This window comes from Synechococcus sp. UW179A (assembly GCF_900473965.1).
Taxonomy (GTDB): domain Bacteria; phylum Cyanobacteriota; class Cyanobacteriia; order PCC-6307; family Cyanobiaceae; genus Synechococcus_C.
The window spans coordinates 53,945-108,802 of record NZ_UCNJ01000005.1; the positions used below are offsets into that span (position 1 = coordinate 53,945).

The 54,858-nt window shown below is 57.5% G+C and carries 61 protein-coding genes, 1 tRNA gene and 1 pseudogene (2 of these 63 only partly in view); 33 read left to right on the forward strand and 30 right to left on the reverse strand.

What is annotated here, in order from left to right; all coding sequences use genetic code 11:
• Nucleotides 1–319 carry the 3' portion of a hypothetical protein gene (locus DXY31_RS02530; RefSeq protein ID WP_114991738.1) on the forward strand. It extends 173 nt beyond the left edge of the window, so 319 of the gene's 492 nt are visible here — the last part of the coding sequence; its start codon lies beyond the left edge, outside the window; it ends in the stop codon at nt 317–319.
• Nucleotides 320–360: 41 nt separating this feature from the next.
• Here DXY31_RS02530 and DXY31_RS02535 read toward each other — a convergent pair whose 3' ends face one another.
• Nucleotides 361–768 carry a hypothetical protein gene (locus DXY31_RS02535; RefSeq protein ID WP_114991742.1) on the reverse strand — a complete coding sequence of 136 codons (408 nt, stop codon included), beginning with the start codon at nt 766–768 and terminating at the stop codon, nt 361–363.
• A gap of 96 nt (nt 769–864) precedes the next feature.
• Between DXY31_RS02535 and DXY31_RS02540 the strand changes: the two genes are divergently transcribed.
• Nucleotides 865–1,650, forward strand: coding sequence for a BMC domain-containing protein (locus DXY31_RS02540; RefSeq protein ID WP_114991917.1), 786 nt, complete (start codon nt 865–867; stop codon nt 1,648–1,650).
• Between the two features lie 4 nt (nt 1,651–1,654).
• Here the strand turns inward: DXY31_RS02540 and DXY31_RS02545 are convergent, their stop codons facing one another.
• Nucleotides 1,655–2,233, reverse strand: a complete 579-nt coding sequence (locus DXY31_RS02545; protein WP_114991745.1) for a non-canonical purine NTP pyrophosphatase — start codon at nt 2,231–2,233, stop codon at nt 1,655–1,657.
• A gap of 345 nt (nt 2,234–2,578) precedes the next feature.
• Between DXY31_RS02545 and DXY31_RS02550 the strand changes: the two genes are divergently transcribed.
• From DXY31_RS02550 to cbbX, 13 genes are all read left to right on the forward strand, one after another.
• Nucleotides 2,579–2,890: a BMC domain-containing protein gene (locus tag DXY31_RS02550; RefSeq protein ID WP_006169870.1), complete on the forward strand. Its 312-nt coding sequence runs from the start codon at nt 2,579–2,581 to the stop codon at nt 2,888–2,890.
• 71 nt (nt 2,891–2,961) lie between these two features.
• Complete coding sequence (locus DXY31_RS02555; protein WP_114991749.1) at nt 2,962–4,377, forward strand: form I ribulose bisphosphate carboxylase large subunit; 1,416 nt, start codon at nt 2,962–2,964, stop codon at nt 4,375–4,377.
• 59 nt (nt 4,378–4,436) lie between these two features.
• Nucleotides 4,437–4,778: a ribulose bisphosphate carboxylase small subunit gene (locus tag DXY31_RS02560; RefSeq protein ID WP_114991752.1), complete on the forward strand. Its 342-nt coding sequence runs from the start codon at nt 4,437–4,439 to the stop codon at nt 4,776–4,778.
• Between the two features lie 101 nt (nt 4,779–4,879).
• Nucleotides 4,880–7,201 (forward strand): CsoS2 family carboxysome shell protein, encoded by a 2,322-nt coding sequence (locus DXY31_RS02565; protein WP_114991755.1) that lies wholly within the window; start codon nt 4,880–4,882, stop codon nt 7,199–7,201.
• A gap of 7 nt (nt 7,202–7,208) precedes the next feature.
• Complete coding sequence (locus tag DXY31_RS02570) at nt 7,209–8,972, forward strand: carboxysome shell carbonic anhydrase (RefSeq protein WP_114991758.1); 1,764 nt, start codon at nt 7,209–7,211, stop codon at nt 8,970–8,972.
• Between the two features lie 2 nt (nt 8,973–8,974).
• Nucleotides 8,975–9,301, forward strand: coding sequence for a carboxysome peptide A (locus DXY31_RS02575; RefSeq protein WP_114991761.1), 327 nt, complete (start codon nt 8,975–8,977; stop codon nt 9,299–9,301).
• Nucleotides 9,301–9,552 (forward strand): carboxysome peptide B, encoded by a 252-nt coding sequence (locus DXY31_RS02580; protein ID WP_114991764.1) that lies wholly within the window; start codon nt 9,301–9,303, stop codon nt 9,550–9,552. Before DXY31_RS02575 ends, DXY31_RS02580 begins: the two co-directional genes overlap by 1 nt.
• 44 nt (nt 9,553–9,596) lie before the next feature.
• A complete protein-coding gene (locus tag DXY31_RS17775) occupies nt 9,597–10,247 on the forward strand; it encodes a BMC domain-containing protein (RefSeq protein WP_305791086.1) in 651 nt (216 codons plus the stop codon).
• A gap of 81 nt (nt 10,248–10,328) precedes the next feature.
• A complete protein-coding gene (locus tag DXY31_RS02595) occupies nt 10,329–12,173 on the forward strand; it encodes an NAD(P)H-quinone oxidoreductase subunit F (protein WP_114991920.1) in 1,845 nt (614 codons plus the stop codon).
• A gap of 4 nt (nt 12,174–12,177) precedes the next feature.
• On the forward strand, nt 12,178–13,701 hold the full coding sequence (locus tag DXY31_RS02600) for an NADH-quinone oxidoreductase subunit M (protein ID WP_114991774.1): 1,524 nt from the start codon (nt 12,178–12,180) through the stop codon (nt 13,699–13,701).
• Entirely contained in the window at nt 13,698–14,837 is a 1,140-nt protein-coding gene (locus DXY31_RS02605) for a CO2 hydration protein (protein ID WP_114991778.1), read from the forward strand. Before DXY31_RS02600 ends, DXY31_RS02605 begins: the two co-directional genes overlap by 4 nt.
• Before the next feature lie 26 nt (nt 14,838–14,863).
• Nucleotides 14,864–15,115 (forward strand): 4a-hydroxytetrahydrobiopterin dehydratase, encoded by a 252-nt coding sequence (locus tag DXY31_RS02610; protein ID WP_114991781.1) that lies wholly within the window; start codon nt 14,864–14,866, stop codon nt 15,113–15,115.
• Nucleotides 15,099–16,007 (forward strand): CbbX protein, encoded by a 909-nt coding sequence (gene cbbX, locus DXY31_RS02615; protein WP_114991784.1) that lies wholly within the window; start codon nt 15,099–15,101, stop codon nt 16,005–16,007. The genes DXY31_RS02610 and cbbX overlap by 17 nt, the downstream gene beginning before the upstream one ends.
• Before the next feature lie 41 nt (nt 16,008–16,048).
• Here cbbX and DXY31_RS02620 read toward each other — a convergent pair whose 3' ends face one another.
• Complete coding sequence (locus DXY31_RS02620; protein ID WP_114991922.1) at nt 16,049–16,276, reverse strand: DUF3136 domain-containing protein; 228 nt, start codon at nt 16,274–16,276, stop codon at nt 16,049–16,051.
• Between the two features lie 47 nt (nt 16,277–16,323).
• The gene (locus DXY31_RS02625; protein WP_114991788.1) at nt 16,324–16,722 is read right to left on the reverse strand and encodes a RidA family protein; all 399 of its coding nucleotides are present in this window, start codon (nt 16,720–16,722) and stop codon (nt 16,324–16,326) included.
• A 43-nt stretch (nt 16,723–16,765) separates the two neighbouring features.
• On the opposite strand from DXY31_RS02625, the gene DXY31_RS02630 reads away from it, so the two are divergent.
• The gene (locus tag DXY31_RS02630; RefSeq protein WP_244279466.1) at nt 16,766–17,845 is read left to right on the forward strand and encodes an ABC transporter ATP-binding protein; all 1,080 of its coding nucleotides are present in this window, start codon (nt 16,766–16,768) and stop codon (nt 17,843–17,845) included.
• 7 nt (nt 17,846–17,852) lie between these two features.
• Here the strand turns inward: DXY31_RS02630 and gloB are convergent, their stop codons facing one another.
• The gene (gene gloB / locus DXY31_RS02635) at nt 17,853–18,617 is read right to left on the reverse strand and encodes a hydroxyacylglutathione hydrolase (RefSeq protein WP_114991795.1); all 765 of its coding nucleotides are present in this window, start codon (nt 18,615–18,617) and stop codon (nt 17,853–17,855) included.
• Nucleotides 18,618–18,646: 29 nt separating this feature from the next.
• On the opposite strand from gloB, the gene hisG reads away from it, so the two are divergent.
• Both hisG and DXY31_RS02645 read left to right on the forward strand, forming a co-directional pair.
• Nucleotides 18,647–19,300: an ATP phosphoribosyltransferase gene (hisG, locus tag DXY31_RS02640; RefSeq protein ID WP_114991924.1), complete on the forward strand. Its 654-nt coding sequence runs from the start codon at nt 18,647–18,649 to the stop codon at nt 19,298–19,300.
• Nucleotides 19,300–21,141 (forward strand): ABC transporter ATP-binding protein, encoded by a 1,842-nt coding sequence (locus tag DXY31_RS02645; protein WP_114991798.1) that lies wholly within the window; start codon nt 19,300–19,302, stop codon nt 21,139–21,141. Before hisG ends, DXY31_RS02645 begins: the two co-directional genes overlap by 1 nt.
• Here DXY31_RS02645 and DXY31_RS02650 read toward each other — a convergent pair.
• Nucleotides 21,114–21,869 carry an alpha/beta fold hydrolase gene (locus tag DXY31_RS02650; RefSeq protein WP_114991801.1) on the reverse strand — a complete coding sequence of 252 codons (756 nt, stop codon included), beginning with the start codon at nt 21,867–21,869 and terminating at the stop codon, nt 21,114–21,116. The genes DXY31_RS02645 and DXY31_RS02650 overlap by 28 nt on opposite strands.
• 117 nt (nt 21,870–21,986) lie before the next feature.
• Here DXY31_RS02650 and DXY31_RS02655 point away from each other — a divergent pair, with 117 nt between their 5' ends.
• The gene (locus tag DXY31_RS02655) at nt 21,987–22,451 is read left to right on the forward strand and encodes a GNAT family N-acetyltransferase (RefSeq protein WP_114991927.1); all 465 of its coding nucleotides are present in this window, start codon (nt 21,987–21,989) and stop codon (nt 22,449–22,451) included.
• On the opposite strand, the gene DXY31_RS02660 is transcribed toward DXY31_RS02655, so the two are convergent.
• The 3 genes from DXY31_RS02660 to DXY31_RS02670 are packed head-to-tail and all read right to left on the reverse strand — an operon-like array spanning nt 22,421 to nt 24,950.
• The gene (locus DXY31_RS02660; protein ID WP_114991929.1) at nt 22,421–23,146 is read right to left on the reverse strand and encodes a TIGR04283 family arsenosugar biosynthesis glycosyltransferase; all 726 of its coding nucleotides are present in this window, start codon (nt 23,144–23,146) and stop codon (nt 22,421–22,423) included. The two genes, DXY31_RS02655 and DXY31_RS02660, sit on opposite strands and share 31 nt — an antisense overlap.
• Nucleotides 23,143–23,769, reverse strand: coding sequence for a TIGR04282 family arsenosugar biosynthesis glycosyltransferase (locus DXY31_RS02665; protein WP_114991804.1), 627 nt, complete (start codon nt 23,767–23,769; stop codon nt 23,143–23,145). The genes DXY31_RS02660 and DXY31_RS02665 overlap by 4 nt, the downstream gene beginning before the upstream one ends.
• 20 nt (nt 23,770–23,789) lie before the next feature.
• Nucleotides 23,790–24,950, reverse strand: a complete 1,161-nt coding sequence (locus DXY31_RS02670) for a trypsin-like peptidase domain-containing protein (RefSeq protein ID WP_114991806.1) — start codon at nt 24,948–24,950, stop codon at nt 23,790–23,792.
• Nucleotides 24,951–25,003: 53 nt separating this feature from the next.
• Here DXY31_RS02670 and dnaA point away from each other — a divergent pair, with 53 nt between their 5' ends.
• Entirely contained in the window at nt 25,004–26,431 is a 1,428-nt protein-coding gene (gene dnaA, locus DXY31_RS02675; RefSeq protein WP_244279468.1) for a chromosomal replication initiator protein DnaA, read from the forward strand.
• A 26-nt stretch (nt 26,432–26,457) separates the two neighbouring features.
• On the opposite strand, the gene DXY31_RS02680 is transcribed toward dnaA, so the two are convergent.
• Nucleotides 26,458–26,985 carry a DUF2808 domain-containing protein gene (locus tag DXY31_RS02680; protein ID WP_114991933.1) on the reverse strand — a complete coding sequence of 176 codons (528 nt, stop codon included), beginning with the start codon at nt 26,983–26,985 and terminating at the stop codon, nt 26,458–26,460.
• A 66-nt stretch (nt 26,986–27,051) separates the two neighbouring features.
• The gene (locus DXY31_RS02685) at nt 27,052–27,702 is read right to left on the reverse strand and encodes a ParB-like protein (RefSeq protein WP_244279470.1); all 651 of its coding nucleotides are present in this window, start codon (nt 27,700–27,702) and stop codon (nt 27,052–27,054) included.
• A gap of 135 nt (nt 27,703–27,837) precedes the next feature.
• On the opposite strand from DXY31_RS02685, the gene gorA reads away from it, so the two are divergent.
• A complete protein-coding gene (gene gorA, locus DXY31_RS02690) occupies nt 27,838–29,199 on the forward strand; it encodes a glutathione-disulfide reductase (RefSeq protein ID WP_114991812.1) in 1,362 nt (453 codons plus the stop codon).
• Nucleotides 29,200–29,257: 58 nt separating this feature from the next.
• Here gorA and DXY31_RS02695 read toward each other — a convergent pair whose 3' ends face one another.
• The 7 genes from DXY31_RS02695 to DXY31_RS02725 all read right to left on the reverse strand — a co-directional run bounded on the left by DXY31_RS02695 (nt 29,258) and on the right by DXY31_RS02725 (nt 36,417).
• Nucleotides 29,258–30,748: a GMC oxidoreductase gene (locus DXY31_RS02695; protein WP_114991815.1), complete on the reverse strand. Its 1,491-nt coding sequence runs from the start codon at nt 30,746–30,748 to the stop codon at nt 29,258–29,260.
• Nucleotides 30,749–30,790: 42 nt separating this feature from the next.
• Nucleotides 30,791–31,396: a heme-copper oxidase subunit III gene (locus DXY31_RS02700; protein WP_114991818.1), complete on the reverse strand. Its 606-nt coding sequence runs from the start codon at nt 31,394–31,396 to the stop codon at nt 30,791–30,793.
• Between the two features lie 3 nt (nt 31,397–31,399).
• Entirely contained in the window at nt 31,400–33,088 is a 1,689-nt protein-coding gene (locus DXY31_RS02705) for a cbb3-type cytochrome c oxidase subunit I (protein ID WP_114991822.1), read from the reverse strand.
• A gap of 5 nt (nt 33,089–33,093) precedes the next feature.
• Nucleotides 33,094–34,041: a cytochrome c oxidase subunit II gene (locus DXY31_RS02710; RefSeq protein ID WP_114991826.1), complete on the reverse strand. Its 948-nt coding sequence runs from the start codon at nt 34,039–34,041 to the stop codon at nt 33,094–33,096.
• Entirely contained in the window at nt 34,038–34,673 is a 636-nt protein-coding gene (locus DXY31_RS02715) for a DUF2231 domain-containing protein (protein ID WP_244279472.1), read from the reverse strand. Before DXY31_RS02715 ends, DXY31_RS02710 begins: the two co-directional genes overlap by 4 nt.
• On the reverse strand, nt 34,670–35,170 hold the full coding sequence (locus DXY31_RS02720; RefSeq protein WP_114991829.1) for a DUF2231 domain-containing protein: 501 nt from the start codon (nt 35,168–35,170) through the stop codon (nt 34,670–34,672). The genes DXY31_RS02715 and DXY31_RS02720 overlap by 4 nt, the downstream gene beginning before the upstream one ends.
• 128 nt (nt 35,171–35,298) lie before the next feature.
• Complete coding sequence (locus DXY31_RS02725) at nt 35,299–36,417, reverse strand: calcium/sodium antiporter (protein ID WP_114991831.1); 1,119 nt, start codon at nt 36,415–36,417, stop codon at nt 35,299–35,301.
• Nucleotides 36,418–36,542: 125 nt separating this feature from the next.
• Here DXY31_RS02725 and DXY31_RS02730 point away from each other — a divergent pair, with 125 nt between their 5' ends.
• Both DXY31_RS02730 and pyrC read left to right on the forward strand, forming a co-directional pair.
• Nucleotides 36,543–38,204 carry a SulP family inorganic anion transporter gene (locus DXY31_RS02730; RefSeq protein WP_114991938.1) on the forward strand — a complete coding sequence of 554 codons (1,662 nt, stop codon included), beginning with the start codon at nt 36,543–36,545 and terminating at the stop codon, nt 38,202–38,204.
• 1 nt (nt 38,205) lies between these two features.
• Nucleotides 38,206–39,303, forward strand: coding sequence for a dihydroorotase (gene pyrC / locus DXY31_RS02735; RefSeq protein ID WP_114991834.1), 1,098 nt, complete (start codon nt 38,206–38,208; stop codon nt 39,301–39,303).
• 34 nt (nt 39,304–39,337) lie between these two features.
• Here pyrC and DXY31_RS02740 read toward each other — a convergent pair whose 3' ends face one another.
• Both DXY31_RS02740 and DXY31_RS02745 read right to left on the reverse strand, forming a co-directional pair.
• On the reverse strand, nt 39,338–40,213 hold the full coding sequence (locus DXY31_RS02740) for a DMT family transporter (protein WP_114991836.1): 876 nt from the start codon (nt 40,211–40,213) through the stop codon (nt 39,338–39,340).
• 264 nt (nt 40,214–40,477) lie between these two features.
• Nucleotides 40,478–41,254 carry a glucose 1-dehydrogenase gene (locus DXY31_RS02745; protein ID WP_114991940.1) on the reverse strand — a complete coding sequence of 259 codons (777 nt, stop codon included), beginning with the start codon at nt 41,252–41,254 and terminating at the stop codon, nt 40,478–40,480.
• Nucleotides 41,255–41,381: 127 nt separating this feature from the next.
• Here DXY31_RS02745 and DXY31_RS02750 point away from each other — a divergent pair, with 127 nt between their 5' ends.
• Both DXY31_RS02750 and DXY31_RS02755 read left to right on the forward strand, forming a co-directional pair.
• Complete coding sequence (locus DXY31_RS02750) at nt 41,382–42,221, forward strand: VOC family protein (protein WP_244279476.1); 840 nt, start codon at nt 41,382–41,384, stop codon at nt 42,219–42,221.
• A gap of 61 nt (nt 42,222–42,282) precedes the next feature.
• Nucleotides 42,283–42,774: a DoxX family protein gene (locus DXY31_RS02755; protein ID WP_114991838.1), complete on the forward strand. Its 492-nt coding sequence runs from the start codon at nt 42,283–42,285 to the stop codon at nt 42,772–42,774.
• On the opposite strand, the gene DXY31_RS02760 is transcribed toward DXY31_RS02755, so the two are convergent.
• The 3 genes from DXY31_RS02760 to DXY31_RS02770 all read right to left on the reverse strand — a co-directional run bounded on the left by DXY31_RS02760 (nt 42,775) and on the right by DXY31_RS02770 (nt 47,295).
• Nucleotides 42,775–44,373 (reverse strand): GMC oxidoreductase, encoded by a 1,599-nt coding sequence (locus tag DXY31_RS02760; RefSeq protein WP_114991944.1) that lies wholly within the window; start codon nt 44,371–44,373, stop codon nt 42,775–42,777.
• Between the two features lie 50 nt (nt 44,374–44,423).
• Nucleotides 44,424–47,126, reverse strand: coding sequence for a glucosidase (locus DXY31_RS02765; RefSeq protein ID WP_114991842.1), 2,703 nt, complete (start codon nt 47,124–47,126; stop codon nt 44,424–44,426).
• 80 nt (nt 47,127–47,206) lie between these two features.
• Nucleotides 47,207–47,295: transfer RNA gene (locus DXY31_RS02770), tRNA-Leu, on the reverse strand.
• A gap of 48 nt (nt 47,296–47,343) precedes the next feature.
• Here DXY31_RS02770 and DXY31_RS02775 point away from each other — a divergent pair.
• The 3 genes from DXY31_RS02775 to trpA are packed head-to-tail and all read left to right on the forward strand — an operon-like array spanning nt 47,344 to nt 48,795.
• Nucleotides 47,344–47,601, forward strand: a complete 258-nt coding sequence (locus tag DXY31_RS02775) for an NAD(P)H-quinone oxidoreductase subunit L (protein WP_244279478.1) — start codon at nt 47,344–47,346, stop codon at nt 47,599–47,601.
• A 3-nt stretch (nt 47,602–47,604) separates the two neighbouring features.
• The gene (locus DXY31_RS02780; RefSeq protein WP_114991845.1) at nt 47,605–47,943 is read left to right on the forward strand and encodes a DUF3007 family protein; all 339 of its coding nucleotides are present in this window, start codon (nt 47,605–47,607) and stop codon (nt 47,941–47,943) included.
• A gap of 45 nt (nt 47,944–47,988) precedes the next feature.
• Entirely contained in the window at nt 47,989–48,795 is an 807-nt protein-coding gene (trpA, locus tag DXY31_RS02785; RefSeq protein ID WP_114991849.1) for a tryptophan synthase subunit alpha, read from the forward strand.
• A gap of 3 nt (nt 48,796–48,798) precedes the next feature.
• Here the strand turns inward: trpA and DXY31_RS02790 are convergent, their stop codons facing one another.
• Nucleotides 48,799–49,167, reverse strand: a complete 369-nt coding sequence (locus DXY31_RS02790; RefSeq protein WP_114991946.1) for an AbrB family transcriptional regulator — start codon at nt 49,165–49,167, stop codon at nt 48,799–48,801.
• 93 nt (nt 49,168–49,260) lie between these two features.
• Between DXY31_RS02790 and DXY31_RS02795 the strand changes: the two genes are divergently transcribed.
• Complete coding sequence (locus DXY31_RS02795) at nt 49,261–49,530, forward strand: YciI family protein (protein WP_114991852.1); 270 nt, start codon at nt 49,261–49,263, stop codon at nt 49,528–49,530.
• Here the strand turns inward: DXY31_RS02795 and DXY31_RS02800 are convergent.
• Complete coding sequence (locus tag DXY31_RS02800; RefSeq protein ID WP_114991855.1) at nt 49,506–49,838, reverse strand: c-type cytochrome; 333 nt, start codon at nt 49,836–49,838, stop codon at nt 49,506–49,508. The genes DXY31_RS02795 and DXY31_RS02800 overlap by 25 nt on opposite strands.
• A 97-nt stretch (nt 49,839–49,935) precedes the next feature.
• Here DXY31_RS02800 and DXY31_RS02805 point away from each other — a divergent pair.
• Nucleotides 49,936–50,385 (forward strand): annotated as a pseudogene (locus DXY31_RS02805) (Nif11 domain/cupin domain-containing protein); the annotation flags it as partial.
• Here the strand turns inward: DXY31_RS02805 and DXY31_RS02810 are convergent.
• The 5 genes from DXY31_RS02810 to DXY31_RS02830 all read right to left on the reverse strand — a co-directional run bounded on the left by DXY31_RS02810 (nt 50,348) and on the right by DXY31_RS02830 (nt 52,961).
• On the reverse strand, nt 50,348–50,905 hold the full coding sequence (locus DXY31_RS02810) for a phosphate-starvation-inducible PsiE family protein (protein WP_244279480.1): 558 nt from the start codon (nt 50,903–50,905) through the stop codon (nt 50,348–50,350). The pseudogene DXY31_RS02805 and the gene DXY31_RS02810 sit on opposite strands and share 38 nt — an antisense overlap.
• 5 nt (nt 50,906–50,910) lie before the next feature.
• Nucleotides 50,911–51,108 (reverse strand): hypothetical protein, encoded by a 198-nt coding sequence (locus tag DXY31_RS02815; RefSeq protein WP_371639014.1) that lies wholly within the window; start codon nt 51,106–51,108, stop codon nt 50,911–50,913.
• A 98-nt stretch (nt 51,109–51,206) separates the two neighbouring features.
• Nucleotides 51,207–51,542 (reverse strand): hypothetical protein, encoded by a 336-nt coding sequence (locus tag DXY31_RS02820; RefSeq protein WP_114991862.1) that lies wholly within the window; start codon nt 51,540–51,542, stop codon nt 51,207–51,209.
• On the reverse strand, nt 51,539–51,940 hold the full coding sequence (locus DXY31_RS02825) for a YkvA family protein (protein WP_114991867.1): 402 nt from the start codon (nt 51,938–51,940) through the stop codon (nt 51,539–51,541). The genes DXY31_RS02820 and DXY31_RS02825 overlap by 4 nt, the downstream gene beginning before the upstream one ends.
• Before the next feature lie 94 nt (nt 51,941–52,034).
• Nucleotides 52,035–52,961: a sigma-70 family RNA polymerase sigma factor gene (locus DXY31_RS02830; RefSeq protein ID WP_114991870.1), complete on the reverse strand. Its 927-nt coding sequence runs from the start codon at nt 52,959–52,961 to the stop codon at nt 52,035–52,037.
• 243 nt (nt 52,962–53,204) lie between these two features.
• Between DXY31_RS02830 and DXY31_RS02835 the strand changes: the two genes are divergently transcribed.
• The 3 genes from DXY31_RS02835 to DXY31_RS02845 all read left to right on the forward strand — a co-directional run.
• Entirely contained in the window at nt 53,205–53,696 is a 492-nt protein-coding gene (locus DXY31_RS02835) for a DUF2214 family protein (protein ID WP_114991875.1), read from the forward strand.
• Between the two features lie 12 nt (nt 53,697–53,708).
• Nucleotides 53,709–54,362, forward strand: a complete 654-nt coding sequence (locus DXY31_RS02840) for a peptidase (RefSeq protein WP_114991879.1) — start codon at nt 53,709–53,711, stop codon at nt 54,360–54,362.
• 117 nt (nt 54,363–54,479) lie between these two features.
• Nucleotides 54,480–54,858, forward strand: partial view of a L,D-transpeptidase gene (locus DXY31_RS02845; RefSeq protein ID WP_114991950.1) — the 5' portion only. It continues 269 nt past the right edge of the window; only the first 379 of its 648 coding nucleotides appear in the window; it begins with the start codon at nt 54,480–54,482; its stop codon lies beyond the right edge, outside the window.

The following is a 54,858-nucleotide window of genomic DNA, read 5'->3' on the forward strand; positions in this document are numbered from 1 at the left end:
CACTCCAGACTCCACCGTGGCGGATGCTCAAAAGGCGGGAGACAAGCTCAAGGATGCGCTCTCGGCTCTCAACAAAGCTGAGGGTCAGCTTGAAAAGGCTGAAGTGAAGGAGTATCGCGATCAAGTGGAAATCTTCCGCAAGGCGGTTGATGAGGTCAGCAAGAAAAAGGACCTGACCCTGGCAGCAGCGGCGGAGCAACTGCAGGGCAAGGCTGCTCCACTGATTGCTGCACGTGAACAACTGGCTTCAACAACGGTTTGCATCGATGCTGTCGATGACAGCTCCGACGCCAAGACGGATGAAAAGTCGGAGTCCTGATCAGGACCAAGACGACTTCTTCATTGTTTAAAAGGTGCTCCTCAGAGACGGCGGCGGAAGCGATCATCAGCAAAGCTGCCGCCGCCTCGTCCTGAAGAGTCGTCAATGCGGCTGAGTCGCCAGACATTGCGGCTGACACGGCGGGCTGTAAGACCTCCCCTATCAACAGATTCAGTTCCGGGTCGAGCTCCGAGCAGATAGGTGACTTCAGCTGTTGTCAGTGGGGCTCCGCTATCAACGGCTAGGGCGGTTAGTTCGAGTCTCTGGCGAAGCTGCCGCACCATGCCTGCATGGCTGCCGTTATCAGTTTCAAGCCAAGGCATCTCGGCTTGGCCTTCGCGGGCAAGACGCTGCATCAGGCTGTAGCTGACCAGTCCCAGGGCCTGTTCGGCATTGAGTTCAGTGGAGAGCTGGCCAGGTTCCTCTGATTTTTTAGGGGCGGAAGCCATGGCTCACTGGGCGATTGGGCTGAAGTTATCGGCTGTTTCCTGCTGTGCAAGCGCTTGCACGCTGTTTGCCGACCGGCTTCCGGTAAGATCCGCGCCATGAATCGTTTTGCCGGCATCGACGCCAGGGAGCGGCGGGTTGGCGGAAGCGCTCTCGTCACCGGTACGGAGGTGAATTCCTCCGCGTCTGGTGCAAGCTGCGTGGTCACCACCGATTCCGAATCCATCCGGCTGAAGCGACGCAATAGCCATGTGCAGTCGATCGAGCTGCGCACGCACGTGTTCATTGATTCTCTGCAGCCACAGCTTGCGGCTTACATGGGTTCGGTGAGTCAGGGATTCTTGCCAATACCCGGTGACGCCTGCCTTTGGATGGAGGTTTCGCCTGGTATGGCGGTTCACCGAGTGACCGATATTGCCCTGAAGGCGAGCAATGTGCGCCTGGGCCAGATGGTAGTGGAGAGGGCCTTCGGCTCCATGGCTCTGTATCACAGGGATCAGAGCACGGTGCTTCACTCCGGGGATGTGGTCCTCGAGGCCATTGGTAGTTCTGTTGATCAGCGAAATCCCGCCGAAGTGAGTTGGACAGAAGTGATTAGGGCTATCACTCCTGATCATGCCGTGCTGATCAATCGTCAGAATCGACGTGGCTCGATGATCGAGGCGGGGATGAGCATGTTCATCCTGGAGACTGAACCCGCCGGCTACGTGCTGATCGCCGCGAATGAAGCGGAAAAGGCCTCTAATATCACTCTTGTGGACGTCAAAGCAGTCGGAGCTTTCGGTCGTCTGACTCTCGCGGGACGCGAAGGCGATGTTGAGGAGGCCGCAGCCGCGGCAATGCGCGCGATTGAAATCGTGAATCGCAGTTCTGCAGTGCGCTGAACGGTTAGTCCAGTCCCAGTTTTCTGCGCAGACCGGGTGCCAGAGCGCGGGCGGCTTTGCCTCGGCTCCCAAGTTTGGAGAGTTGGGAAGTGTTCAGTTCTCCATAACTGCAGCCGGCCTCACGTACCCAGAACAAGGATTCAATGCCGCCTCCTGGATAGGCCGGTTGACAGAGAAGCTCACCCCAACAGATTCCTTCCGCCTGCTCATCGCAAAGCCCATCGGGTGAACAGAGCACCATGGCGCTCCGAAAGCGGGCACTTCGATAGGGCACGTCCTCCATGGCATGAATAAGCTTCGCGAGCTTGTCCTCATTACTTGAGGCGAGTCGTGCCGTGAAGAGTCCCGGAGCTCCATCTAGGGCATCCACTTCTAGCCCAGAATCATCAGCCAGAGCCCAACAGCCAGTTCTTGCTGCCGCAGCGCTGGCTTTCAGGCGCGCATTCTCGGCGTATGTACTGCCAGTTTCCTCAACATCCAGATCGGATGGCTGTCGTTGCACTGGCACATCAATGGGGCCGAGCATCGCTTCGATCTCAGCAACCTTATGGGGATTGCCGCTGGCAATGATCAGCGTGCGCAAAGCACTATTCCTGAATGGAGCCCCATTGTGTGTGATCAGGTGTAAGTCATCTGAACTTCAGTCGTCACAGGAAACCTGAACAGGTTGAACATCCCACCCGGTTAGCCCGGATTTTCAGGTATCCGCAGGTAAAGCTATGCACCTTTGCCAGGCATGCCACCGCATGTGTTGGCGTGCTGACCTCGGAGCGCACAGTTCTTTAGATCAGTCCCTGACAGGGTGATCAGCAGGGCTTATCAGGTTCACTACGGACAGTGATCCAGAGAAAGCGCATTAGGCCTTGACGGGTTGCCCTCCGGCAGAGCAGTCTCACCGGCGAACATCCCCCCCTATTCCCGGTAGGTAATGGCAAACGAAACCATGGGCATCGCTCTCGGCATGATCGAGACACGCGGCCTCGTTCCTGCGATCGAAGCGGCTGACGCCATGACCAAGGCTGCCGAAGTGCGCCTGATCGGTCGTGAATTCGTCGGTGGCGGTTATGTCACCGTTCTGGTGCGCGGCGAAACCGGTGCTGTGAACGCTGCAGTGCGTGCTGGCGCCGATGCCTGTGAGCGCGTTGGCGACGGCCTCGTTGCTGCTCACATCATTGCCCGCCCCCACCGCGAAGTGGAGCCTGCACTGGGCAACGGCAACTTCCTTGGTCAGAAGGACTGAGATCGTCTGAACCTCTGAATTTTGAGGTTGCAACGACTCACCCGCCTTCAACGACTTAACGGAGTTTTCTCATGAGCAAGAAGTACGACGCCGGGGTAAAGGAGTACAGAGACACTTACTGGACTCCTGATTACGTCCCCCTAGACACTGACCTGCTGGCCTGCTTCAAGTGCACCGGCCAGGAAGGTGTGCCCAAGGAAGAGGTTGCCGCTGCTGTGGCTGCGGAATCCTCTACAGGCACCTGGTCCACCGTGTGGTCCGAGCTCCTCACCGATCTCGATTTCTACAAGGGCCGCTGCTACCGCATCGAAGATGTCCCTGGAGACAAGGAGTCTTTCTATGCCTTCATCGCTTACCCGCTCGATCTGTTCGAAGAGGGTTCTATCACCAATGTTCTGACCTCACTGGTCGGTAACGTTTTCGGTTTCAAGGCTCTGCGGCACCTACGTCTTGAAGATCTGCGGTTCCCGATTGCTTTCATCAAGACCTGCTACGGCCCCCCGAACGGCATCTGCGTCGAGCGCGACCGGATGAACAAGTACGGCCGTCCTCTGCTGGGTTGCACCATCAAGCCGAAACTCGGGCTGAGCGGTAAAAACTACGGCCGTGTGGTCTATGAGTGCCTGCGTGGCGGTCTGGACTTCACCAAAGATGACGAGAACATCAACTCCCAGCCTTTCCAGCGTTGGCAGAACCGTTTCGAGTTCGTCGCCGATGCCATCAAGCTGTCTGAGCAGGAGACCGGCGAGCGCAAGGGTCACTACCTCAACGTGACCGCCAACACTCCCGAGGAGATGTACGAGCGCGCTGAGTTCGCCAAAGAACTCGGCATGCCGATCATCATGCACGACTTCATCACCGGTGGCTTCACCGCCAACACCGGACTGTCGAAGTGGTGCCGCAAAAACGGCATGTTGCTGCACATTCACCGTGCAATGCACGCGGTGATCGACCGTCATCCCAAGCACGGCATCCACTTCCGCGTTCTCGCCAAGTGTTTACGACTCTCCGGTGGTGACCAGCTTCACACCGGCACCGTGGTCGGCAAGCTCGAAGGTGATCGTCAGACCACCCTCGGATACATCGACCAGCTGCGCGAATCATTCGTGCCTGAAGACCGCAGCCGCGGCAACTTCTTCGATCAGGACTGGGGTTCCATGCCTGGCGTGTTTGCAGTTGCTTCCGGCGGTATCCACGTGTGGCACATGCCTGCACTGGTGGCGATCTTCGGTGACGACTCCGTTCTGCAGTTCGGTGGTGGTACCCACGGTCACCCCTGGGGCTCCGCTGCAGGTGCTGCTGCCAACCGTGTGGCCCTCGAGGCCTGCGTTAAGGCACGCAATGCCGGTCGCGAGATCGAGAAAGAAAGCCGCGACATCCTTATGGAAGCCGGCAAGCACAGCCCTGAGCTGGCGATCGCTCTCGAGACATGGAAGGAGATCAAGTTCGAGTTCGACACCGTCGACAAGCTTGACGTTCAGAACTGATCGCAACCACGGCCGGTTGATTGAACCGGCCACCTCTTTTACTTACACCCAGGATCCCCATGCCTTTCCAGAGCACCGTGGGTGACTACAAAACAGTCGCCACCCTGGAGACCTTCGGCTTTCTTCCGCCGATGACCCAGGACGAGATCTACGACCAGATCGCCTACATCATTGCCCAGGGTTGGAGCCCGCTCATCGAGCACGTCCACCCCAGCAACTCCATGGCCACCTATTGGTCTTATTGGAAGCTGCCCTTCTTTGGTGAGAAGGACCTCAATGTTGTTGTGAATGAGCTCGAGGGTTGCCATCGCGCCTACCCCGACCATCACGTGCGCATCGTCGGTTACGACGCCTACACCCAGAGCCAGGGTGCTTGCTTTGTGGTGTTCGAAGGACGCTAATCCTTCGAACCTTTGGTTCCGAGCCCTGATCTGAGTTCAGGGCTCCAGATTTTTTTCGGGAGCATCAGCTCCTAGCTCTTCGACGACTTCACCGGGCGGACATGGCAAGACTTTCCAGTCGAGAACTCGCACTTGAGCGCCGCAAAGCGCTGACGACCTCCGGCAAGAAGGCGTCTGCCGCCGCCGGTGGTAACAACCGTGTGCGCACTGTGACCGATGCCCGGCCTACCCGAACGGAAGTCACGGCAGTGAGCGAACCCGCGGCGACTGCTCCTGTAACGGCCGCTCCCCAACGTGCGGCCTCTCTCACTCGGTCGCCCGCACGCTCCCAGAGTTCAAACGCGAAAGCGCTGCGCAATCCCAGCCGCGATCTGGTGCTGTCCCGTCGTGAAGCCTTATCTCGCCGCGGCAAGACCGCAGCATCCAGCCGCGACCGCAACCGTGCTGATGTGGCACGCGAAGCTCCGGCCGCTGCAGCGGTTGTTGCTGCTGAAAAAGTTGACCGTCCAGCCGTCACCGTTGAGCTGACATCGCGCTCCGCTGATCGCCGTTCCGGTCTTGAACGCCGCTCAGTCACCCCCAAGAGACGTTCTATTGAAAATCCCAGCCGTGCCCTGGTGCTGGCCCGTCGTGATGCCATGTCAAAACATGGCAAAACCGCAGGTAAGCAGCCCACCAGTGCAGCCGCTGTGGCCCGTCAGGCCAATCCTGATCTCTCCAGCCGGGAGATCGCTCAACAGGTGCGTGAGCTGCGGGCCAAAGCCGGTGCGATCAGCAAGCAGAACGCTGGCGTTACCCGTCCCACCGGCCCAAATCGCCACGGTGCCAAGCAGGCTGCCGCCGCTGATGCTCACTGGAAAGTGGGAGAAAGCACGACGCCATCCGGACAGACCGTGACCGGGACCCAGGCCAACCGCTCGTTGAAGACCACCGGTAACGAGGCCAGCACCTGCCGCTCCATCACCGGAACCGAGTACCTCGGAGCTGAAGTTTTCCAGACGTTCTGTCAGCAGGCCCCCGTGCCCACCACACCCGCCAAGGTGAGAGTCACGGCCACAAGTCACGGCAACCGTGTGACCGGTAATGAAGTGGGTCGATCGGGCAAGGTCACGGGCGATGAGCCTGGTACTTGCAAGAGCGTGACTGGCACGGAGTACATGTCCGCCAATCAGTCCGCTGCCTACTGCGGTGGTTCCAACCCCTCCCCTCGCAAGGTCGGTCACAGCCTCACCCTTGAGGGCCGCCCCGTGAGTGGTGTGATGGTGGGCCGTTCCGCCAGCGTCACCGGCGATGAAGCCGGAGCCAACAGCAGCCTCACCGGAGATCAGTACCTCGGTTCAGATCCCCTCCCCGATGGTCGACCAGCCTCGAAGGTCGGTCTGTCCGCCACTCTTTCAGGCACGGGAGTGACCGGCACATTGGTTGGTCGTTCCTCCCAAGTGACCGGTGATGAGTTCGGATCCTGCCATCGTGTGACCGGTGATCAGTACATCAGCTCTGAACAGGTCAATAGCTTCTGCGGAGCACAACCTGACCCCGAGGCGGCCAAGGTCGGTTTCAGCATTACCAACCGCAATCAAGTAGTGAGCGGCACCCGTACGGGTCGTTCCGAGCGCGTGACCGGTGATGAGCCCGGCAGCTGTCAGGCCGTGACCGGAACGCCCTATGCAGGTCTCGAGCAGGCAGGTCAGCATTGCGGAACTCCTGCTGTCCAGGCGATCAGAGAACGCACACCTGTGCGTCCTGGCACACCTTCCGCCGCCATGACCGGCATCCAACCCGGTGTGGGCGGAGTGATGACCGGTGATCAGCGTGGTGCCTGTGAAGCGGTGACGGGTACTCCCTATGTGGGTGCAGACCAGCTGGCTGCAGCCTGCGGTGCAGAGGCTCCGGCCGGCACCGACACGCATGGTCAATCGCCCGAAGGTGCCGCCTGGACTCGTTTCAGCGTGATGTCACCAGCTCGTGCTGCTCAGCAACAGCGTGATGCCCAGGGTTCCGTTACTGGAACCTCCTATGAGCAGGGCAATCGCATCACCGGCCCTTTTGACATGGCCGGTGGCAAGGTCACCGGCACCGAGCAGTTTCGCTTTGACAACCGTGACTTTCAGCGCCGGCACTTCCAGCCCACAGTGGCCGTTGTCAGTGAGCCTGCGGATCAACCAACCTCTCGGGTAACGGGTGAGGGCTCCTCCACCAAGGTCACAGGAGACGACTGGGATCGTGGCGAGCATGTCACCGGTACCGAGGGTGCTTCAGCCCGTCGCCGCAACCCCAGCCGTCCCGGTCCCATGGGAGCCATGGCTCCGTTCGAGCGCAAGCGAAATGAGCAGGCCGAGTGGCCCGTCTGCCGTGTGACCGGATCCCATGGCAACACCGACAAAGGCTCACTGATCACCGTCTCCGGCGGCGCAAGGGGCTGATTCGCAAATGGTTCGCTCCATGCCTTCCCGTGGCGGGCGACCTCTTGCGCCCACAGCTCCCACTCGCCGCCAGCTCCAGGCATCCCTGGCTCAGGACACTGCCAGCGTTGAATCCTCTTCACCAGGTGGGGGTCGTTCAATTGCTGGCAGCACTGTCCGGCAATCGGCTCTTCAACGCCGCCAGGCCCTGACCACATCCGGTAAGGCAGCTCTGCCAGAGGGTGGTTCTGTTTCAGGTGGACGCATCCGTTCCCAGGCTGACCGACGTCGCCCCACTCCCCAGCAGCCCGGCTGGGTCAAGCGTGGAGAGTCCAGGACTTCTGTCGCCGTGAATCTCAGCAGAACATCCCTTCCCTGGTCAGTGGAGTCCCATCCGCTGACCGATCAGGAGGCCAATGAACGCCTTAAGGCCTATGAGCTGGAGGTGAAGGGTCGCTTCGATCGAATTGTTCCGCTGTTGAAGCAGGTCTCCGCTCTGCAGCACGAACCTGATTTTTTGGTGCAGGCTCAGCGGCTTGCCCGCGCGGAGCTTGGGTTCGATCTTCCCGATCACATCCTTGAGAAGTCATGGGTGAGACCTCTCGATATGCGCGCACTGTTTGCATGGTGCGTCTTCCAGTCCCACCAGTTGTTCAGTGACCGTTTTTTCCAGGACGACCCCCTAGAAGCCGCTGCTGGTAGCCGGTCTTCAGAGGAATTCAATACATTCCTTCTCGATTGCGGTTTTCATCTGCTTGACGTCACGCCTTGCGCCGATGGTCGCTTGGCTCACACGATCGCCTACGCACTGAGAATTCCTTTCAGTGCTGTGCGACGTCGTTCTCACGCAGGTGCGATGTTTGATGTTGAGAACACCGTCAATCGCTGGATCAAGACCGAGCATCGCCGTTTCCGCGAGCAGGTGCCGAATGAGGCGCATTCGCCAACGCGGTACTTAAAGGTGGTGGCTTATCACTTCAGCTCTCTCGATCCGACGCATCAGGGTTGTGCGGCCCACGGCAGCGATGACTCCCTGGCGGCTGCCTCGGGTCTGCAGCGTCTGCATGACTTCCGTGAAGCAGTTGAGAACAGCTTCTGCTGTGGTGCTTCGGTTGACTTGCTCCTGGTCGGCCTAGACACGGACACCGATGCCATTCGTGTTCATGTTCCTGATCAGGACGGTGGGATCCTTCTGGATCAGTGGCTCTGTGCCCGGGCGCTGTATGAGAGCACCGCTCCGCTGACGGTGCAACAGGCCAGGGATGCCGTCCAGGCCGCTGTGCAGACCCATGTGTCGTCTGCTCCCGATGAGGGCATGGTTCGGTTCATCACACGGCTGCTTGTCAGCAACATCTCCCAGCAGGATTATGTCCGCTCGCTTCATCACGGTCCCTACCCGGATGCAGGGCATGCGGAGCGTTTCATCGGGGTCGGCATCGGCTTCAAGGAGGTGCACCTTCGCAACCTCACCTATTTCGCCCATCTCGACACCGTTGAGCAGGGAGCTCCGGATCTTGATGTGGGTGTGAAAATCTTCAAGGGGCTCAATGTCGCCCGCGATCTGCCGGTTCCTGTCGTCGTGCGTTTCGATTACTCCGGCAAGGTTCCCGGTGCACGGGAGCGTGCCATTGCCGATTGCCGTCGAATTCAGAAGGCCATCGATGAGCGTTATTCAGCGCTCGTCAGCGAAGGTCTTCTTCACACACTTCTCACCATCCGTGACCGTGACCAGCCCCTTCCGGCGGTGGCGGTAGGTTCCACACTCGATCCCGTCCAGCAGGAGGCTCACTGACCATGCTGATTGTCAAGGTCCTGAAGCCGCTCGTTTCAACCAACCGGATTCCTGATTTCGAGCACAAGCACCTCCAGGTGGTGCTGGACGGCAGCACGAAGAAAGTGGCCGTTGATGCAGTCGGGGCCAAGCCCGGCGACTGGGTGATCTGCGTGAGCAGTTCCGCAGCGCGCGAGGCTGCCGGAAGCAAGTCTTACCCCAGTGACCTCACAATTGTGGGAATCATTGACCACTGGGAACCCGATCCACCCAAACCGTCTTCTGCAGCCCCCACTGCACCTGCAACCTCCAAACCATCCCCTTCCACCAAGACAGGAGATCCGACCTGATGGAGATCATGCAGGTGATGGGGACACTGGTTTGTTCTTACCGCCTGGCGGGGTTGGATCACATGCACCTGCGGATTCTCAGGAACAACAAGGGCAAGCAATTGGTTGCTGTTGACCCGGTCGGAGCTCGAGAGGGCAACTGGGTTTTCACCGCCAGTGGTTCTGCAGCCCGGTTTGCGTGCCCCAACAGTGCTGTGCTCACGGATCTGACGATCGGTGGAATCATCGATCACTGGATGCCGGATGGGTAACTGACCGCTTTCCGTCCTTCACCCCATCCTTCTCATCACTTCCCATGGCCAGCCCAGCTCCCCGTCGTCGCTCCTCCGCATCCGCCGCTGCAGCATCAACGACATCAGCGCCTGCAAAGGCTTCCGGCCAGGTGTCTACGGGGGCGAAGAAAAGCACTACCGCTGCATCAGAAGCCGTCGCGGCCGGTTCTGATTCCGCAGCCTCTTCGGCAACGGTGGATGTGACTCCCGTCGCCAGCAGCCGCTCCACAACCACCCGTCGCAGCACCACAGCACGGTCTGGCGCTAGCCGATCCCTGGCGGCACGCAGTGGCAGTAGCCGTCGCGCCTCATCCTCCTCAGGATCTTCAGGGTCCGGTAGCGCCTCCAAGTCCGTTACAGCTGCTCCAGAGCCTTCTGTGAAGGGAATTGCCCTCGGCATGATCGAAACCCGCGGCATGGTGCCGGCTATCGAGGCCGCTGACGCGATGACGAAGGCCGCCGAAGTGCAATTGATCAGCCGTGAATATGTCGGTGGTGGCTACGTCACGGTGATGGTTCGCGGCGAGACTGGTGCTGTCAATGCTGCAGTGCGCGCAGGCGCCGACGCCTGTGAACGTGTCGGAGATGGCCTCGTGGCCGCTCACATCATTGCCCGTCCTCACCAGGAGGTGGAGCCCGCGCTCGTGCCGACCAATGTGCGAAGGCGCAGTTGATCAATAACGTCCCTTTGCATCATTTCGGACTAGATTCCCCGGCCAACACGCACCACAACGGCCCTTCAGGTCTCGTTGCTTTTGACTACAGCTCTTTCGCTGCCTCTTCAGACCGCCTGGTTGATTCCTCTCTATGGATTCGCCGGAATGTTGGTGTCCCTTCCCTGGGCCTTTGGATGGTTCCGTAGGGATGCTCATCGTCCCCCGGCGTATCTCAACATCCTGCTGACACTGCTGGCCGTGGTTCACGGCAGTCTGGTGCTCAGGGATGTCATGGCCAATGGTCCTGCGGTGATTGGCATGCCCTGGCTGTCTGTAGGTGATCTCAATCTTGAGATCAGCTTCAGCCTTTCTCTCACCAATGTTTCGGCCCTCGAGCTGATCACCGGATTAAGTCTGCTCTCCCAGATCTATTCACTGGGGTATCTCGATAAGGAATGGGCCCTGGCCCGATTCTTTGCCCTGCTCGGTTTCTTCGAGGGCGCCATGTCGGGAGTTGTGCTGAGCGATTCATTGTTTCAGAGCTATTTCCTTTTGGAAATGCTCACCTTGTCGACCTATTTGCTGGTGGGCTTCTGGTATGCCCAGCCGCTGGTGGTTACCGCCGCCCGCGACGCGTTTCTGACCAAGCGCGTCGGTGACGTGATGCTGTTGATGAGTGTGGTGGCCCTCACGGCCTGGTCAGGAGTCACGGGCTTCGAGGATCTCTACAGCTGGTCGGCCCAGGACACCCTGACGCCATTGGCTGCAACTCTCCTCGGTCTCGGACTGGTGGCAGGACCGACAGGTAAGTGTGCCCAGTTCCCCATGCACCTCTGGCTTGATGAGGCCATGGAGGGACCGAACCCTGCATCGATTCTGCGCAACTCCGTTGTTGTGACCTGTGGTGCAATCGTGCTGCTGAAGGTCATGCCCTTGCTGCAGCACGCACCGGTCACCCTCGTGGTGCTTCAGGTGATCGGCACGATCAGCGCCATCGGCGGGTCTTTGGTCTCGATCGCCCAGGTGGATATCAAGCGCACGCTGTCGTATTCCACGACTGCTTATCTCGGTCTAGTGTTTATCGCCATTTCTCTGCAGGTGCCCGTGCTGGCACTGTTGCTGCTCTATGCCCACGCCGTGTCGAAGGCTCTTCTGTCGATGAGTGTGGGGGGGGTGATCGCCTCCACCAACTGTCAGGACATCACCGAGCTCGGCGGACTGGGCAGTCGCATGCCAGCCACTACAGGCTCCTTTCTAGTCGGTGGAGCCGGGCTGGTCGGATTGCTTCCACTCGGAGGATTCCTCTGCCTGGCACAGGCTGTCGAGCTGGTCGGTGCCAGAGCAGTGGTGTTTGTGCCGGTGTTCCTGATCACCAATGCCCTCACCGCGTTGAATCTCACTCGGGTCTTTCGCCAGGTGTTCCTTGGCCCATCGCTCGCCAAGACCCGCCGGGCGGCGGAGATCAACTGGCAGATGGCATTGCCGATGGTGGCACTCACCGTGATCGTGGTGCTGACGCCATTCCTCTTGATCCGTCTGGAATCCCTCGATGGTCTGTTGGCCTTTCCCTTTTGGGCGGCTGCTCTGGTGGTGTCTAGTGGTGCTGCCGGTTTGCTGGCTGGGGCTCTTGTTCCCCTCAATAAAGCCTGGTCACGCTCGCTGAATCCGATTCTTCGCTGGTTTCAGGATCTGCTGGCCTACGACTTCTACACCGAACGTTTCTACAGAGTCACCATCGTCAATGTGGTGGCCACCTTCTCTCAGCTCGCCGGCTGGTTTGACCGCAATGTCGTTGATGGCGTGCTCCATGGTCTGGCACGCTTCTCCCTTGCGAGTGCCGAAGGCCTGAAGCTGAGCATCAGTGGTCAGACCCAGTCGTATGTGCTCACCGTGGTCGGCGCCATCGTGCTGCTGCTCATGTCTCTGAGCTGGGTTCTGCAGTGAGGTCATCATGCTGACGATTCTTCTTCTGATCCCCTTTCTCGGTGCACTGTTGATCAGTGTTCTGCCTGGTGCAGCCAGTCCCGACAGTTCCGAAAGTGCCAGTCGTAGTCGCACTTTCACTCTGGCCACCCTCGCGGTCCAATGTCTGCTCAGTTTTGGTCTTCTGATCCCCTTTTCTGCTGTTGAGCCCGGCCAGCAGCTCGTGGAGATCCTCCCCTGGCTTCCTCAGGTGGGCCTTGAATTCAGCCTCGGGGTTGATGGTTTGTCGCTCCCACTTGTGCTGATGAACGGGGTGCTCTGCCTAGTGGCGGCCGCTGCCTCGCGCTCAGTTGAGAACCGCCCCCGTGTGTACTTCGCTCTTCTGCTGGTGATCAGCGGCGCTGTGAATGGTGCTTTTCTTGCGCAGAACCTTCTGCTCTTCTTCTTGTTCTATGAACTGGAACTGATTCCTCTCTGGTTGCTCATCGCCATCTGGGGTGGCGCCAACAGGGCCTATGCCTCCACCAAGTTCCTGATCGTCACGGCCGTGTCCGGCGTCTTGATCCTGGCAGCCTTCCTCGGGATAGCCCTGGTCACGGGAAGCGTTGATTTCGGCATCCGGCCGATCCTCACAACTCAGATGGGATTGACCAGCCAGCTGGCGCTGATGAGCTGTCTGCTAATCGGCTTCGGGATCAAGATTCCCCTTTTCCCCTTCCACACCTGGCTGCCAGATGCGCATACCGAGGCGTCTACGCCCGTTTCAGTGTTGCTGGCAGGGGTGTTGCTCAAGCTGGGCACCTACGGCCTGCTGCGCTTCTGCCTCGGTCTCTTCCCGGAGGCCTGGTCCGTGGCAGCTCCTTGGCTGGCCGGCTGGGCAGCCGTTTCGGTGCTGTACGGATCGCTGGCAGCCATCGCCCAGACTGACATGAAGAGGATGGTGGCTTACAGCTCTGTGGGCCATATGGGCTATGTGCTGCTTGCCGCAGCTGCGGCCACACCGCTGGCATTGATTGGCGCGCTGTTCCAGATGGTCAGTCACGGTTTGATCTCGGCGGTTCTCTTCCTTGCTGTCGGAGTCGTGTACGAGCGCACCGGCACTCGTGATTTAAATGTGCTGAGGGGTCTGCTAAATCCTCAGCGTGGACTACCACTCACCGGCACTCTGATGATCATCGGCGTGATGGCCAGCGCAGGTATCCCCGGCATGGCCGGTTTTATCTCAGAGTTCTTGGTGTTCAAGGGCAGTTTCGAGATGTTCCCCGTGGCCACCCTTCTGTCCATGGTCGGTTCAGGTCTCACGGCCGTGTATTTCCTGCTGCTGGTCAACCGTGCCTTCTTCGGTCGTCTTGCCGTGGCTCCAGGCGCCAGTCAGAATCCCAAAATTCTCTATCAGGTGCCCTTCGCTCAGCAGATCCCTGCACTTTCAATGTCTTTGCTGATCCTTTTGCTTGGTGTTGTTCCCAATCTGCTTGTGGGCCTGAGCCAGCCAGCGACAGCTCAGCTCAGTGAACTGGCCACACTGGTTCAACCTGGAGGACTCTCATGACGACAACCTCCCGACCTCAAGCCACCGAACCCACGCTTCCCGATCAGGAGGAGTTGATTAGACGTCTGCTCTCGGATATCCCGCTGCTTGCTGATACCCCGGATCATCTGTTGCAGGTGGTGAATGTGCTTGAGAGCTACGGGCTCGTGCTGGATGCTTATAGCTGCAATCTTGTGCATCAGGGGAAAACACAGCTTCTCAACCCGTTCCCTGTGTTCCGCTTCTTTCACGAAGGATTCACCCCCAAGCGACTTTGGGAACACCTGATGGGTGATCGCATCAATTTCGAATATGCCGAGTACTGCCAGAAGGCGATGTTTTGGCATGGAACCGGGGGGATGGATGCCTATTTCGATTCAGAGCCGTTTCAGGATGCATGCCGCCGCGTGATTGCTCTGCGCTCTAAGCGGGATCCGCTTCTACGCCTTGTGAACATCCTTTATCCGGGATTCGCACCGGAGGCGATCAGGTCGATGACGACGATCTATGCCCTCGGTCTGTTTTGGCGTGTGATGAGTGACATCTTCATCGATCTGGCACGCCGCTATCGCATCGGGGAAGTGGTCTGCGTTCTGGATGTGGTTCACCACATCCGTGATGGGTTGGTGGCGGCTGCAGCCAATCCCATCACCTACGAGGTCATGGTTGGTGGTGAGTCCGTCTGGGTTCTCCCCCCGGAAGCCGGTCTCACCTTCCTTGTTGATGTGGCCGTCCCCTATGTGGAGGCGGTGTTCTTTCGAGGCATGCCATTTCTTGGAACTGTGTCCTACAACGCTCAGGCCCGTCAGATCGCGGCCGACCAGAGCTTGTTCAAATATGGTGCTCTCTACGCTGATCCCTTGCCGAGCATGGGAGCTGGAATTCCTCCCAGCCTCTGCATGTCGGACATGTACCGAAATCTTCCCGAGGAGCTCAGCCGCTGGTACGACCATCACGGCCGTGCCCAGGCGGATGCCCATGTTCAGATCTGCATCAGCTTCCAGAAGTCGATGTTCTGCGTCACTAACGCAGCGATCGCCGGAACGATGCCCAATCCCCTCGATACCCAGGATCCAGAGCAGCAGGCTGCTAACCATGCCTACGCGTCTTCCTGGTCTGAACGCCTGATGGGCTGTCAGCGTGTGGCTCTCCTTTAGGTTTCGGAGATGTCTCGAGGTTGTCGATGGAACCTTGGAATGAACGCAAACGTCCTGTCTGTCTGGAGAAGCGTTTCGAGTTCGACAGCTATAGCTCCACCCGTGATTTCCTTGATCGTCTCGGTGAGTTCAGTGAAGTACGCAGGCGCTATCCCGATATCAGCTTTGGAAAAACATATGTGAATATCACTTTGCGCCCGGATGAGGACGCGGAGGATGCGACCCTCACCGATTTAGACCACGCCTTCGCCGCGGCGATTGATGGACTCATCGATTGATCTTGAAGCCAGCTTTGTTGCTTCGGGAGTCGGAGAGGTTCTCAAGCACCTAGATACCGAGCTGATCGGATTACGCCCAGTCAAAACCAGAATCCGTGAGATCGCCGCTTTGCTGTTGGTGGATCAAGCCCGGCAGTCCTTGGATCTGGTCAGCAAAGCTCCGAGTTTGCACATGTCGTTTACCGGTCAACCAGGAACCGGAAAAACAACTGTTGCGCAGAAGATTTCGCAGATTCTTCATCGCCTTGGGTATCTGCGTAAAGGACAAGTGATCACCGTCACCAGGGATGATCTAGTTGGTCAATATGTGGGGCATACGGCCCCGAAAACCAAAGAGATGATCAAACGCGCCCAGGGAGGCGTGCTGTTTATTGACGAGGCGTATTACCTCTACAAACCTGGAAACGAGCGGGATTATGGAGCTGAAGCGATTGAGATCCTTCTTCAGGAGATGGAGAGTCAGCGCAATGACCTTGTGGTGATCTTTGCTGGTTACAAAGACCGGATGACAGCTTTTTATCAATCCAACCCTGGACTGTCCTCAAGGGTTGCTCACCACATCGACTTTCCTGATTACAGCCCGAGGGAATTGATGGCGATCGCTGAACTGTTGCTGGAACAACAGCAGTATCGATTCAGCGATGCAGCGGTTGAAGCTTTTCAGAGCTACATCAGCAGGCGGCGTGCATTGCCGTTCTTCGCCAATGCACGCTCCATTCGCAATGCCCTCGATCGTCTGCGACTGCGCCATGCCAATCGCTTGTTCTCCCGTCGCGGTCAACCTCTTAGTCGTGAAGCCCTGATTACCATCGAAGCAGCAGATGTGTTCGCTAGTCGTGTCTTCCAGGGGGAATTGGAAGGAGCCGATCCTTCTAAGCCACTGACCGACTGAGCCAACTGAACGCTGCTCTGCACGGCTCACTCAAGTAATGCTTACCCGGGGCTGGGATGCTCCAGGTCACGTCGAATCAGCGCCATTAGGTAGGAGGGCGCCTTGTAGCGACCCGGTAAGCAGCGGTTCAGGGTCTCCAGATGGCCCCAGCACACAGTTTTTTCAATGTCCTTCACCTCGCGCCCCTCCTTGAGGAGCCGCCGTAACGCCTTGCAATACAAGGGATAGCCCGCTTCCAGTTCGCCAATGGTCAGCTTGGCCTGGGCCATGAAGGTCGCTCGGTGCATCTCTTAACTTATGAAACCGTGGGATCGCTTCATCCCAGCCAGGCGATGCAGTCGATCTCCACCTTGGAGCCTTTAGGTAGTGCTGCCACCTGAACGCAGGCCCTGGCAGGGCTCACTCCGCTGCCGAACATTTCGGCATAGATCGCATTGACCGCCTGAAAGTCGGCCAGATCAACTAGGTACACCGTTGTGCGAACCACCTTGGCGGCCTCTGTTCCGGCGGCGCTGAGCACAGCTTGCAGATTGCGCAGCACCTGCCTGGTTTCTGCTTCCACGTCTCCGCCGCCCACCATCTCACCCGTGGTGGGATCCAGGGGGATCTGGCCTGAGCAATAAAGCCATCCTCCAGCCTGCACAGCCTGGTTGTAGGGCCCCACCGGAGCCGGAGCCTCAGCGGTGGTGACCGCCTGATGAGTGGTGGTCGACATGAAAGGGCATCACAATGGGGCTGCATTTTCGCGCTTCGTGTCGATGGAGTCCCTTCCGGTCGAGATCGACGGTCTGTGGCACAGCTATGACCCTTCCGGTGCTGACTGGACTCTCCAGGACATCAACCTCGGACTACAGAGCGGAGAACTGGTGGGATTGCTGGGGCCCTCCGGTTGCGGCAAGACCACGCTTCTGAGACTGATCGCCGGTTTTGAGCGTCCCATTCGAGGCAACATCCGCCTTCACGGCCAGGAGGTGGCCAGCCCTCAGCTTTCGGTGGCAGCTGAACGACGTGGAGTCGGCATGGTGTTTCAGGACTATGCCCTGTTTCCTCATCTGAATGCCTGGTCCAATACCTGTTTCGGTCTTCGCCGAGGGCAGGACAGTGCCCGGGCGGCATGGCTGCTGGAGCTGTTGGGCCTGGAACAGCTGAAGGAGCGCTATCCCCATGAACTATCAGGGGGGCAGCGTCAACGTTTGGCTCTTGCCAGAGCCCTGGCCCCGGCACCGTCTGTGGTCCTGCTGGATGAGCCTTTCTCCAATCTTGATGTGGAGGTGCGTCTTCGTCTGCGCAGTGAACTGCCTTCCGTTCTGAGTGCCTGCAACGCCAGTGGTGTGCTGGTCACCCATGATCCGGAGGAGGCCCTGGCGATCTGCAGTCGGGTGGCCGTTCTGCGCGATGGGCGTCTACATCAGTGCGCCAGTCCCAAGGAGCTGGTGGAGTCACCGGCAACCCCCTTTGTGGGCAGTTTCGTGCTGCAGCGCAACGTCCTGCCCGTCTGGAACGATGCCGCCGGCGGCTGCCTGCGCTGCCCCCTGGGTGACCTTGAAAGACCCGGTGATCTTCCGGCCGATTCCCTTCCCGAGGAAGCAACGGTTCTGGTCGCACCCGAAGCGATCACACTTCACAAGGATTCCGGCGGGGAAGGTGAGGTCGTTGGCCGGGAGTTCCTCGGCCACAGCTGGATGTACAGAGTGAAGAGCGGTGATCGTCAGTTACGGCTGCTGAGACCTTTAACCGAGGACTATGAACGGGGCCAAAACTGCCATTTGCGCTTGCAGCCAGGGTCATCCGTTCTGCTGCATCCACAGCGTCGAGCTCTGCTGAGCCTTGCGAGTTGAGATTTGGTCAGCCTGTCCAGCTGTCCTTGTGAAGCCTTAGTTCACCCAGTTCCTGGGCTGAACATGCACGCAGAAACAAGTTGGTGCGTCGCTCCTCACCCATGGTGCTGGGCAGTGAAAGATCACCACGTCTGCGCAGTTCGCTAACGCTGCTCAGCCGTTCGGCGATGGCCTGATCATCTGGTCTCAGAGCGTGGGCCCAGCGCAGATTGCCTTCGGTGTACTCGTGAGCGCAATGCACGACGGTGTCGTCCTGAAGATCCTGCAACTGCTTCAGGGCCAGGTGCATGTCCTCGGCTGATCCTTCGAACAGGCGTCCACAACCTGCCCCGAACAGGGTGTCGCCACAGAACAACACAGGCGTCGGAAGCTCCGGTGAGCACCCCTGTGGCAGGACATAAGCCAGATGTGCCCTGGTGTGGGCTTTCACGTCGATCACCGTGACGGGCTGTCCCAGAAGCTCGAGCTGCATGCCCGGCTCGACCGACACCGTTTGGAAAGGAATCCGCTGCTGATCGGCGGCGGCTGCGATCACCGAAGCCGAAGGCCATTGGCGCAACAGATCGGGAGTGCCGCCGATGTGGTCTGCGTGGTGATGGGTTTGCAGGACAGCTGTGAGTTCCAGCTTGCGATCCACCAGCCATTGCCTTACTGGTTCGGCAATGGCTGGATCGACCACCACGGCCTCTCGTCCCCTTGCCCAGATCCAGACGACGTTGTCCTGCAGGACCGGCAGTGGCTTGATTCCGTCTCTCTGACAGGGGTGGCCCATCGTTAAAGTTTTGGGCGATGCAAGCTTCCATGATCACCGTTGCACTGGCCAAGGGCGCGCTGCTGCGTGAGTCCGTGGAACGTTTCAAGCTTGCGGATCTTGATTTCTCGGCAGTTCTGGATCCCGACAACCGCCAGCTGATGGTGCCTTCGGTTTGTGGTCGGGCTCGAGCCCTGTTGGTCCGCAACGGTGATGTGCCGGTTTATGTGGCCTATGGGCAGGCTCAGCTCGGTGTGGTCGGTTACGACGTGCTGCGCGAGCACCAGATGCCTGTGGCGCATCTAGTCGACCTCGGTTTCGGGGGCTGTCGCCTGTCTGTTTGTGTCAAGTCCAGCAGTGGTTACCGGAGAGCCACCGACCTACCGCCGCATTGCCGTGTGGCCAGCAAATTCACCCGTTGTGCCCGGCAGTATTTCGATTCAATTGATCTCCCGGTTGAGCTTGTTCACCTCACTGGATCCGTGGAGCTTGGCCCGATCACCGGGATCGCAGAGGCGATTGTTGACCTGGTTGCCACAGGGCGAACTCTTAAGGACAACGGTCTGGTGGCGATTGAGGACCTCTTCCACACCACTGCCAGGCTCGTGGGCCATCCGCTTTCGCTGCGTTTGGATCAGGGAGAGCTTCAACAGGTCATCGAGACGATGGATGCTCCCGAAAGGAAGATGGTGAGCACGACCTGATGGCCGGCACCGATCTTCAGCGCATCAGTCAGCTGGGGCGTTATCTCGGACGCGACCGTCGTCGTCTGATGCTCACCTTGATTTTGCTGATTCCGGTGGCGTTCGCTAGCGCGATCCAACCGCTGCTTGTCGGTCAGGCTATCTCGATCCTGCGCACCGTGTCGGGTGCCACCAATGAGGCCGTCGCTCCAATTCTTCAGCCGCTGGACAGCACGTTGGCGATCCGGCTGATCATTGCTGCTCTGCTGATTTCTGTGCTGGTGCGTCTGGCTCTTCAAGGAGTGCAGACCTACAACATCCAATCGGTGGGCCAGCGACTCACCGCCAGAATTCGTCGTGATCTCTTCGCCCATGCGATGGATCTCTCCCTTCGGTTTCATGACCGAATGCCTGTGGGCAAGTTGCTCACACGTCTCACCAGTGATGTCGATGCGTTGGCTGAGGTATTCAGCACCGGGGCTGTTGGTGTGTTGAGCGATCTGGTCACGCTCACCGTGATCGCGGTGACGATGTTGCTGATCGAGTGGCGACTCGGGCTTCTGCTGCTTGTATCCCAGGTTCCTGTAACGCTGATTGTGCTCTGGCTGCAGGCGCGCTACCGAAAAGCAAATTACCGGGTGCGTGAGGAACTTTCACAGCTGAATGCAGATTTTCAGGAAAATCTCCAGGGCCTAGACGTGGTTCAGATGTTTCGTCGTGAGGCCTTCAACGGAGCCCGTTTCCAACGAACCGGCTTGGCCTATCGCGAGGCAGTGAATGGAACGATTTTGTTTGACAGCAGCATCTCCGCATTCCTGGAGTGGGTTTCCCTTGGTGCGGTGGCGATTGTGCTGGCTCTGGGGGGCTGGATGGTCACCTCAGGGGCCATGGGGCTAGGCATCCTCACAACGTTCATTCTCTTTTCGCAAAGACTGTTTGATCCACTGCGTCAGATGGCTGAGCGGTTTACTCAGATTCAGGGTGGTTTGACTGCTGTTGAGCGAATCGGAGAACTGCTCGAGGAGCCACTGGAAATTCGGGATCACACCCTTGCGGGCCCTGCCCACTCTCAGGAATCACCAGCTGAGGGTGTGTCAGCTCCGCTTCAGGTCATGCCGACCTCCTGCGGCGAAGTGGTGTTTGAAGGTGTTCACTTCGCCTATCGACCTGATGAGCCAATTCTTCAGGATCTGAGCTTCCGACTTGCTCCCGGTGAACATGTGGCTCTGGTGGGCCCCACGGGTTCAGGAAAGACCACCGTCATCCGCTTGCTTTGCAGGCTCTATGAGCCTCAGCAGGGCCGCATTCTTCTCGATGGACGCGATATCCGCAGCCTCTCCCTGCCGGATCTGCGTCGACAGCTTGGGGTGGTTCTGCAGGACACCTTTCTGTTCAGTGGCAGCGTCGGCGACAACCTTCGTCTCGACCAGGAGATCGATGACAAGCATCTCAAGGAGGTTTGCAGGGATCTCGGCCTCAATGCACTCCTTGGGAGGCTTCCTCAGGGGCTCGACACTGAACTGCGAGAGCGTGGGGGCAACCTCAGCTCCGGTGAACGCCAGCTGCTCGCGGTTGCACGGGTGGCGATCCGTAATCCCAATGTGCTCGTGATGGACGAAGCCACCGCTTTCATGGATCCTTCCACTGAAGCAACTTTGCAAAGAGATCTTGACCGCTTGCTTGAACGAAGAACCGCCGTGGTGATTGCTCACCGTTTAGCCACCGTTGAAGCAGCGGATCGGATCCTCGTATTGCGACGTGGCCGTTTGATTGAGCAAGGAACCCACCTGCAATTGCGTGCGCAAGGCGGTCTTTATGCCGAACTCGCTGAACTTCAGGAACGGGGCCTCGCCAAGCTCTGATCCTCAACCCAACTAGAGAGGATGTCGCTCAGAACGTCCGGCTTTTCTCGCATGGGTAGATGGCCACAACCAGTGATCTGGCGATAGTCATGACCAGGGCTGTAAGCCGCAAGATGACGCACATAGCCAGGCTCCATCACCTGATCGTTGTCCCCACTGATCCAGAGGCTTTCGACTCCCAGATCCGACACCAATCCAGGTAAATCTCGAACCGCGCCCCTGCTGGTGCTGTTCACCAGCAGTCCACGGGCAGCCCGACGTTCGGCCTTGAACGGTCCCAGCGCTCCTATGGGAGCCGGCAGCTGAGCAATGGCATCGGGTCGCAGCTCCAGAATCAGCCTCCCGAAGCTGCGCAGTCGGCGAAAGGGTCGCGGCTGATAGATCCCTCCTCCCGCTGCCAGCAGAACAACGCCCATCAACCCCTTCTGTTTCTGTTGCCGCAGATGTGCTTCGGCATGCAGCACCACGCTGCCGCCAAGGGAATGGCCCAACAGCACGAAGGGTCGCCCCTGCGCCTTTTGAACGGCTTCCACCGCCAGCCAGCGGCCATAGGCCGACAGGTTGGGAAGCAATCCTGAGGGGCGCTCCGCATCACCGAAACCCGGCAGGTCAGGACACCAGAGCTCGATCTCTGGGTGGCGCTCTCTCCAGCATGCGGCGAAAGGCGACCAGACCTGCTTGCTCAAAAGCCACCCATGTACAGCAATCAGTAGTTGATTTGCAGGCATCGGCCCAGAACTTGCCCCCCCACCTTGCCGCCCTCTGCGCCTTCCGTGCGCCAGGATCGTGACACTGCAGCATCGTCAGTGATCGACGACCCTTCCCTAACGCCAGAGACACTGCAAATGATGTACGGCGATCAGGCGAAGCTGTGCGCGACCCCAGCCAGCCAGCTCACTCTGGTGTTCAGTCAGCACCGCCCTTTTGATCTAGTAGAGCTGGAGCAGCTGCTTGAGGCGGTGGGCTGGAGCCGACGACCTGTACGACGGGTTCGCAAGGCGCTCGATAACAGCCTGATTCGAGTAGGCCTCTGGCGTCACGATGCCAGGATTCCACGCCTTGTGGGCTTTGCGCGCTGTACAGGCGACGGGGTGCTGGAGGCGACCATCTGGGATGTTGCTGTTCATCCTCTTTACCAGGGCTCCGGGCTCGGCAGTCAGCTGATGGATTACATCCTTGATGCCCTGCGTGCACTCGGGACTGAACGCGCCACGTTGTTCGCCGACCCAGGGGTCCTGCCCTTTTACAAACGTCTGGGTTGGGACCTTGAGCCCAATGGTCACCGCTGTGGTTTCTGGTACGCGAACTGAGTTTCGTAGTAAGCAGCGGCTAGCCCTTCTGCGGATTCGCCCTGTTTCCATCGTCTGCGCAGTCGTGCATTGCGCCAGCTGCGCCGCAACACCCCGTCGCTCTGCCAACGTCGTCCATCGGTGGTCAGCGGCAGACCGATGCGCTTGAGATCAGCGATGCGGCTCAGGCGCTCCACCAGATCCAGATCTTCCATCAGCGGCAGCTCAGCAAAGCCGCCGCAACGGTGATAAAGCTCGCGATGTAGCAACAGTCCCTGATCGCCATAGGGACGCTGCAGCCAGCGGCTGCGCAAGGCCACAGCTTGCTCCAGCAGACGTCGCGCCGCAGTGGAGGGCGTGATTTGAAAATCGAAATACCAGGCTGCAACTGCTGCGGAAGAGGTTTGCAGCAGCGGGCTAACCGACCCGAACCATTGATCGGGCAGGCGACTGTCTGCGTGGAGGAACAGCAGCCATTCGCCACGTGCCTCAGCCGCTGCGGTGCGCAGTTGGCGGCCCCGGCCAGGGGGATGAACTTTGACCAGCTGAGCACCTGTCAGGTTTGCGATCTCTGGCGTGGCATCGCTGCTGCCGCCATCAGCCAGCAAGATCTCCAGTTCGCTCCCAGCACGTTGCAGGTCGGCAAGCAGCAATGGCAGTCGTGTTGCCTCATTCAGGCAGGGAATCACCACACTCAGCGACGCTGATCTGTTCATGCCAGCCATGCCTCCAGATCTTCGAGTTGGTCGATGTCATTGCGCGCGTCGAGCTGCGCGGGTGTCAGACCGCGCTGGCAGGCTCGCTGCCAAGTGAGGCGCAAGACCTGGTCGCTACCCCATGGGATCGAATGAAAGGGCCAGCGGGGTGCTCCCGGTGCTGTTGCCCCAAGACCGAACAGCCAGTAACCACCATCCAGTGACGGTCCGATCACTAGTGGAGAGTGGCGCAGACTCTCGATGGCCCTGATCAGGTCTCTTGCAGCCAGGTCGGGAAGATCCGTGCCGATCAGGATGACCGAAGCACCGGGATCAACGGAACGTGCCCTCAGCACCTCCCTGCGCATGCGGTTGCCAAGGTCTCCTCGCCCCTGTGCGCTGATGCTCGCCTCAGGAACAGAGGCGAGCCAGCGGCGCCAGGCTCGAGGGCCGGCACCGCTGATGGCAATGTGGAGTCGCAGCTTGCCATCCCTGGCGAGACCTTGGGCCACTGTCAGGGTGTGACTGATCAGCCGAGCCTGTATCCCTGCCGCATGCGCGCAACCCAGCGTGCGAGCAAGGCGACGTTTGCAACGCCCGCTGGCAGGCCAGCGGGTCATCACCACCAGAATGGGCTTGGTCATCGGATCAGCCCCGCAAAGGACTACTGCTGTCGGGGAAGTTCTTCAGGTTTCACCATCAGCTCGATGCTGTCACCATCGCGCTCCACAAGGATGGGCATGGCCTGGCCGACGCGCCCTCGGTCGACGGCTAACTGCACTTGGGAAGGGTCCTGCACTTTGGTGCCGTCCACTTCTCGGATCAGGTCACAGGGGCGGATACCTCCCGCCGCTGCAGGACTGTTCTCCACCACATCGATCACCACCACGCCGTTCAATTCAGGCACTTTGCACAGATTGCTGTTGGCAGCGGCATTGATCTCCTTGGCGAGCTGGGGTGTCAGGCTCTGGAGCCGGACACCGATGAAGGGGTGAGAGGCCTGGCCGGTGCTGATGATCTGCTGGGCGATCCGTTTGGCCAGATTGATCGGGATGGCAAAACTTAGGCCGGCTCCGGGGGCCTTTTTGATAGCGGTATTGATGCCGATCACCTGGCCAGCGGCGTTGATCAGCGGCCCGCCGCTATTGCCTGGATTTACGGCGGCATCCGTCTGGATGTAAGGCACTCTCTGCCCCTCTCCGATGGCGTTGGTGCGATCCACGGCGCTGATAATCCCAGCAGTCACCGTGTTGTTCAGGCCGAGGGGGTTGCCGATGGCGATGGCCCATTCACCGGGGCTGAGATTGTTGGAATTGCCGAGGGGAGCGACCGGTAATTTGTCAGCAACCACACGCACCACAGCGATATCCGTGAGAGGGTCACTTCCGAGAACGCGACCGCTGAAGCTGCGACCGTCGGGCAGCGTCACCGAGACTTGATCCGCACCCTCCACAACATGTGCGTTCGTGAAGATCAGGCCATCGGAACGTGTGATGAATCCGGATCCCTGTCCTGCCTGCTGCTGGATCGGTGCTCTGCCGCCAAATAAATTGCCGAGCGGATTGACCACGCGCTTCACCGTGTCGATCCGCACCACTGAGGGGCCAACCCGATCCACAGCTTCAACAATGATGTTTTTCCCCGGTTGAAGGGGCGCTGAGCGGGGCCCATCGCTCACCTCCGGCAAAGGGTCGCTGGCAGGGGTCTGATCCAGTCCTATGCGCTGCTTCCAGGCGGTTCCGCAGCCGCTGAGACTTGAGCCGATGATGCCGACGCCGATGAGCGTGAGTGCTCGCTGCAGGGGGCGCTGGATGGCGGAGGCCATGAAGATGTGTGATGTCGTCAGCACCTCATTAAAGACGGACTGATCGGCCTGAGGTGCGTAGATTCAGCCACCGTGAATCGGAGGATGCAGTGCTGACGGGCAGTGAGCTTTGGAGCAAGGTTCAGCAGGCCCTTCAGAGCAACCTCAGCAAGCCAACTTTCGAGACCTGGATCCGCCCTGCCCAGTGCAGCGGATTCCGGGAAGGGACTCTCACATTGCTGGCGCCCAACAGCTTTGCCAGCAATTGGCTGCGCAAGAACTACGCGAGCACCATCGCTGATGTGGCTGGTGAAATCATTGGTCAGCCTGTGACGGTGTCGGTTCTGGCGCGTGATGCCGAGGAACCCCAGGCAGGTTCGACACCTGAAGCTGTCATGCCGGCAGCTTCAGCAGCAGTGGTGCCGTCTCCGCTGGCACCGCCAACCCCTGGGACCAGGACGCCCCGTCGTCTGCCGGGATTGAACATGCGTTACGTGTTCAATCGATTCGTTGTGGGGCCCAACAGCCGCATGGCCCATGCTGCTGCCCTTGCTGTTGCAGAGGCTCCTGGACGAGAATTCAATCCGCTGTTCATCTGTGGAGGTGTCGGCCTCGGCAAGACCCACCTCATGCAGGCCATCGGCCACTACCGCCTCGAGATTGATCCTGAGTCCAAGGTGTTTTATGTCTCCACCGAGACCTTCACCAACGACCTGATCGTGGCAATCCGCAAAGACGGCATGCAGGCCTTTCGCGATCGTTATCGGGCCGCTGATCTCATCCTTGTGGATGACATCCAGTTCATCGAGGGTAAGGAATACACCCAGGAAGAGTTCTTCCATACCTTCAACGCTCTGCACGAGGCAGGCCGACAGATCGTGATCGCCAGCGATCGTCCCCCCAGCCAGATCCCTCGACTGCAGGAACGTCTGATCTCGCGCTTCTCCATGGGTTTGATCGCTGACATCCAGGCCCCGGATCTTGAGACGCGAATGGCGATTCTGCAGAAAAAGGCGGAACAGGAACGTGTTTCCCTGCCCAGGGATCTGATTCAGTACATCTCAGGTCGTTTCACCTCCAACATCCGCGAACTGGAAGGTGCGCTAACGAGGGCGGTCGCTTTCTCCTCAATCACCGGGATGCCAATGACGGTTGAATCCGTTGCGCCCATGCTCGATCCCAGTGGTCAGGGTGTCGATGTCACACCTCAGCAGGTGATCAACAAGGTGTCGGAGGTCTTCGGGGTGACTGCTGATGACATGCGCAGCAGCAGTCGTCGCCGGGCGGTTAGTCAGGCCCGGCAGGTTGGCATGTTCCTGATGCGTCAGGGCACCGGGCTCAGCCTGCCGCGGATTGGTGAAACCTTTGGTGGAAAGGATCACACCACGGTGATGTATGCCATTGAGCAGGTGGAGAAGAAGCTCGGTACTGATCCTCAGCTGGCCAGTCAGGTGCAGAGGGTGCGTGATCTGCTGCAGATCGATTCACGCCGAAAGCGTTGAGGGTTTTCGTTTCGCTGCCTCCATCCTCAGTACACGGGCTCAAAGATTTCCATCTGAACCACGCCCACCATCTGATGGATCGGATTCGGCCCTGCAGGAATGGCCGTCAGCGAAAAGGTGTAGATGTCATCCGGTGGGTTCACGCCTGCCTGAAAGGCGATCGTGACGGTCTCTCCAGGGGGCACCGCTGTGTCGAATCTGATGTCGACAGAGCGTGCGTCATTGCTGAATTCCGCCTTGACTTCAATGGATTTCCCTTCACGACGTGGAGTGCCGATGAAGGCCTTGACCGGCACGGCTCCGTAATAGAAAGCGGCCTGGGCGCCACGGATCTGCTGAAGGTTGATTCCTCCCAGATCGGCACCAGCGCCCTCTGGGAAGTCCAGAGTCACGTAGTAAACGGCGCAGCACTCGAAGGCGTACCACCGGTAGTTGGTGAGTTTTGCCTGCGTCGGCACTGTCACAAAACTGGTTTGGCCATTAATCTCAAGGGCTTTTGCAGTTGATGTTGTGATCAGTACAGCTGCGGCCAGGGTTGAAGTCAGAAGACGCATGGGCGGGGCTTGATTCGTGGATCCTCGTTGCACTGTGCAGTGGTGCAGACAACACCTCTTCATCGTTCAGCTCTTCCCGGTCCAGCCGGCCAGATGAGCGGCAGCTCGCGACTGAGCCAGCCTTCGGGATGCCGGCAGAGCCGGCTCCAGTTGCGAGGAACTGAACGGAGGCAGAGGGCGGGTTCGTAGCCATGCCCCCCAGCGAAACTCGTGATAAGGGATCAGCCGCTGTGGCTTGATCAGACCCTCCTTCTTGAGTTTCCAAACGAGGCTTCGATAGGGATCGTCCTCGAGGCCCAGCAATGACTGGGGCAGCTTGGAGGGTTCCCAGGGCCCATTGCCGCGTCCGTCATGGAGATAGAGCCAGCCCCGATCCTGCAGGGCCAGCAGGGCTGCATGGCGGTTGTCGCTGTCAAGCTCAGCAATCACGTAGCCATAGGTGGTGACATTGGGGTCCATCTCCAGCAGTGCTCTCAGACGGTGGTGTCGATCCACCATCCAGAGCTCTCCGAGGAGGTTGCGTACCAAGGGCACCGGCTTGCCGCGCAGATACTCGAGCCGTTCTTTGCTGCTTTCCTGACTGAAGTCTTTCTGACGACTCCGCACTTCCGCAAGCCCGACGCACATCTGTGTGGGCTGGAGATCTTTCACACTGACTTCGATCAGACTGTGGTCATCGTCATGATCAGGAATCCGGTCGTAGCGAGGCAGATGCACACTGGACTCCAGGTCTCGACGGATCTAACCCTATGCGGATCCCACAAATTGATTGGTTTGCTGATCCTGATCGCACCCTGAGAAGAGCTGCAAACCAGACCCATCAGAATGCCTGGTAGTTGAGCGTCAGTTGCTGTGGACCAGTCGTTTGATCTTGTGGTGCTCGGAGCCGGTTCAGGTGGCCTGGCGGCCGCCAAGCGGGCGGCACGTCATGGTGCTCGCGTGGCCATCGTGGAAGGGGATCGGGTTGGCGGCACCTGCGTGATTAGGGGGTGCGTCCCCAAGAAACTGCTGGTCTACGGATCCCAGATGGCTGAGCAGATGAAGGAGGCCTCCAGTTACGGCGTCCATCCGTCTGAGGTCCGGATTGATTCAGCCCAGTTGCTGGCGAATGTGCGAGCTGAGGTGGATCGCCTCAATGCCATGCATATTGACTTTTTGGCGAAGGCCGAAGTCACTCTGATCAAAGGTTGGGCACGGTTTGAGGATGACCATCACATCCTTGTCTCCGCTGATCCCGGTGGTGCTCCAGAGCAACGCCTGCATGCAGAGAGGGTTCTGATCGGTGTCGGCGGCCGCCCTCAGCGGCCTGATATTCCAGGAGTTGAGTTGGGCTGGGTCAGCGACGACATGTTTCTGCTCGAGCGTTTCCCGGAGCGCATGGTTGTGGTGGGTGCCGGCTTCATCGCCTGCGAATTCGCCGGCATTCTCAGTGGCCTTGGTGTCGAAGTGACACAGCTGGTGCGTCGCGAGCATCTATTGCGCGGTTTTGATGCCGAACTTGCAGCTGTTGTGCAGGAGGGTATGGCTGAGAAAGGTGTGAATGTGCAATTCTCCACAGGCCCTGAAGCGATTGAGGGAAAGCCGGGAGACCTGGTTGTGCAAACCAATCGCGGCGATCGAATCGCCTGCGGAGGGGTGCTGCTGGCTACTGGAAGACGACCCTTTCTGCAGGGTCTCAACCTCGATGCTGCGGGAGTGACGATCCAGGGCAATCGCATTCCCGTTGATGCTGATCAGCGCACCAATGTGCCCCATGTGTTCGCTGTTGGTGATGTGACCGATCGCATCTGCCTCACTCCAGTGGCGATTGATGAAGGTCGCGCCTTCGCAGACAGCGTCTACGGAGACCGTCCGCGACAGGTGGACCATCAATTGGTGGCCAGTGCCGTATTTAGTCAGCCGGAGTTGGCGACGGTGGGATTGTCGGAGGAAGACGCCATCGCCCAATACGGCCCCGATGGGGTGGTGATGTATCGGGCCCGCTTCCGCTCCATGGCTCAGGCCTTACCCAAGCGTGGCCCGCGCTGCCTGCTCAAGCTGGTGCTCGAGGTTGAAACTGAGCGCGTGCTGGGCTGTCACATGGTCGGTGAACATGCTGCAGAGATCATTCAGATGGCGGCGATCGCCGTTGGGATGAGGGCGACCAAGTCAGATTTTGATCGCACGATGGCTCTGCATCCCACAGTCTCGGAAGAATTCGTGACTATGGGCTGATCACGTCAGAACTGATTCAGGATGAGCTGATCAGCTCACAGTGGGAGCCGTCTCTGGATCAGTTCTGAAGTCTCTGATGAAGAGTATCTGCCATTCGTAGTGCCAAGGCGATAGTGGTGAGACCAGGCCCCACGCTTGGGCAACTCGGGAACACACTGCTGTCGGCGATATAGACGTTGTCGAGTTCATGGCACTTTCCTGTTGCATCCACCACCGATGCGACAGGGTCATCCCCCATGCGGCAGGTGCCGCATGCAAAACCCACCACGCTGAGAGGTGCTTCTCCACGAGGATGAACTGGTTCTGACGTCACCACGTTGGTGCCCGGGTCGGCTTCAACGGCCTTGAGAGTGTCGATCCACCGGTAAACCAGTCGATCATGAGCTTCACGGTTGTTGTGGAGATAATTGATGCGGATCTGGTCCTTGTTAAGCCACACCTTGTTCTCCTGATCAGGAAGAACCTCGCTCATGGCCCACCATGCCACTGTGCGGGAAGCAAGGCGCTTGATGCCGAAATTGGGGATTAGTTTGCTGACAAGAGAGAGGACAGGTGGTGATTCAGCAAATAGAGCGTCCTGAAGAACACCTCCAGCAGCTTGAATATGCCCTAATGGAAAACTCACATTTTTGTCTCCCCAGTAGTAGTCGTTCACTCCGTAAGACCGTGCGTAGAGGCCGCTGTTGGGTGCTGCGGAACGTTGCAGGATTGATGTGATTTGAACGTTCATTAGGTTTCTGCCCACCTGGTCCGACTTGTTGCTTAGACCGCGAGGGTGACGTTCATTGCCGGATCGCAGCAGAATGGCAGGTGTGTTGATCGCACCTGCTGCCAGCACGACTAGATCGGAGGAAAACAACCAGATTTCTCCGTCCACATCCGCCTCCACCTTCTTCACCTCACGTCCGCTTGGACTCACATGCAGCCTTAGAGCTTTTGCCTTGTAGCGGATCTCTAGATTGCTGGTATCGGCATTCGCTAGTCCGCAGAGCTCCGCATCACCCACTGGGCTTTCTTCATTGTCTGACCAGCTGAGAGGTAGGTCATAAGGTTGACAACCCTGGCGCAGAAGCCCATCCCGCAGTTCTTCCAGGAATGGCAACACCGGGCGCGGTGAACGTTCAAATCCTTTGCTGCGTGTCGGTTCTGTGGGATCAACGCCAGCTTTGCCATGAACCCGATAAATCGTCTCAGCCTGGTCGTAGTACGGCGCTAAATGGTTGTAATCGAAGGGCCATGCCGGCGAAACTCCCTCTTGCAACGGCAGATCGATGAAATCCTTTTCGCGCATGCGCTCGAGCACGGCTCCCCAGATTTTGGTATTTCCGCCGAGGGCGTAAAAAGTTTGGGGTGAAAAGGGATCCCCATCAGGCCCAAACCAAAGTTCATCTTTGACACGCGGACGCTTTTGCCAACCCGCTTCCACGGCTTCTCCTCGCTCGAGTAAAAGCACACTGCGTCCTTCGCGGCTGAGGGAACCCGCCAGAGTGCCTCCTCCTGCACCACTCCCGATGATGATGATGTCGTAATGGCGGTCGTCGATGATCATGGGTGGCTGATGTCGTTGAGAACTGAGTGATTCAGACGGCGATCAGCTGGTTCGCTGCCACACATAAATCAGCAGATAAAGGATGATCCAAATCACATCCACGAAATGCCAGAACAGGCTCACTGCTGTGACGCCCATATCCCCCTTGGCGTAGTTGTTGGGCCGGAAAGAACGCGCCAGCATCAGGCCCATCAGCAGGATTCCAGTGATCACATGCAGGCCGTGAAAGCCGGTCAGTAAATAAAACGTTCCTCCGAAAACTCCACTGCTTAAACTAAACGCCAGCTCCGACCATTCCACATACTGCCCATAGACGAAGTAGCTGCCCATGGCCATTGTGAGCAGCCACATGGCCCGAAAGCCCCAGAGATTTTCCTTATGCAGATAGCGCTCTGCGAAATAGGCAACAAAGCTGGAGCTCACAAGAATGACTGTATTAATCAAGGGCATTCGTGTCTCGAGGCCTTCGACACCTTCAGGAAGCCATTCAGGACTGGTGATCTTCAGAAGTGAATACCCGACAAAAAATGCCAGGAAGATAATGCTTTCCGAGCAGAGAAAAATGATGAAGCCAGTGAGATTGTGCCCGTCGTGCTTGATATGTCCGGGTACATGATTCAGCGGTAGATCAGCATTGGTGCTTGTCATGGATCAGGCCTCCATCGAACGTCGGACATAGAACTCCTCGTCTTCGACAAGGGGTTTGCCCAGGCCATAGCCATAGGGCTCACTGATCACAGTGGGAATATCGTCCTCGAAATTCTCTGCAGGAGGTGGCGAGGGAAGTAACCACTCCAGGCCAATGGCTCTCCAGGGATTGGCGGGAGCCTTCGCTCCCCTCGCCCAGGAGCTGACGATGTTGAGAATGAAGGGAATGGAGGCTACTCCCAGCATGAATGCACCGATACTGGCAATCACATTCCAGAGGGCGAATTCCGGGTCATAGGAGGCCACTCGACGTGGCATGCCGTAAAGGCCGGCCCAGTGCAACGGAAGCCAGTTGAGGGTTGCGCCAATGAAGGTAAGGGCGAAGTGGATTTTTCCTAGACCTTCGTAGTACATCCGGCCTGTGAATTTTGGGAACCAGTGGTAGATACCGGCGAAGATTCCGAATCCAATCGTGTTGAAGATGATGTAGTGGAAATGGGCGACAACGAAATAGGTGTTGCCGACATGGATGTCGATGGGAACCGTGCCCAGCATGACGCCGGTGATGCCTCCGAAGATGAAATTCACGAGTCCGCCCAGAACAAACAACATTGGAGTGGTGAGACGGATCTTCGCCCCCCAGAGTGTTCCCAGCCAGGCGAACACCTTCACACCGGTGGGAACGGCAATCAGCATGGTCGTGATCATCACCAGATTGCGCATCCACTGCGGTGTTCCCGTATAGAACATGTGATGGACCCAGACAATCAGGCCCAGGAAGGTGATGATGAACGAGGCCAATGCCACGAACTTGTAGCCGAAAAGGGGTTTGCGTGAATAAACCGTGATCAGCTCCGAGAAGATGCCGAACACAGGTAGCACCATTACATAGACCGCAGGATGGGAGTAGAACCAGAAAAAGTGCTGATAAAGCACTGGATCTCCTCCTCCTTCAGGTCGGAAGAAGCTGGTTCCGAAACTGAGGTCGAACAGAAGCATGATGGCGCCTCCCGTTAGTGCCGGGAGACCGATGAGCTGAAGGGTCTGCGCTGCCCATGCCGTCCACACGAACACGGGCATCTTGAAGAAACCCATGCCTGGTGCCCGCATGCGGATGATCGTGGTGACGAAGTTGATGGCACCCATAATCGATGAGACGCCGGAAAGCGCAACGGCCAGGATCCAGAGAAATTCGCCGTTGATCAGGTGACCGAGGGGGTTCTGAATGCTCACTGGTGGATAGGACCACCAACCCGATGAAGCGGGTCCGCCAGGTACGAAGAAGCTGCTCAGCAGCACGAAAGCAAAAACTGGCACCAGCCAGAAGGCAGCAGCATTCAGTTTGGGGAAGGCCATGTCTGGGGCACCGATCATGGTGGGGATCAACAGATTGTTGAATCCGTTCAGGACCGGGAACAGAAACAGGAACAGCATCACCGTTCCGTGCATCGTGTAGAGCCCGTTGTAGACACTGGGATCCACCAGATCCGCCGGCGGAGTGATTAATTCACCACGCATCACCATGGCAAGCAGGCCTCCTACAAGCAGGAAGAAAAGTGCCAGACCGATGTACTGAATCCCGATCACTTTCGCGTCGGTGTTGAAGCTGAAGAAACGCTTCCAGTTGTCGGGAGCGCCTGGGACTGGGTGGGGCGCTTTGAGCACCCTGGGGTCGTATTTGGTGCTGGTCATCGGGATCAGGCGTCGTGGGGCGCTTCGGGGTTACCGGGGTCGTTGACCATCGGTGGAGGGGCAGGGGGAACGGTGGCCCATCCACGGTCGCCGTCCTTGAGACGTTTTTCGTAGAGAGGGGTGCCTGGGCTGAGGCCCTGGACGAGTGGGCGCTTGGCTGTCTTGGTCAGCCAGGAGTCGTACGCCTCTTCCGACTCGACAATCACGTCGGTCTGGTTGTTGGAGAAGTAAGCGCCGCTGAACATGGCGTCGCGGAGTCGGAAGCGACCTTCACGGGTCGGCGTGATGCTGTAGGAGATCACGCTTCCTGGAATGATGTCCTGCTTGAGGCGAAATGCAGGGATGTAGAAGCTGTGAAGAACGTCTTCGGAGATCAACAGGAAGTTGGCTCGCTGATTGAGTGGTAGATGCAGTTCCGAACTGCGCACACCATCGGGGTAGACGAATTCCCACGACCATTGCCTGGATATCACTTCGATCGGTCCGATGTCTCGACGAGCGTCCAGGGTGGCGACAGCATCGGGAGACTGATTGAGAGCTACGTCGTACTTCTGCTTGGGCCCGAGCGAGGCAAGCTTTTCGTTCACATGGATCGAATAGAAGGCCAGCGACATGACAATGACAAAGGGGATCACCGTCCAGGTGATTTCAAGTTTGGGGTTGCCTTCAATCGGAAGCCCATCACTCTCGTCGTACTTCTCAGCGCGACTAAATAACAACGACCAGATAATGAAACCCACACAGCCGACGAAGACGAAGCAGCCGATTCCGACCTCGAGGCTGAAGAGATTATCGACATACGGCGCAGCCGTGGATGCTGGCACTGGAAGCCAGCCATAGGCCCAACGCGACACCTGGAAGCTCAACGCCGCATCCAGCGCTGCAGAAACCAGGATCACGGCTAGCAGCCTGAGCGGAAGGCCTTTTTTTGGACTCTGGCGAGTCGATGTCATGGCAGTGCCTCCTTGAGATCGGCTCCAGCTGCCAGCAACTGATCCGCCGTGATGTGCACACCAAATTCACTGGCGAGCCAGGCACCAAGGCTTCCATGAATACCCATCACCAAAAGGATGACCGCCCCACAGGCGAGATAAAGCCAGGTCACCTGGCGACCAAGGTCCTTGCGCCAGACGAAACGCAGGTATCCGCGCCAGATGGTCATCGCCACGATGATCAGCAGCAGTGCCACCCCTCCGATGGCGTGCCAGAGCATGGTGTCGATGGCGTTCTGGCCAATGACGCTATGAATGCCTGGCAGTGGCACGGCCAGAAGCATTTCAAAGAAGCCTGCGGCCACCGTGAAAAAGGTGATCACGCTGCAGGCCAGCACGTTGTACCAACCCACGTCATGGAAACCGGTTCGTGTCACTGGCAGTGCCAGGAAACGGAACACGCGTTTTTCCAGGGGATAGAACGCACCTGCGAAATCGAACGCGATTCCGATCGCAAACAAGCCGATCGTGAAATGAACCAGGTTCGGGTGAATCGGAATGGTGTAGGGGAGATCGTTGGCGCCGAGCTGATCGACGATCTCGTTGATGGGAGACGGAATCGCCATCATTGGCAACGGGATCGTGGCGTTCATGACACCGCTCCACTGCGGATGGCGTCGACCACTGGCACGGTGTGAAGCCCGTAAACCCAAACGAGCATGTCGCCCAGGTAAACCTGGCAGAACACCAGCGTGGCGAGCACGCCATCAATGACCAGAAATCCTGCTGGCAGACGAGTGGGATCCTTCTGTCTGACGACGTAGCGACATCCAGTGAACAACCCGAGCACACCAGCCAGTGACCAACCGATCGTGCTGTGGTAGTTGAGGATGTCGCGTGCTGCTCCGTAGGGACTGGCCAGACCTGCTTCGATCTGACCGAAGATGATGGCCACAAAGATGGAGACTGTGGCCACCACCAGATTCCAAAAGCTCACCTCGAAGAGGTTGCGCTTTCGTGTAATCACACCAAATAAATCGAACACAACTGTGATCAGCGCCATCGCGATCACGAAATGAACGATGATTGGATGGATGACATCCAGCCAGGGCAGATTTTTATCGTTGAGAGGTGGAAGCAGCTCGAGCATCGGCAAGCCGCGCAACGCTCTCTAAGGATGAACAGCTTTCAGGGTGCAGTCATCCTTTCGTGAACGAATTCTCCTGATGCTGTGACATGTCTCTCAATCCGAGCACTTTCAGCTCAGCTCAGCTCAGCTCAGCTCAGCTCGTTGGGCTCTTTGATCCGCTTGCGTTGTAGTTGTCGCCAGTACAGCCCAGCCTGAACAACAATCACGACAATCACAGCTGGAACCACAACGCAGAGCATCACCAGTCGGAATTCGTCCTGCCAGTTGGGCAGAGTGCGTGGCAGCACCTGATCCACCACATAAAACACATACAGGGCTAGCAGGATTCCACCCTCCAGTCGGGTGATCTGCCCTTTGGTCCAGAAGATCGGCATGCAGGCCAGTGCGGTCAGCACCATCACAGGCATGTCGCGTTGAATCAGCAGGGGACTCACCTGCAGACCACCGGCTCCAGCAGCTGCTAGTGAACTGGCGCCCAGCACGAGCAGCTGGTTCAGCAGGTTGCTGCCAACAACATTGCCAATCGCCAGATCGGTTCGCCCCTTGATTGCAGCCACCAGCGAGGTGATCAGTTCCGGCATCGAGGTGCCGGCGGACACGATCGTGAGTCCGATCACAGCCTCACTCACGCCTAGATAAGCAGCGGCTCCGCTGGCACCGCTGACGAGAACTCGCGATCCCACAACCAGCAGCAACACACCGAGCAGCAGAGACATCACTGCTTTCAGGATGCCGCGCTTGCCCTGGTCGGGGTTCACGTCGGGTTCGGCCCCTTCAACGCCGGCTGGCTCCTCACGGGCTGTGCGGATTTCCCAGATTGAATTGATCAGTAGGGCTAGCAGCAGTGCCACCCCCGACTGCCAGGTCACCCTCCCCGCTGAGGCCATGCCCCAGACCGCCGCAGAAACCGCGATCATCACAGGAACATCCCTGCGGACGAGGCGGCTTTCGACGCGCAGTGGCATCACTACAGCACTGCTGCCAAGCACCACCATCACATTGAAGATGTTGCTGCCCACCACGTTGCTCACCGCCAGGGAATCCAAGCCACGTAGAACGGAACTGATGCTGACGAACAACTCCGGAGCACTGGTTCCGAAAGACACCACCGTCAATCCGATCACCAGTTGAGGGATTCCGAAGATCAACGACAGCGTCACCGCCCCCTGGACGAAGACTTCGCCTCCTGCAAACAACAGGCCGATCCCGATGAGGACCTCCAGGGCGGATGTCAAAAAGTCAGGCATCGTGAGCAGCGGCCTGGCCTCATTGTGCGATGCCAACCAATGCCCATCAGGGAGCGAGGCTGCGTGGATTCAGTCCATTACGCAGACTGGGAATTAGCATTCCGCCACATTCGTTACGGTTTGGCGTGTTCCTGAATCACATCAGCACACGCAACGTCCGCGGGGATGTTTTCGGTGGTGTAACGGCAGCCGTCGTGGCATTGCCGATGGCCCTTGCTTTTGGTGTGGCCTCCGGTGCTGGAGCCGCTGCAGGGCTGTGGGGTGCTGTGATCATTGGCCTGGTGGCATCGCTTTTTGGTGGCACTCCCACGCTGATATCCGAGCCAACCGGTCCCATGACGGTGGTGTTCACCGCCGTGATTCTCAGTTTCACAAGCCAGATTCCCGACAGGGGCACTGCACTAGCGATGGCCTTCACCGTTGTGGTGCTGGCAGGCGTTTTTCAGATTCTGTTCGGTTTCTTCCGTCTGGGCCGATACATCACGATGATGCCCTACACGGTGATCTCGGGCTTCATGTCTGGGATCGGTGTGATTCTGGTCATTCTGCAGCTAGCTCCTTTCCTGGGACAAAGCAGTCCTCCCGGTGGCGTGATTGGGACGCTGAGCGCTCTGCCGCAACTGATCTCGGGCATTCAGCCTCTTGAGCTAGGGCTGGCGGTGATCACTTTGTTGATCCTTTGGTTCACACCCGAGCAGTTGAAGCGGTTCTGTCCTCCTCAATTGCTGGCACTCGTGGTGGGAACTGTGTTGTCGCTCACTCTCTTTGGTGACATTGAACTGCGCAGGATTCCCGAATTCACAGCCGAATTTCCCAGTTTCAATCCCCCGACCTTTTCGGGTGATCAGATCCGTTTGATGGTGGTGAATGGTGCCGTGCTCGGCATGCTGGGATGCATCGATGCCCTGCTCACGTCGGTGGTAGCTGACAGCCTGACTCGCACCGAGCACGATTCCAACAAGGAACTGATTGGCCAAGGCCTCGGCAATGTGATGTCGGGTCTGTTCGGAGGACTGCCAGGAGCGGGCGCCACCATGGGAACCGTGGTCAATATTCAGGCTGGGGGGCGCTCGGCCCTGTCAGGCATCGTCCGGGCCCTGATCCTGATGCTGGTGATTTTGCTGGCAGCGCCGCTGGCAGCACAGATTCCTCTGGCGGTGCTGGCAGGAATCGCTTTGAAGGTGGGCTTTGACATTATTGATTGGAGCTTCCTTCAGCGCGCGCATCACCTTTCGATCAAAGCGGCATGCATCACCTATGGAGTGATTGCGCTCACAGTGCTGGTTGACCTGATCTGGGCAGTATTTATCGGCGTTTTCGTAGCCAATGTGCTCACTATCGAACGGATGACAGCCCTGCAGGCCAGGGGTGTGAAAACCATTAGCACCACAGATGATGACGTTGAATTACCTCAGGATCAGCAAGCACTGCTAGATCAGGCGGCGGGACGTCTGCTGCTGTTCCAGCTCACCGGTCCGATGATTTTCGGTGTGGCCAAGACCATTAGCCGCGAACACAATGCCATCGAAGACTGTGAAGCCGTTCTGTTCGACCTGACCGAGGTCTCCCATCTCGGAGTAACTGCATCACTAGCCCTTGAAAACGCCATCAAGGAAGCTGTTGAAGTGGGCCGCTCTGTTTATCTGGTTGTGATGAACGGCTCAACACGCAATCGCCTCGAAAAGCTCAAGCTGCTTGAGCTTCTGCCCGAGAATCATGTGAGCGAAGATCGGGAAGAGATTCTTCGTCGTGCTGTGGGGGAGCTCCCCGTGCTTCAGGAGGTCTGACTTGGCGGAGGTTCCAACGTCCCTGGTGCTTCGCCGTCCGGATGACTGGCATGTGCACCTCAGGGATGGAGCCATGCTTCGGGCTGTGCTGCCTGCCACAGCCAGAACCTTTGCCCGGGCCATCGTGATGCCCAACCTGCGCCCACCGGTGACATCGGTGGATGCAGCTGAGGCCTACCGCAGCAGGATTCTGGAGGCCCTTCCTGAGGGGATCAGCTTCGAGCCGCTGATGACGGCTTATCTCACGGACGATCTCGATCCTGATGAGCTGGCGAGGGGATTCGCTCAGGATGTGTTCCGAGCGGCCAAGCTCTATCCCGCCAATGCAACCACCAATTCAGCAGCCGGTGTCAGTGATCTGTCCAAGATCTCATCGGTGCTGACCTGCATGGAGGCCATCGACATGCCCCTGCTGATTCACGGTGAGGTCACGGACCCTGATGTTGATGTCTTCGACCGTGAAGCCCTGTTCATCGAACGGCATCTGAAACCATTGCGCCAGCGCCATCCTCAGTTGCGGATCGTGCTGGAGCACATCACCACTGAGGAGTCGGCGACCTACATCCGAGAGGCTTATCAGAGTGGTGATGACCGCATCGCCGCCACAATCACTCCGCATCATCTGCATCTCAACCGCAACGCCATGTTCATGGGCGGGCTGCGCAGTGACTTTTATTGTCTTCCGGTGGTGAAGCGGGAATGCCATCGAAGGGCGTTGGTGAAGGCCGCGACCAGTGGTCTGCCCTGCTTCTTCCTCGGCACGGATTCCGCCCCCCACCCTCGCTCCGGCAAGGAGTCCGCCTGTGGGTGTGCAGGCATCTTCAATGCGCTTCATGCATTGGAGAGTTACGCCGCTGTCTTTGAACAGGCAAGCGCGCTCGACCAGCTCGAGGGCTTTGCCAGCGAGCATGGTCCGCGCTTTTACGGCCTGCCTCTCAACGCCGATACCGTCACGCTGGTTCGACGGCAGCAATCCGTGCCTGCGCGCCTTACTCCACCGAGATTTGCTTGCCTCGGGGATGACGCTCTACCCGACAGTGAGTGGCCTCTTCTTTTCCATGCGGGAGAAGCACTGGAATGGACTGCCGAGTTTCATTGACCATTCGGTTGAGTGCCTTACGTGTTGGTTGTTTTCAGGACACGGTCTTCGGGAGGGACTTGCTTGTTGAGCCGGTGATGCTGATGACTCCACCGACGCAGACAAGGATCGCGCCGACGATGGTTTCGAGCTGAATCGTTTCTTTGAAAAGAACGACTCCGTAGATTGCAGCGAATACAACCGAGATGTACTGGAAAGCTCCAATCTCGTGTGGCTTTGCGAATTGATAGGCCTTGATCAAAAGGAACTGGAATGCCAGTAGACAGAGCCCTGTCCCGAGCATCATCCAATAAGCCCACTCTGGTGCAGAGTTGAATTTTCCGATCGAGATCAGCCCGAGAACGACTACTCCACATAGCAGGAAATAGAACAACTGGGTCAGAGGTGATTCCGTTTTGTCCAGGTGATTGACTGCCAAAAATTCAATAGCTGTCACCAGGCCTGCTCCCAGGGCGACGAGGTTCCCCGGATTGGAAAAAATGCTGGCATCGGGCCTCACGATCACAACAACGCCAACGAAACCGATGATGATGGCGATCCATACCGCTCGGGGTATGTGCTGGTGGAGGAAGAGCAGTGCCAGGATCGGAATAAAAATCGGAGTGGTGTTAACCAGAACATTCGTATCTACAAGTGTGGTGAGCTGGGCTGCTGCAATGAAGAGCAGGAATCCTGTAATGCCTGTAACGGCTCTGAGCAGGTGATAGCGACCTTGTTCCGTTGGGAGGTCTCTACCTTTTCGAAATAAAATTATGGGTAGAAGAAGAATGAATGCGACCAGGAATGTGCCAAATGAGAACATCTCAACCGACAGGCTTTTGTCAACGTATTTGCCAAAGACACTCTGTGTAGTGTTTGCAAGAAAAGCAAGAATAATAAAAATAGTTCCAGTGAGAATTGATCGTCGCATGGGATGCCGTGAAGATGTCTTGACGTTGGGCGTAAGTGGTTGCCTGATGGAATGCTTGGGTTTTGAGAGTTGGCAGTAATTCCGAGATGGATTGCCTCTCCTGCTTCAGTCAGAGGGACGATGATTGATCGTGGTAATGGTTAAAAGTGATCCGCTTGTCGTATTTTTCTTGTTCAACTTTGTCTTTTTGAATCACAGGAAATCCTTTGAACAGTGATCCTCAGGCTTGCCAGCTCCTGTTCGTTGTTTTCGACCAAGCGACGATCAGAGTCCAGGGCTGCTCATCATGATGCCGCCGTCTGCGAACACGCTGGTTGCCGTCATGTAGCTGGCACCGTCACTCGCGAGGAATGCCACTACAGACGCGATTTCATTGGGCTCCGCCATCCGACCAATGGGGATGGCGGCATCGAGTTTGGCGAGCAATTCGGGATTGTTCATGGTGGAGTCGTTGATTGGTGTTGCCACTGCTCCAGGACCCACATTCACAATCGAGACGCCTTTCCCCGCTAGTTCAACTCCTGCTGTACGGGTGAGCATGCGGACGCCTCCCTTGGCGACGCAATAGGGCGTGTTGTCAGGCATGGGCCAGTCTTCATGCACTGAGGAGATATTGATGATGCGCCCACCGCTTCCCTGCGCGATCATCTGCTTTGCGGCGTATTGCGTTGCAAAGAACACGCCACGCAGATTCACATTCAGCACTTTGTCGAAGTCATCGGGAGTTGTGGTGAGGATCGAGGTGCGGGTCTCGATGCCTGCGTTGTTCACCATCACATCAACCTTCCCGAAGGTCTTCACCGCTGTATCGATGAGGCGCTGAAGATCATCCAGTTTTCCAACATCAGCCTGCACGCCAATCGCCTGGCCGCCCAGCTCACCGATTTCCTCGACCAACTCTTCAGTGCGATCAGGGTGGGAGCGGTAATCGATCACCACCTTGGCGCCCAGGGAGCCAATTGCTTCCACGATCGCTTTGCCGATGCCGGAATTGCCTCCGGTTACGACGATCACCTTGTCACGCAGACAGAGGGATGTCATCGCCTTGGGAACCTGAGTGGTCATGACAGTCAGGACAGAACAGCCCTTCAATAGCCGTTTTCTCTGCCCCCGTCAGTGTTCCATGGGCAAACGGCGCTAAGACTTCGTCAGTTGTGTTGATTGATCCATGACTGACATTCATCACGAAGCACCTTCCATCGAAGGAGTGGCCTTCTCGCTGCCCAAGCCCGGCAGTCTTGATCCACTCTTGGACGTGCTGGGTGTGACAGACGAAGGTCAGTCTCAGTTGGCCGGAGACACTCTGCAACGCCGTTTCGGACTCGCCGAGGGCAGAGCTGTGATACGGCATTACAAACTGGGTTGTGAAAAGCTCGACTATGTCTCCTTTGAGTTAGTCGATCCAAATTCCCAAGTCGATCCGGGACCGTCCAACACCCTCTGGTTTCAGCATGTGGCCATTGTGGTGAGCGATATGAATCGTGCTGCGGAGCGGTTGATGCCCCACGTCGTTCCGATTTCTGAGTCACCGCAGTGGTTGCCGAACGGTGTTGCAGCATGGAAGTTCCGCAACGCTGCTGGTCATGCCATGGAGCTGCTGTGGTTCCCGCCGGATCAGGGACATCCGCGCTGGCATCAGCCTGAGCCGAAATTGTTTCAGGGGCTTGATCACAGTGCCATTGCGATCAGCGACAGTGATCGGAGCCTGGCTTTCTATGGTGTTGAGCTTGGCTTGGAACTGCGCTACGCCACGCTGAATAGAGGCGTTGAACAGGAACGTTTGGACGCTCTCGTTAATGCCAGGGTTGCGATTCATGGTGTGAGTGGATCATCACCCTGTGGTGTGGAGTTTTTGCGTTATCTCAATCCACCACCGCAGCAACCCACCGCCGCTTCATTGAAACCGCAGGATGCGCTGTATGCGCAAATCCTGATGCATGCTCCTGGAGCTGGCACCGGTCGCCTGCAATGCGATCCAGATGGCCACAGGATCTGGATCCACTCTTAAGCCAATCCTCAAATTTCATCGGCCTCATAGTTTCTAGCGTTTAGAAAATGCTCGATAAGCGGTGGACCTCATTTCCCTGATTGCTCCCCCGTCACCCGACGGATTGGCCGCTGGAGGGCTACTCATCCTGAGGCTGTTTACCGGTTTTGTTTTCATCCGCCATGGCTGGCCCAAGTTGACCAACCTTGGGATTTGGGCCAATGCCATGAAAACACCGGCCTGGCTTTGTTTCCTTTCTGCCTTTTCGATGTGGGCGGGGGGAATTGCTTTGATCTTCGGCGTGCTGACGCCGCTCGCCGCAGTGGCCATTGCCGTGTCGATGCTCTACGCCATGGTGCTGGAGATCAGCAATGGCTTTCCCTTCATTGCCCCAGACCCATTCCAGATTCCTGATGGTGACTATGCCGGCCCGATGGGAACAGGAGAACCCCCGAGTTGGGAGAAAGCTGCTATGTACGTGGTGATGTGTCTAGTGCTCATCACCGCGGGTGGCGGACCTTACAGCTTGGATTTGATCTTGATTGCTCCTCGCTTACAGACATTGCTGGGCTGATCAGCCCAGCCTCTCCTTGAGGTGATCCGCGACCCGGATGGCATTGGCAATGGCGGTGAGTGATGGATTCACCGCTGAGCTGCTGGGAAAGAAGCTGGTGTCAACGACATAGAGATTGTCAACATCGTGCGTGCGACAGTTGGTATCCAGCACCGAAGTCGCTGGGTCTTCTCCGAAACGGCAGGTTCCAGACTGGTGTCCCACTGCCGCAATGTCCATGGAGGATGCGAAGTAAACCTGCCGTTCAGCCAAGTGATTCTTCAGATAAAGCTTGTCGAGTAGGCCTTCCAGTCGGTTGACCAGTTCCTGGGAGGCTTTGTTGTTGGTGGGTGTATAGCTGAGTTTGATCTGACCATCCTGATTCACTGTGACGCGGTTGTCGGGTCGTGGCAGATCTTCGGTTTGAAGCCAGAAATCAATGGAGTGTTCCGCGATTCGGTCCATGCCCCAGGTGGGTGCAGGTGCGGTGAGTAGTGGTTTGTAACCCTTCATCATTGCCCCATTGGTTTTCCCCGTCATTTGCAAATTGCCCATGGGGAAGTCGAAGTCTTTGTCTCCGAAATACCAGTCATGAACTGCCACCGTCTTTTGGAAGACCGTGGTATTGGGCTCATGGGCAAGAGCTACCACTGCCTTGCAGTTGTGATACATATAATTCCGGCCCACCTGGTCGGAACTGTTGGCCAGTCCCTTGGGGTGAGAGTCGTTAGCCGACATCAGCAGCAATCGTGCTGAATTGGCGGCTCCTGCGGAGACCACCACAATGTCACCTTTGAAGCGCCGTTGCTCACCCTGGTGGTTCACCACCACTTCCGTCACCTGTCTGCCGCTGCTGTCGGTGTTGAGCCTGAGCACTTCTGCTTCTGTGAGCAGCATGACGTTGTCATGGTCGAGGGCAGGTCGCACCCCCATTACTTCAGCGTCACCCTTGGCATGTACCAGACAAGGGAAGCCATCGCAGCGGTTGCAGCGCACACAGTCGCTAAAGGCTGGATTGACCTCGTTGAGGGCGACTCCTGTCGGGGCGTGAAATGGATGCAAGCCTGCGGAGCGCAGGTCGTTGACCAGCTTCTGCATGCGCGGTTCATGGCTGATTGGCGCGTAGGGGTAGGAAGAGGAGGCCGGTGGCTCGGTCGGATCCTCGCCACGCAGTCCATGCACGTGGTACCACTCCTCTGCTTTGCGGTAATACGGCTCGAAAACGTCGTACTTGACTGGCCATTCCGGTGATTCGCCATCCACATGAATCACCGACTCGAAGTCGCGTTCTCTTAGGCGAAAGTGGGCAGCTCCGTACATCTTTGAAGCGCCGCCAACAAAATAGTGGCTCCCAGGCTGGAAGCTCTTGCCGTGTTTATCCAGCCAGTGATCAGTGGAGACATAACGATCTTTCTGGAACACCTCCGCCGGGTCCCAGTTCTGTGGCTCCCGCGGTAGCCAGCCCCCACGCTCCAGGATCAAAATCGAATATCCAGAACTGGCGAGTGCACGGGCCAGTGAGCCACCGCCGGCGCCACTGCCGATGATCACCACGTCAAAGTGGTCAGCATTCGGTTCAATCGGTGTATGGCGATTGGCGGCGAGGGTGACGTGATCCATCAACGGGGCCTAACGCACTAATTGCAAGCTAGGGAGATCATCCCTTCCCGTCACCGCCAACGTTGTAGTTGAGTAATCATTTTGGCGACAACGGCGGTCCAACCTGTCTGGTGACTAGCGCCTACGCCAGCACCATTGCAGCCATTGAAGTACTCATTGAACTGAAAAAGATCGCGCCAAGCAGCGTTGTTCTGGAACAGGTCCACGTCTCCGTTGAAGGCGCGTCGACCCGATTCATCTCGTCGGAAGATTCCGACCAATCGATGCTCCAGTTCTAGCGAGATCTGCCAGAGGTTCAGTTCACGGCCTGAACCGGTTGGAAACTCCATCTTGAATTCGTCACCGAGAACGTGACCGAACTTCTGCAGCGCCTCAATTAGCAGATAGTTAATCGGCATCCATACCGGACCTCGCCAGTTGGAGTTGCCGCCAAACATGGCAACAGGGCTATCGGCAGGACTGAAGCTAATCGTGGCGTAGTCGTCACCCTGTTGATAGGAATATGGGGCCTTCTGGTACACCTTGGACAGACTGCGGATGCCGTAAGGGGATAGAAACTCCTCTTCGTCGAAGACCCGGGTGAGAATCCGACGCAGTCGATCAGGAGGCACGATTGAGTACAGAACGCGATCGTGATGCCATGTTCCGAGATGGCTAATCGCATCGAAAGGCGCTCCGCGATCTTCGCCCAGTTCATTGAGATACCTGCGCACATCGAGGGATGGGATCTCGCCCACTGTCGCGGCATCGAACGTGGCGACTGCAAGCAGCGGAATCAGCCCGCTCAGAGAGCGTGTACGGAGGTAATCAGTGCTTCCGTCCGGCCGCTTGAGCACGTCGTAATAGAACCCATCCTCTTCGTCCCAGTTGACGTAGCCACGCCCTGTGGGACTGTTCAAGGCGTACGTGAGACGACTGAAGTCAGCGACGAAACGTTCGCATAGGCTTTCGTATTCCTCTCTGTCTTCGGAAAGCAGAACGCATGTCTCCAGCATGTTCAGGCTGAGCATGCCCATCCAGGCCGTACCGTCTGACTGTTCGATGCGGCTTCCGTCCTTCAGCGGATAACGGCGATCGAAAATCGCGATGTTGTCGAGTCCAAGGAAGCCACCTTCGAACAGGCTGTCGCCATTGCGATCGGTACGGTTAGCCCACCAGCCGTATTCCAGCAGAAGTTCGCGGAGGCTGGCACGCAGAAACGGATAATCCTTGCGGCCGTAGCAGCGCTCGGTGATTAAGAAGATGCGCAGTGCTGCCCAGGCTCCGATCGGTGGATTGGCGTCGGAGAGTGCCCATTCATAGGCCGGGGACTGGCCATTGTTTGCGGTGTAGGAGGCCTGGCGCAGCATGCGTGACTGACGCTTGGCTTCACCCGGGTCAAGCTCTGCAAAAGCCACGGCATGGAACATCAGATCCCACTGGCAGAAGTAGGGATACTCCCAGCAATCGGGCATGGAGATGATGTTGCGAGCTCGCATGCTGCGCCAATAGGCGTTTTCGGTATGCCACCGCTCTTCTGGTGGTTTGGCTGAATTGCTGTCGCCTCGTAGCCAGCGGGCCACATACCAGTCGTAGTACTTGCGACACCAAAACAGACCAGCTGCCGCAGCGGCATGAATGGCTCGGTCTTCATCGTTCAGGCCTGGGGCCACCCATTGAAGGTGGTCTTGCCAGTCTTGACGTCTCTGCTCAATAAGGGCGGTTGTCGCGGCGGGTTCGATGCTGCCCTCAATCTTGTTCCCGTCTGGGTCACGTCGACAGAGTCTGAGATCCACTTGCCAAACCTCGCCGGGATCGAGATTGCGCTGCAGGAGGAGAGCAGCCTTGCTTCCGGTCTGATCCGGATTTACGGCATCGACCTTTCCCTCGATCAGATACCGGTGAAAGGCATCTTTCACGTAGGGCTGCTTCAAAGGCTGGTTGTAAAGCCGCAGGGTGTTGGTTTCGTTCTCGGTGAACAGCCAGGCCCCTTGTTCGCTGCAACTCAGGCTGTAGGAGCCCAGTCCCTCAACAGCACTGCTCACGAGCCGATCGTCCTTCACGCATAGCGAGGGGGTGCTGCCGTCGTTCTCCCTGTTCTCACCCCAGCACCACGTGTTGCGAAACCAAAGGGTGGGAAGCAGGTGGAGTGCAGCCTTGTCTGGTCCACGGTTGGTGAGGGTCAAACGGATGACTACATCTTCCGGCGAGGCTTTGGCGTACTCCACCTCCAAATCGAAGAACCGATTGTCATCAAAAATTCCGGTGTGAACCAGCTCGAATTCGTTCTCGTTTCGACCGCGGCGACGGTTTTCGTCTCTCAGTTGCTGGTAAGGGAAGCTTTTCTGGGGGTACCGATACAACGCTTTGGCATAACTTCCTGTAGGCGTTCCGGCCAGGTGGTACATCATGTCCTTGATGTCTTCACCGTGGTTGCCCTCAGGATTGCCGAGACCGAAGAGGCGTTCCTTCAGAACAGGGTCTTTTCCGTTCCAAAGGGTCGGAGCGAAGCAGAGGAGACCCTGCTCATCACTGATCCCGAGCAGGCCGTCCTCGCCCCAGCGGTAAGTGCGCAAATGGCTGTGGTCGAAAGGGAACGATTCCCAGGCATTGCCATCTGCCGAGTAGTCCTCTCGAACGGTGCCCCACTGCCTGTCGCTGAGATAGGTGCCCCATCGATCCCAGGGTTGATGCCCATTGTCACGCTCGCGGCAACGAATGAGTTCTGCAGGTTCCTCGCCCAGCTGTGCGTTGGAGATCACCGAAGTTGACATGAACGAAACACCCTCATGTTTCTGAAGTTAATAAGGGTGATCTGGAATGCCCATGACGAAAAGGCTTGTATCAGTGCTGGTGGTGGGGGCGGGGGGACTTGAACCCCCACAGGATTTTCATCCCAAACGATTTTAAGTCGCGTGCGTCTACCGATTCCGCCACGCCCCCAGGACCACCGGCACCGTGATGGCATTCTAGATTCCACCTAGATGGCCCATGACGCAGACGATGGAGACTCTCCTCAACGCGGTTTCCCTGGACACCTTGCTCGTGATCGGTGCCTATGTGGTTCTGGGTGGTGCCTATCTCGTGGTGGTCCCTCTCCTTCTCTACGCATGGATGACTCGTCGCTGGACTGTGATGGGTAAATATGAGCGTTTAGGGATTTATGCCCTAGTGTTCCTGTTTTTTCCAGGTCTGATTGTTTTTGCTCCATTCCTGAATCTCCGCTTTAGCGGTCAGGGTGAGGTCTGATCGTTGACGCGTGCCGGAGTCCTGAAACTTGGCCTTGGTCTTCTGCTAACTGGTGGTTTGGGCTACTGGCTTTTTGAAGCTCTCGGGCTTGAAGGATTTTCTGCGGGTATTGCCGCCGAGGCCCTTCTGGTAGTGATTGTGGTCATCTGGACTAGCTCCTATCTGTTGAGAGTGGTCACTGGTCGCATGACTTATATGCAGCAACGCCGTCGTTATCGCAGCGGTTATGACCAGCTCACGGCTCAGGAGCTTCAGGAGCGGTTCGATGCCATGACGCCGGAGCAGCAGCAAGCACTGATGGCCTCCATTGCCGAGGAAGAGACCACTCAGGCGTCTGAGTAGTTTCAGCCGACCTCTAGGCTCCCCTTCATCACAGTTTCAGAATCCGTGACAGAGCAGTCTTCACGCATTGCAGAGGTCTTTGTGAAGACCGCCCGTGAGCAGCGTCTGGCACTGATGCCTTTTGTGATGGCAGGTGATCCTGATCTTCAGAGCACGGCTGATGTGTTGCTCAGTCTTCAGAATCATGGAGCTGATGTGGTGGAGCTTGGAATTCCTTACAGCGATCCTCTTGCCGATGGACCAGTGATCCAGGCCGCGGCTCACCGAGCTCTTGAACAACTCACCACACCGGCAAAGGTGTTGGAAATGTTGGGTGGATTGCGTGATCAACTCACCATGCCAGTTGTGCTATTCACCTACAGCAACCCATTGCTTAATCGAGGACCAGAACGTTTTTTTTCAGAAGCTGCCGCCGCAGGTGTTTCCGGTTTGGTTGTCCCTGATCTTCCCCTTGAGGAAGCGGAACGTTTGTCTCCACTTGCAGCACAACATGGTCTTGATCTTGTTCTGCTGGTTGCTCCAACCACGCCTGAACAGCGCATGCAGCGAATTGCTGCTTCCAGTCGTGGTTTCACCTATCTGGTCTCTGTGACCGGTGTCACCGGAGAACGCTCAAGTCTTCAAGAACGTGTCGGACAATTAGTTACTTCTCTGAAGCGATGTAACGCTGGTCCAGTTGCAGTGGGATTTGGAATCTCAGGCCCTGAGCAGGTCCGTCAGGTGCGGGCATGGGGTGCCGATGGAGCGATTGTTGGCAGTGCTCTGGTTAAAAGAATCGCCGCTGCCCAACAAGGGTGCGCAGCGGCGGAAGCAGGTGAATTTTGCCGAGAACTACGTGCCGCAGCTGGCTGAAGATCACTCTTCGTCTTCGTCAGTGCCACCAACGGGAACGAGGCGGATCTGTTTACGCCCAAGCTTGATCTCGAATTCATCGCCAGGCTTGAGATCCAGCATGGCGGTGTAAGCCTTGCCGATCAACAGATTGCCGTTTCCTTGAACGGTTGCCACGTAGGAAAGCTTGCGACCACCCTTGCCAATACCAGCGGAACCACCACCAAGTTCGATGCCCTTAGCGTTGAGAAGAGCTTCGTAAAAAGCAGTGAAATTAACGCGATCAGAACCATCCTTCTTTTTCGAGACATAGCCACAGGCAGTAGCTAGGTCTGTCTTGGAGACGTCACCTAAATCCTTTACCTTCGCAAGGAGTTCAGCACCAGTGAGCATCATCATAAAAATAATCTACCTTCTGAACATAGCGCTTAATGTGCAGTATGCGTCAACCTTACGGCGCAGATTTTTTTAACCGGAGGTGAATCTATGGCCCGCTTCGTTCTCTGGGGGACTTATTGCGACAATGCACTGGAAAAAAGAGCTCCGTTTCGCGATGAGCATCTCGAGCGGCTTAAAGCCCTCAAGGAAAGTGGGACATTGATCACCCTTGGTCCGACTGTTGGCAGTACACACGTTTTTGCAGTCTTTGAGTCCGACAGTGAATCAACAGTGCGCGCTCTGCTTGAAGCAGATGTCTATTGGCAAGAAGGAATCTGGACGCGCCTGGATGTTTATCCCTGGATCCAGGCATTCTGAGCCTGCTGCCAGACCCACTCGGCAACCACGATGTCATTCCCTGCTCCGAGAGCATCGGCATAACCGCTCATTTGTCCGATTCCTTCACGGGCAATCTGTGCGATCGCTTGAGCGTTGTTGAGCTCTCGTTTCTCGAGGGCCTTGAGTTTCAGTGTTCGTCCTCGACGAATGATATTTCCGCCGTTGGGATGACATCCAGCGCAATGCAGATCAAACAGTTGCGCTCCTGATCCGCTAAGCCCCCAGGCGTTTGAACTCTGCCAGAACAGTGTGATCAGCATCAGCGCCCCTGCTAGCAGAGTCTTCATCACCAAATAGCAGGTGATGTCAGTCTGCCTTGGTGCAAGTCACTGGTTGGATCTGAAACTGTGGGTTGTCAGGATCACAGCAGTTGTTTCTGATCTGATGGCGGAAGAGGATCTGCAGCATTTTTTGTTGAAGGTTCAACAGCTCAACGCATTGGTCAGCAGTCTTGATGCTGATCCGGACCGTCGTCGACAGTTGGCCGCATGCTCAACTCACAATGCCGTTGTGCGGCTGGCCAAATTATGGGGGTATTCCATCGGTCGCCGCTGGGGAGAGCCGAGTGTTGAGGCACCAGGTTTATCCAATCTGCTGGCAGAGGCGCCTGCCGCTTCAGGCCATGAAACCGAAGAGGAGTTGTGTTCAGGCAGGGATTGGAGACTGATCAGGATCAGCTCCAACGGATCGTGTAGCCCGGAGGGTTTCTGGTACCAGCAGAAAGAGCATGAGTGGCTCACCCTTTTGAAGGGCAGCGCAACCATCCGACTTGAAGATCCAGAGGGATGGGTTGAACTCAGCGTGGGGGATCAGCTGATGTTGCCAGCCGGTCGACGTCATCGGGTTGAGAGGACGGATGCTGATCCTGGAACGGTATGGCTCGCTCTCTACTGGAATGAGAGTCCAAGCGAGCATCCGGTTCAGCCGATCGTTTAACCAGCCAGTAAGCCCCCGCTAAAGCGATGGCGGAGACGCCGAGACCGATCAAAAGCTGAGGTTTGTCTTCTGCACCTTTCGGGAGAACAATCACCTTCCTGGCTACGGCTGTGAGTGCTGTGACCAGCACCAGTTCGATTTGGACGACGTGGCGACGCAGATAACTAGTGATGTTCTGCAGCACTTCAAGGGCGACCAGCACTGTCAGCAGATCGCCAAGGATGCGAATCAGACCATCACCCAGCCAGTAGGAATCCTGTTCATTGGTGATCAGAGACAGAGCCACGCGGATTGTGAGCTGCACAATCGACGCAGCGATCACAACAGCCGTGATCGCGGTGAGCAGGATGGCGACCTGCTTTTCACCCGCATCAACCCATTGCAGGAAACTTCGGCGTTTGCGACGGGACTGAATCACTGTGATCAGTTGCTGCTGAATGGGTTGAAGAAGGGTTTGGCAGGTGTGTCGCCAGGGGGGTTCTCGATCTTGGTGTTACAGGTGATCGATCCATCAGCCCCTTCAACGCAGTCGGTGGGAACCACGGTGCTCTGTTCGCCAGTACGGCTGTTGGGGCCTAGCAGCCAGACCTCTGATTGAGCCATCACGCCCTGAGGGAGCATCACGCTGACAGCGGTGAGGAAGCTGACGCCGAGAAGTCTTTGCGGGACGGATGCCATGAAGAATCAGACAGATACCTCCATGTTGCCTGCGATCGTGTTCAGCCGGTGCAGTCGTCTCTAATTTCTCTCAGCAAAAGATCCAACTGACCGAAGGGATCGGCACTGTTCTGAGAGGTGTTGGCGCCTGAATCCTCAAGCGCAGGTGCTCCGGGATTGGCTGCCCATTCGGCTTCGATGGAGCAGAGCCTGGCTGCAAGACGAGGCATGCCTCCAAGCACATGCTCACGCTCCAGGACCTCCATCAGGGCTGGCATGCGAGTGGATGTGGCTCTGAGGCTGCGGCGCAGGTCCGACTGGGTGCGTCCTTGCTGCTTGAGCCAGTCCTTCAGCAATGCAGCAAGGTCATCCTCCAAATCTCTTGACCAGCGGGTCATGGGCGGTGGATTGGGAACCATTGATCCAGTCTGCGTTGCGCCCGTTGCCTGATCTCTGGAGTGATGTGATTCCTGCATAGACCCATGACGGCTGTGAGGGCCACCAGGTCATCACTAAAACCTGCCACAGGCAACAGGTCAGGGATGAGGTCGGTAGGGACCAGAAGATAGGTGAGGGCTGCTAGCAGGGTGAACCTTGCTTGAGGCGGCGTTGCCGGATCAAGCATCATCTCCAGTGCTTCCAGGGCTGGGCGAGCAATGGATCTTCCAGCCCGCTTCAGCAGTTGTCGGAATGCAGATTCATCAATGACTTCGCTATCGAGCACTTCTGCATCCAGCACCTCCCCGTTGAACCCTGTGTTGAACTCCGTGGTGCCTGAAGAGGAGCTCGAGGTCATGGCGAAGGCAACAAATCGGACACGTATAACAGTTTCACCCCTTTGAGTTGATCTGCCAGGAGGAGAGCCGAATCCACTGGGGGTGGGTTCCCGCTTAGACGCTCATCTCAACTAAGCCGTGTTGGATGCCGGTCTTGCGCAATTTGCGCAAAGCACGTTGCACCACTTGGCGACAGTATTCACGGCTGCAGTTCATATGCCTGGCTACTTCGGCAAGTGTGCGCCATTCATGGCTGCCGTCGAGGCCAAATCGCAGCATCACCACTGTCCGTTCTTTAGGCGTGAGATTGGATTTGTCCAGCAGCTTCCAGGCCGAAGCAGTCCTTTCTGCGATTTCCGCCCGTTCCATCGGTGGAATTTCATCACTGGGGAGAACATCGACCAGTTCTGAAGGATCTGATTTTGATTTCACGACCCCCTGAAGGCTGACCGTCACACTGCGTAATTCACAACCGAGCAGATCTTCTACCTCGCTGAGGGAAATTTGCATCGACTCTGCAAGTTGTTCCGAGGTTGGAGGCAAGCCATTGCTCTGCATCAGTCGAGCTTTGGCAGCACGCAGTTTGGTGAGTTTTTCATTCACATTCACGGGAATACGAATGGTGCGGCTCTGCGTTGAGAGAGCACGGTTCAGACCTTGCCGTATCCACCAGTAGGCGTAGGTGGAAAAACGGTGGCCGCGAGTTGGGTCGTATTTCTCGACGGCGCGTGTAAGTCCAAGGGTGCCTTCTTGAATCAGGTCCAGCAGGTCAAGCCCCTTGCCCTGGTAACGCTTTGCAAGATTCACCACCAACCTCAGGTTGGAGGTGATCATCTGATTCTTGGCCCTTTCTCCTCGTTTAATCGTGCGCTTCTCTTCATCGTTATAAACACATGCTTCTCCACTTCCACCCGCAAGCTGACAGCGCTCGTTCAGAGCGACCATGGCCTGTACTTTGCGACCCATGGTTAACTCCTGTTCAGGAGTCAGTAGTTGATGTCTGCCGATTTCGCCCAGAAATGCACTTAGTGAACTCACCATCACATGTATGCCAGAGTTCTTTGAACCTAGGGCGAATGGCTTTTTATCTGGCGCGTGTAATGAAGACTGCGGAATTCATATTTCAGACGTAATTCTGAATTTGTACCGAATTCAAGTTTTGTTCATAGTGTGATTCGTTTCGCTTCATATTTGAGTTGTTTTGATTGCCCGGGCCTTCCACATGAAAGCAGCGGAGGTTTCCTCTCAGCCGCTACTGTCGCCAGCAACAAATGATTCGCCCCCATGTTGCTGGCCACTGTGCTGACTCCTGAGATTGCCAAGAGTGCTGGAGTGGCCTACGTCCATTACCTGAGCTTCATGCTCTGCTTCGCGGCCCTGGTGGTGGAGCGGCGGCTGATTCGTCCGGATCCCGATCGCAGGACCGCCACGGCCATGGTGATCACCGACATCATTTATGGAATTGCGGCGCTCGCTCTGCTGGTCAGCGGAATTCTGCGGGTGCTCTACTTCGGGCAGGGCAGCGACTTCTACACAGAAAATCCACTGTTCTGGTGGAAAGTCGGTCTTTATCTGAGTGTCGGAGGGCTTTCGCTCTATCCCACGGTCACTTACATCCTCTGGGCGATTCCGCTGCGTAAGGGTGAGTTACCCAAAGTGGGCCAAGCACTGGCAACGCGTCTGGGCTGGATCATCAATGTGGAGCTTGTTGGATTTGCCCTGGTTCCGATGCTCGCCACACTGATGGCTAGGGGTGTTGGTCTTTCCGCTGCCTAAGTAACCAGTCCAATGCTTGATGACCCCTGTCCCCCGGTTCAGCAGGTTCGCAGGCTCGAGGGTCAGCCCTTCACTGCAGCAGCAGCTCAAACAGCTCCTGGATACGGGGCGCGTTTGGCGACCACGGCTTTCGGGATTCCGTCCCTACCTCGGTGGTGTGTCTGGGTCGAGCCTGCTGCTGCAGCTGAGGCGGATCGATGGGAGCGACGCTGGCTGAATGCCGTCAATGCCGCTTTGCAGGATTGGATGCCTCTGTTGCCGATTCTGCGTGTGAGTGATCCCAACCGGGCTCACATCAGGATCGAACGGCGTCGACCGCCTCGGCGTCAGCTGGCGGGGGGCTGGCGAGCCAGTAATGGTCGTGCCGTGCTGCAGCTGCTGGAGGTCCGTCGCTCAGACGTCTGGCGACTGGAACCAGGGGTGACCGTGCTTGTGTCACCGGAGCTGAGGGCAGAGGCCTTGCAAGCCACCGCATTGCATGAGCTGGGCCATGCCTTTGGTCTCTGGGGGCACAGCGATGATCCTGCTGATGCCCTTGCACCGGTGCAAGGAGCCTCGCCGGTGCTCGCTCCCTCTGTCGGGGATCGACGCACCCTGGACTGGTTGCGCGCTCAGCCCACCCGCTTTGGTGAGCCGTTGAATCCTGCCGACACCGCAGCTCAGTGATGGCTATTTTGACGCTCGCTTCAAGCTTCTGACAGGCCGCTGAAAACTCGGCATGCTTCCTCCAGTGAACGATGAATGGCCTTGAGGATTGCAAGCTTGCTGCGCTCAGGCAGCCTGATGCATTCATTGTCTATGGGGGTTGTACTCGTTGTGCTCGCCGGGTGCGGTCAGTCGGGTCCCCTCTCGCAGGAAGAGCGTGCCTCCAAAGACAGCATCAACATTCAGCTGGATGCGACAGACCCTTCCGCGAGCACAGGAGAGCTGAATCAGGGGGGTGAATCCCTTCGTTTCAAGGTGGGGTATGGCCGCAACGGCATTGCCTGCGCTGGATCAACGTTCGAGGAAGGTTGGACTCCGCTGGGCACCTTTCGCGTGAATGCGATTCTGAGCGAGGATCGTTTTGTGATGGATCCTTCTCTAGTCAAGGAGTCCGGAAAGACTGAGGCCTATCTGCGCGAGAACCTGTTTCGCAACATGAGTTCCATCGATTTCAAGG

Bases quoted from the DNA above. Each gene is read 5' to 3' on its own strand.
- DXY31_RS02535 (WP_114991742.1), bottom strand. From the start codon at position 768: ATGGCTTCCGCCCCTAAAAAATCAGAGGAACCTGGCCAGCTCTCCACT.
- DXY31_RS02540 (WP_114991917.1), top strand. From the start codon at position 865: ATGAATCGTTTTGCCGGCATCGACGCCAGGGAGCGGCGGGTTGGCGGA.
- DXY31_RS02550 (WP_006169870.1), top strand. From the start codon at position 2,579: ATGGCAAACGAAACCATGGGCATCGCTCTCGGCATGATCGAGACACGC.
- DXY31_RS02555 (WP_114991749.1), top strand. From the start codon at position 2,962: ATGAGCAAGAAGTACGACGCCGGGGTAAAGGAGTACAGAGACACTTAC.
- DXY31_RS02560 (WP_114991752.1), top strand. From the start codon at position 4,437: ATGCCTTTCCAGAGCACCGTGGGTGACTACAAAACAGTCGCCACCCTG.
- DXY31_RS02565 (WP_114991755.1), top strand. From the start codon at position 4,880: ATGGCAAGACTTTCCAGTCGAGAACTCGCACTTGAGCGCCGCAAAGCG.
- DXY31_RS02570 (WP_114991758.1), top strand. From the start codon at position 7,209: ATGGTTCGCTCCATGCCTTCCCGTGGCGGGCGACCTCTTGCGCCCACA.
- DXY31_RS02575 (WP_114991761.1), top strand. From the start codon at position 8,975: ATGCTGATTGTCAAGGTCCTGAAGCCGCTCGTTTCAACCAACCGGATT.
- DXY31_RS02580 (WP_114991764.1), top strand. From the start codon at position 9,301: ATGGAGATCATGCAGGTGATGGGGACACTGGTTTGTTCTTACCGCCTG.
- DXY31_RS17775 (WP_305791086.1), top strand. From the start codon at position 9,597: ATGGCCAGCCCAGCTCCCCGTCGTCGCTCCTCCGCATCCGCCGCTGCA.
- DXY31_RS02605 (WP_114991778.1), top strand. From the start codon at position 13,698: ATGACGACAACCTCCCGACCTCAAGCCACCGAACCCACGCTTCCCGAT.
- DXY31_RS02610 (WP_114991781.1), top strand. From the start codon at position 14,864: ATGGAACCTTGGAATGAACGCAAACGTCCTGTCTGTCTGGAGAAGCGT.
- cbbX (WP_114991784.1), top strand. From the start codon at position 15,099: ATGGACTCATCGATTGATCTTGAAGCCAGCTTTGTTGCTTCGGGAGTC.
- DXY31_RS02620 (WP_114991922.1), bottom strand. From the start codon at position 16,276: ATGGCCCAGGCCAAGCTGACCATTGGCGAACTGGAAGCGGGCTATCCC.
- DXY31_RS02625 (WP_114991788.1), bottom strand. From the start codon at position 16,722: ATGTCGACCACCACTCATCAGGCGGTCACCACCGCTGAGGCTCCGGCT.
- DXY31_RS02630 (WP_244279466.1), top strand. From the start codon at position 16,766: ATGGAGTCCCTTCCGGTCGAGATCGACGGTCTGTGGCACAGCTATGAC.
- gloB (WP_114991795.1), bottom strand. From the start codon at position 18,617: ATGGGCCACCCCTGTCAGAGAGACGGAATCAAGCCACTGCCGGTCCTG.
- hisG (WP_114991924.1), top strand. From the start codon at position 18,647: ATGATCACCGTTGCACTGGCCAAGGGCGCGCTGCTGCGTGAGTCCGTG.
- DXY31_RS02645 (WP_114991798.1), top strand. From the start codon at position 19,300: ATGGCCGGCACCGATCTTCAGCGCATCAGTCAGCTGGGGCGTTATCTC.
- DXY31_RS02650 (WP_114991801.1), bottom strand. From the start codon at position 21,869: ATGCCTGCAAATCAACTACTGATTGCTGTACATGGGTGGCTTTTGAGC.
- DXY31_RS02655 (WP_114991927.1), top strand. From the start codon at position 21,987: ATGATGTACGGCGATCAGGCGAAGCTGTGCGCGACCCCAGCCAGCCAG.
- DXY31_RS02660 (WP_114991929.1), bottom strand. From the start codon at position 23,146: ATGAACAGATCAGCGTCGCTGAGTGTGGTGATTCCCTGCCTGAATGAG.
- DXY31_RS02665 (WP_114991804.1), bottom strand. From the start codon at position 23,769: ATGACCAAGCCCATTCTGGTGGTGATGACCCGCTGGCCTGCCAGCGGG.
- DXY31_RS02670 (WP_114991806.1), bottom strand. From the start codon at position 24,950: ATGGCCTCCGCCATCCAGCGCCCCCTGCAGCGAGCACTCACGCTCATC.
- DXY31_RS02680 (WP_114991933.1), bottom strand. From the start codon at position 26,985: ATGCGTCTTCTGACTTCAACCCTGGCCGCAGCTGTACTGATCACAACA.
- DXY31_RS02695 (WP_114991815.1), bottom strand. From the start codon at position 30,748: ATGATCATCGACGACCGCCATTACGACATCATCATCATCGGGAGTGGT.
- DXY31_RS02700 (WP_114991818.1), bottom strand. From the start codon at position 31,396: ATGACAAGCACCAATGCTGATCTACCGCTGAATCATGTACCCGGACAT.
- DXY31_RS02705 (WP_114991822.1), bottom strand. From the start codon at position 33,088: ATGACCAGCACCAAATACGACCCCAGGGTGCTCAAAGCGCCCCACCCA.
- DXY31_RS02710 (WP_114991826.1), bottom strand. From the start codon at position 34,041: ATGACATCGACTCGCCAGAGTCCAAAAAAAGGCCTTCCGCTCAGGCTG.
- DXY31_RS02715 (WP_244279472.1), bottom strand. From the start codon at position 34,673: ATGAACGCCACGATCCCGTTGCCAATGATGGCGATTCCGTCTCCCATC.
- DXY31_RS02720 (WP_114991829.1), bottom strand. From the start codon at position 35,170: ATGCTCGAGCTGCTTCCACCTCTCAACGATAAAAATCTGCCCTGGCTG.
- DXY31_RS02725 (WP_114991831.1), bottom strand. From the start codon at position 36,417: ATGCCTGACTTTTTGACATCCGCCCTGGAGGTCCTCATCGGGATCGGC.
- DXY31_RS02740 (WP_114991836.1), bottom strand. From the start codon at position 40,213: ATGCGACGATCAATTCTCACTGGAACTATTTTTATTATTCTTGCTTTT.
- DXY31_RS02745 (WP_114991940.1), bottom strand. From the start codon at position 41,254: ATGACATCCCTCTGTCTGCGTGACAAGGTGATCGTCGTAACCGGAGGC.
- DXY31_RS02750 (WP_244279476.1), top strand. From the start codon at position 41,382: ATGACTGACATTCATCACGAAGCACCTTCCATCGAAGGAGTGGCCTTC.
- DXY31_RS02760 (WP_114991944.1), bottom strand. From the start codon at position 44,373: ATGGATCACGTCACCCTCGCCGCCAATCGCCATACACCGATTGAACCG.
- DXY31_RS02765 (WP_114991842.1), bottom strand. From the start codon at position 47,126: ATGTCAACTTCGGTGATCTCCAACGCACAGCTGGGCGAGGAACCTGCA.
- DXY31_RS02775 (WP_244279478.1), top strand. From the start codon at position 47,344: ATGACGCAGACGATGGAGACTCTCCTCAACGCGGTTTCCCTGGACACC.
- DXY31_RS02790 (WP_114991946.1), bottom strand. From the start codon at position 49,167: ATGCTCACTGGTGCTGAACTCCTTGCGAAGGTAAAGGATTTAGGTGAC.
- DXY31_RS02795 (WP_114991852.1), top strand. From the start codon at position 49,261: ATGGCCCGCTTCGTTCTCTGGGGGACTTATTGCGACAATGCACTGGAA.
- DXY31_RS02800 (WP_114991855.1), bottom strand. From the start codon at position 49,838: ATGAAGACTCTGCTAGCAGGGGCGCTGATGCTGATCACACTGTTCTGG.
- DXY31_RS02815 (WP_371639014.1), bottom strand. From the start codon at position 51,108: ATGCTCCCTCAGGGCGTGATGGCTCAATCAGAGGTCTGGCTGCTAGGC.
- DXY31_RS02820 (WP_114991862.1), bottom strand. From the start codon at position 51,542: ATGACCCGCTGGTCAAGAGATTTGGAGGATGACCTTGCTGCATTGCTG.
- DXY31_RS02825 (WP_114991867.1), bottom strand. From the start codon at position 51,940: ATGACCTCGAGCTCCTCTTCAGGCACCACGGAGTTCAACACAGGGTTC.
- DXY31_RS02830 (WP_114991870.1), bottom strand. From the start codon at position 52,961: ATGGTGAGTTCACTAAGTGCATTTCTGGGCGAAATCGGCAGACATCAA.
- DXY31_RS02835 (WP_114991875.1), top strand. From the start codon at position 53,205: ATGTTGCTGGCCACTGTGCTGACTCCTGAGATTGCCAAGAGTGCTGGA.
- DXY31_RS02840 (WP_114991879.1), top strand. From the start codon at position 53,709: ATGCTTGATGACCCCTGTCCCCCGGTTCAGCAGGTTCGCAGGCTCGAG.